This is a genomic window from Halomonas profundus (genome assembly GCF_020865425.1).
Classification (GTDB): domain Bacteria; phylum Pseudomonadota; class Gammaproteobacteria; order Pseudomonadales; family Halomonadaceae; genus Vreelandella; species Vreelandella titanicae.
In genome coordinates this window covers 576,717-633,940 of record NZ_CP086344.1, presented here as the reverse complement: position 1 = coordinate 633,940, position 57,224 = coordinate 576,717, and the positions used below count along the sequence as shown (strand labels likewise).

Sequence of the window (57,224 nt, the reverse complement as noted above, 5' to 3'; positions counted from 1 at the left end):
CGCGCTCATGAAGCTCTTCTCCAGCAAGCCCCCCAGTACTAGGCCAAGAATGATGGGCGCTGCCGGAAAACCTGCTCGCCCCAACCCATAGGCCGCGACCCCAGCCATCAGCATGAGCATGACATCGACCGTCGAGTTGTTGATGGAGTAAGCGCCGACGATGCAAAAGGCCAGCACTATCGGCATGACGATTCGAGTGGGGGTGGCGACGAATCCCTTGCCCATGCGAATAGCGATATAGCCCACGGGTAGCATCACTAAATTAGCGATGATAAATACCATGAACAGTGCATATACCATACTGCCACCCTCCATGAAGATGGCCGGCCCGGGGTTCATGCCCTTCATGTACAGCACCCCAATCACGACAGCGGTGATCGTATCGCCGGGAATACCGAATACCAGCGCAGGCACCCAGGAGCCACTGACCGCCGCATTATTGGACGAGCTGGTTTCGACGATACCTTCTGCGTGACCCGATCCGAACTTGTCTGGCGTGGGCGAAAACTTACGACTGACGGCATAGGAGACCCAAGCCGCAATGTCGGAGCCAGCGCCAGGCAATACGCCGATCAAGCTACCTGTGCCGCTACCACGCAGCACGGACTTCCAGTGTTGGCGTAGCGCAGGCTTTACTTCACCAAACACTCTCCCCGTGTCTTTTACCGTAACCGCCAGCTCATCGGCAGGCTTGGAGGTGAACCTCATGACTTCGGCAATCGCAAAGAGACCGATCATCACCGGGATGAAATTGACCCCGCCCATCAGATCCGTCACGCCGAACGTAAAGCGCGGCGACCCTGTGGTCGAATCCAGCCCCACCGTTGCCAGAGAGAGTCCTATGCAGAGCGATAGCACCGCTTTCAAGTGCGAACCCGGTGATATGAACACCGCACAGCTCAGGCCCAGCAGCGCTAACCAGAAGTACTCAAACGCACTGAAATTGAGCGCGAACTCAGCGAGATAGGGCGCCACGAAGATCAACACCAGGGTGCCGACGATACCGCCTATGACCGAACACACAAGTGCGATACCCAGGCACTCACTGGCCTTGCCTCTTTGTGAGAATGCATAGGCTTCATCCACATAGGCTGCGGAAGAGGGTGTGCCGGGGATGCGCAGATAAGCACCGGGAATATCGCCGGCAAAGATAGTCACCGCAGCGGTGGTGACCATCGCCGCGATGGCCGGGATGGGCTCCATGAAGTACGTGACCGGCACCAGCAGCGCCACGGCCATGGTCGCCGTTAGCCCGGGAATGGCCCCGACGAACATACCAAAGGCCGCCGCTGCCAGAATCACGACCAGCGTTTGCAGATTGAAGACCAGCCCGGCACCACTGAGAATGGCGTCCATAAGATTACCCGTTAAAGACCGTACCCAGGGGTAAAGGCACCCTGAGCATGTAAACGAAAGCGACCCAGATCGCTGCCGCCGTCAGCAGTGCCATCACCAGCGCCAACCAGGGCCGTACGCCGCTCAATAGCATGAGCACAGCGACTAGAAGCGCCAGTGTAAGAAGCGCTCCCAGCGTGTCGGCCAATAACAGATAGCCAATGACCAGCCAGACGGGTAAGAACAGGCGGTGGAAGCTCAAAGCTGCCGCTTTGAGCTTCACTGGGCGCGGAGTGGTGAAGCGCTGCATGACAGGGCGTAGGTTGGTCAACGCCAGCCAAATGCCACCCACGATCATGGCAAAGCCGATGATGAGCGGGAACAGCGCGGCGCCGTAGCGCTGGCCGGGCAAGGTGGGAAAGCCTTGAGCCTCCATGACAATGAGGAGGCCCAACGCCGCTACCACTCCCCCTGCGCAACACTCACCGAACGTTTGCGAAGAGCGATTGAGCATGGCGACGATACCCTAGCGTTTGAGTCCAAGGTTATCGACGACATTGCCCATCAAGGCATCGGTCTCTTGCATGAAGTCCGTGAAGTCGGCTGAATTGCGCCATACCGCGCCGAACCCCTGCTGCCTCATAAAGTCTTGATAGATATCGCTAACAAAGGCCTTTTGCAGGGCGGCTTCCAGCGTCGCAACGACCTCCTCGTCCATGCCCGCAGGCCCGCCAATGCCGCGCCACTCGCCAAGGGTGTAATTGGAATCGATCTCCTCTTTCAGCGTGGGAACGTCTGGGAAAACGGGATTACGCTCAGGGGCCATGATGGCGAGTGCTTTGACACGCCCGGCATCGATCATGGCGCGTGCTTCGGGTACCGACGTAGGCGCGATATCGATACCACCAGCCACCAGATCGACCATCGCAGGCGCGGCCCCTTCACTGGGAATCCAGCGCACGGAGCGCGGATCGATATCCTGGTCGACCAGCATTCCCCCAAACGCCACGTGCCAGATACCGCCTTGACCAACGCCAGAGGCTTTGAAGGTGCCTTCTGGCTGGGAGCGAATAGCGTCGATCAATTCCCCCAGGTTATCGTAGGGCGAGTCCGCGCTGACCTGAACCCCCGCATAGTCATAATTGACCTGGGCGATGGGAGTAAAGTCTTCATAATCGAGAGCTGTCAGGCCCTGCCAGTGCATCATGCTGATCTCACCGGTCATCATGCCGATGGTGTAGCCATCCGGGGCCGCATTGGCCAGGACGGTATGACCGACGACGCTGCCGCCACCGGCACGGTTGACCACATTGACCGGCTGCCCGAGCTCCTGCTCGAGTGCCACCGCAATCGTTCGAGCAATCGAGTCAGTGCCTCCCCCGGCAGCCCAGGGGACGATCATCTGAATCGGACGTTCAGGATAGTCGGCATGCGCCTGTAGAGCCGATAAGCTCAACGGTAAAATCAAGGCACTCAGCGTGATACGTTTTAGAGTTGGCGTTTTGAAGATCATTTTTATGGCACCTGTGTTGTTTTATTGTGGTGATGTGTTGCGCGTGAACCGGCGTGCTAACCGAGTGCGTCCCGGTTGAGTTGCCCGTTGACCAAGCGCATCAGCCCTAACGGGTTAGCGTTTTGGAGGGCCCTCGGTAGGAAGGCATCGGGGTAGTTCTGAAAGCATACAGGGCGAAGATAACGGTCGATCGCCAGCGTGCCGACCGAGGTTCCGCGGGCATCGGAGGTCGCTGGATACGGCCCGCCGTGAACCATCGCATCGCACACTTCCACGCCCGTGGGGTAGCTATTGAGCAGCAGCCGCCCGGCGCGATGCTCCAACTGCGTCATCATCTCCGCGTGGGCGGAGAGGTCTTCCGGTTCGGCGTGCAGGGTGACGGTCAACTGCCCCTGCATAACGTCGAAATAGCGCGCCAGTGTCTCGCTATCCGGCACCGTCACGACGATGGTGGTCGGCCCAAAGACCTCGTCCTCCAGCGGGCGATCCGACCTGAAGAGACAGTCGGGTGTCGCGCGGAACAGGTGCGCTCGCGCTTTGCCCGGTTCAGCGCTGCCCCCGGTTAGCTGGGTGACCTCGGGCAGTTCAGCGAGCCGCGCAACGCCTTGTTGGTAGTGCTCCAGGGTCTGGCGGTTTAGCATCACCTGTTCATCGGCACTCGCCAGGGCATCGCCCAACGCGGTAATAAACTGCTCCGTTTCCGGGGAGTCCACCGCCAACACCAGCCCCGGGTTGGTGCAGAACTGGCCGCACCCCAGGGTGACCGACGCCGCTAGATCGGTAGCGATGCGCTCGCCTCTCACTCGCAGCGCCGCTGGCATCAGCCAAACGGGGTTGATGCTCGACATCTCGGCAAATACCGGAATAGGCTCCGGGCGTTTGGCTGCCAGATCGCAAAGCGCCCGCCCGCCCGACAGCGAGCCGGTAAAGCCCACCGCTTTGATGCCCGGCGCCTGTACCAGGTCTTTACCTACCCCACTGCCATAGATCATGTTGAACACGCCCGCAGGCATGGAGGTGCTGCGCGCCGCTCGCTCGATGGCCTGTGCGACCCATTCGGCGGTCATCACGTGGCTGGAGTGGGCTTTGACCACGACCGGGCAGCCAGCGGCCAGCGCCGAGGCGGTATCGCCCCCCGCCACGGAAAACGCCAGCGGAAAGTTGCTGGCCCCGAAGACCGCCACCGGCCCAAGGCCCATCTTGACCTGGCGCAGATCAGGGCGCGGCAGAGGGGAGCGCTCGGGCAGGGCCAGATCGATGCGTGCCCCTAAAAAGTCACCTCGGCGCAGCACCTCGGCAAACAGCCGTAACTGCCCGCTGGTACGCCCCCGCTCACCATTGATGCGGGCGGCGGGTAGCGCCGTCTCACGCACGACGTCATTGATAAAGTCATCGCCCAGTGCGTCGAGCTCGTCGGCAATCGCCTCCAGAAACTGTGCACGCGCTTCTGGCGCGAGCTGACGAAAGGGCGGGTAAGCCGAAGCGGCGGCCGCTACCGCCTGCTCGGCCTCTTCCACCGTCGCCTGAAAGTAGGCCAGATCATGGTGACTGCCATCCGCGGCGGCGACGCTGGGCAGCGACGCCTGGCCCTGGCCGCTGCGCTCGCCGCCGATGAACTGCTGGCCGGTCAACGTGGTACTCATACTTTGCTCTCCCGATGGTTCAGAGGAAACGCTCGCCAGGACTTACAGCGAACATTCGAGAAGTTGGCGGTAGTCGTCGGCGCTGGCATCGATAGGGTTGGTCTTGTGACTGTGATCCGCCAGCGCCCCCTTGATGATGTCGTCGAACATGGCCGAGGTAATACCGAGCTCGCCCAAGCCCGTGGGAAGATTCAGGCGTTTCGTCATTGCCTGCATGGCGTCTGCCACATCCTGGCCCGCCGGCAGGTTCATCGCTTGGGCCATCCGCGCCAGTTTGTCGTCCTTGACCATCGTGTCGGCCTGGGCGTTGAAGCGGATGACCGCGGGCAGCAGAATGGCGTTTAGGGTGCCGTGGTGCAGCGACGGATTGAGCCCACCCAGCGAGTGACTCAAGCTGTGCACGCAGCCAAGCCCTTTTTGAAAGGCCAGCGCGCCCTGCATGGAGGCACTCATCATATTCGTGCGTGCCTCACGGTTGCCCGGCTCGTTGACCGCGGTTTCGATATGCGCCCAGGCGCGCCGCAAGCCATCCAGGGCAATGCCATCTGCCGGAGGATTGAACGAGGGCGCCATGAAGGTTTCCATACAGTGCGCGATGGCATCGATGCCCGTCGCAGCAGTCATGCGGGCGGGCAAGCCAAGCGTCAGCTCGGGATCACAGATCGCCAGCTTGGGGACGACATGGGGCGACAGCACGCCTACCTTGCGGCCATCGTCGAGAATCAAAATGGCTCCACGACCGACTTCGCTGCCGGTACCCGCCGTTGTCGGGATGGCAATCACCGGGGCGGTCGCTGAGGTAATCCGTGACATGCCGCCTTCGATGACGGCGAACTGGCGCAGCGGCCCGGGGTGCGCCACGCTCACCGCCACGCCCTTGGCGAGATCGATGGGCGAGCCACCGCCCAGCGCGATCACACCATCGCACTGCTGGGACTGATAAAACGCCACCGCCTCGCGTACCGCGCCCTCATTCGGGTTGGGCGGCGTATGGGTAAAGACAGCAGCGGGGTGATCCAGGACACGCTGTATTCGCTCCAGTAGTCCCGCCTGTTGAATCCCTTCATCTGTTACAATCAGCGGGCGATGGATACCCAGTCGGGTGCATTCGTCTTGCAGTAGATCGACGCTGCCGTCGCCAAACTGTACTTGGGTCACGTAGTTGATGAGTGCCATAGCGTGTTTTCGTCTTTGTTAATTATTCGGAAATAGAGTGACTTTCTGCATTGACTATATTCACGTGAACCAACGCTGGATAATGACAACCTCTGATAGCGGCATAACGAAAATTCATGTCTACACTAACGTCGATCATCTCCCGCCTGCGCATGCGCCACTTGCGCCTGCTGATTGCCTTGCATGAACATGGCACGGTGCAAAAAGCGGCCGAGTCCGTGGCGCTAACCCAGCCAGGGGCCACCAAGGCACTCAATGAAATCGAAGCCATGCTGGGCGTACAGCTATTTCAGCGTACGCATAAGGGGCTGGAAACGACGGACATGGGGCTCTGTGCGGTGCGCTATGCACGTCTGATCAACACGGATCTGGCCCACTTCCATGAAGAGTTGGAAAGCATGCAGCAAGGCCGTGGTGGCCGACTGGCGGTGGGATTGATTATGGGGGCTGTGCCACTGATTTCGGCGGCGTTGTCGCGGGTTCGCAGCCTGCAGCCGGCGATCTCCATAGAGGTGGTCGAAGACACCAGCGCGCGCCTGCTCAACTTACTTGACCGTGGTCGACTCGATGCCGCCATTTGCCGGTCGCGAGTGAACCAACGGCCGCATCTGTACACCAGTCTGGACATCCATGAGGAGGAGCTGGCGGTCATTTGCCATCCTGACAATCCGCTCACTCGCCATTCAGCGCTGACACTCGCCGATTTATCTGATACCTCGTGGATCGTGTATCCCGCCAACATGCCGATGCGGCTGCTGCTGGAACGCGAGTTTCACGAGGCCAAGATTCCGTTTCCGCTCTACCCTATCGAAACGGCATCCGCTTTCACGAGCATCTCAATGCTTGGCCATGACCGCGAATCAGTCGCACTCATGTCCGTCGATGCCTCAAAACCTTTTGTTGATGCGGGCATGGTGTATCGGCTACCTATCCAACTGCACTCGCGTAGCGAACCCTACGAATTAGTCACCCGAAAAGGGGCTAGCTTATCGCCAGCCACTCAGTTGTTCATGAGGGAAGTCGCTTTAGTTGGCAATCTACATGCAGATGTGGAGGCATATATTGAGTCCCTTTGAGTGCCTCTCTAACGTCTTTCATCATTAAAAGGCGTCAAACTCCAGCGACTGACGTAGCATTTCGCGTACCGATGCCGTCTCTGGACGCACATTACGCCATAGAAAAAACGACTCGGCGGCCTGCTCGACCAGCATGCCTAAGCCGTCAAGCAACTTCGCGCCGTGCGGGCCTGCCCACTGTAAAAATACCGTCGGCTCGGCCCCATACATCATGTCGTAGGCCCAGGCATTGGTATTGAACAACGTATCAGGCAACGGCGGTAAATCGCCTGATAGGCTGGCACTGGTGCCGTTAATCACTACATCAAAAGTGCCGTTAACGGTATCAAAACCGCCGCCATGGATAGGCCCTAGATCAGCAAAATCGCTGGCCAGCTGCTCGGCCTTGGCGGCGGTGCGGTTGACCACGACGATTTCACTGGGCTCCTCGGCAAGCAGGGGCTCCAGAATGCCGCGCACGGCGCCGCCTGCGCCTACCACCAAAATGCGCTTGTCTGCTAACGCCACGCGGTGATAGGCCAAATCGCGCACTAGGCCAATGCCATCGGTAGTATCGCCGTAGGTACGGCCATTGCCACCCAGGATCAGCGTATTCACCGCCCCTGCACGACGGGCGCGATGGCTCAAGGTGTCGCACAGCGCAAAGGCATCTCCCTTGAACGGCACGGTAACGTTGGCGCCACGCCCGCCCGCGTCGATAAACGCCCGCCACGCACCGGCAAAGCCATCCACCGGTGCTTCTTCAGCGGTGTACTCAAGGGTTTGTTGCGTTTGATGGGCAAACTCAGCGTGGATCTGCGGGGATTTGGAGTGTTTGACCGGGTTGCCAAACACGCAGTAGCGATCGGTCATGAGAGCTCTCCGCTTTTTCCTTGATGCATCCTCAGCGAATTCGCCGAGCCAGTCCCGGGGGTGTAAGAAATCCTGCAAGCGCGCTTCGGGACTGCCGGACTCTGGCTCAAAGGCGTACTCCCAGCGCGCCATTGGCGGCATTGACATCAAAATTGACTCCGTGCGCCCGCCGCTCTGCAAGCCAAATAGCGTGCCGCGATCCCACACCAGGTTGAACTCCACGTAGCGGCCACGGCGGTAAAGCTGGAAGTCGCGCTCCCGCTCGCCCCAGGCGTCATTTTTACGGCGCTCAACGATGGGCAAATAAGCCGCTAAGAAACTGTCGCCCACCGCGCGCTGAACGGCAAAACAATCGGCAAACTCACCTTCGTTCAGGTCATCGAAAAACAGCCCACCGACGCCGCGGGTTTCATCGCGGTGCTTAAGGTAAAAGTACTCGTCGCACCAGGCCTTATAGCGCGCATAAACATCATCGCCAAAGGGGTCGCAGGCGGCTTTTGCCACCCGGTGCCAGTGCACCACGTCTTCCATCACGGGATAAAACGGCGTTAAGTCAAAACCGCCGCCAAACCACCACACCGGCGGCTCGCCGGCTTTCTCGGCAATAAAGAAGCGCACGTTGCCATGGCTGGTAGGCACATGGGGGTTTTCCGGGTGCAGCACCCAGGAAACGCCCACCGCGTGGAAGCTGCGACCAGCCAGTTCAGGGCGCGCGGCGGTGGCCGAAGGCGGCAGCTGGGTGCCATAGACATGGGAGAAGTTGACGCCGCCTTTTTCAAATACGCCGCCATGGGTCATCACCCGTGATCGACCACCACCGCCCTCTGCACGCTCCCAGCTATCTTCTTGGAACTGGGCAGCGCCATCGGCTTTCGCCAATCCGGTGCAGAGCCGATCCTGCAGATCAAGAAGGTAGCGTTTAACGTCATCAAGGTGCTCGTGAGCCACGGTAACTCCTGGGGGCATTGGTAAGTAGTAATGGGAGAGTGGTGAATGGAGAATAGTAAGTAGCTGGAGAGCCGGTTAAGAACGCATGATTTTACCGGTGGCTAGGTCTCTAATGGTGCTGGGTTTTGCATTGCCACCCAGCTCGCCTTGCACTACATGGGCCACTTCATCAGCAAAGATGTCAGTGATCTCAGCGGCGCTCATCGCAGGCGGTTCCCCCGAACGGTTGGCCGAGGTTGATACCAACGGACCACCGAAGGCTTCGCACAGGGCTTTCATCACCGGGTGGTCGGTCACCCGCAGCGCTACGCGCTCGTGGGCGCCACGCACCAGCCCATGGCTGCGGCCATAATCAGGCACTAGCCAGGTATTGGGCCCCGGCCAGCTTGCCGCAAGAGGAGCATGCATCGCGAGGGGGAGCTGGCTCAACCAGGGGTGGAACTGGCCAATATTGGCAGCAACAAGGATGACGCCCTTGGCAGGGTCGCGCTCTTTCATGCGCATTAGATGGGCTAAGGCTGCGTCGTTTTCGGGGTCACAGCTGAGCCCCCAAACCGCTTCAGTGGGACAGGCAATCACTCCCCCACTACGCAGCGCGCTAATCGCAGGGGCTAGATCGGTCGCCAAACTCATGCTCTCTCCTCACGGCTAACAGGCCTTTAATGACTTTATCCTATCATGGCCGCGGCAACCGCACCCAGCCTCCCGCCTGCTGTGCAACCCAGCCTTCTAACTCCAGCATCAGTAGGCGCTGCTGGCAGTCGCTGACCGTCACGCCAGTGGCGTGCACCAAGAGATCAATAGGCGTCGGCGTGGCCGATAATGACGCTAATAAGGAATCGGGCAAGCTATCGTCGGACAAACTATCGGGTAGCGGTTCTTGCTCAGATGGCTGTTCTTCCGTCTCAGGCGGGATAAACGCCTCCGCCCAGTGGCCAAGATCAGCGATGATATCGTCGACGCTACAGGCCAGGTGCGCACTGCCTTGACGCAGTAGTGTCAAGCAGCCGCGGGCCTGTACATTGTGTAGCGAACCAGGCAGCACAAACAGTTCGCGATTTTGCTCTAGAGTAAGTCGTGCACTGACCAGCGAACCGCTTTTTTCGGTGGCTTCGACCACTAGGGTACCGAGCGAGAGGCCGGTAACGATTCGGTTGCGCCGCGGGAAAAACGCCGGGCGGGCCAGCGTACCTGGCGGATGTTCTGACACCACCAGGCCACCGGGTAGAGAGCTAAGCTGTTCGTGAAGATCACGGTGAGAGGCGGGATAGATCACATCTACGCCGCAGCCGAGTACAGCGATCGTGCGCCCACCGGCATTTAGCGCTGCGCGCTGGGCAACACCGTCAACTCCCAAGGCCATACCGCTGACCACGCACCAGCCGCGGCGGGCTAGATCGCGAGCGAAGGTTTGGGCGTTATGGGTACCTTCGCCGGTGGGGCGACGAGTGCCTACCATGGCAAGTTTGGGGCCCTCCAGGGCGCTAAGATCCCCCTTGGCCCAGAGCACCACAGGCGGGTCGGGCAATTCATTTAACAGCGCAGGCCAAGCGGGGTGATCTCGATGCAGCACATGGCGACTTGGGCCGCTTCGCTGCCACGCCAGGGTTTCATCAACCACATTTTGCAACGGGCTGCGCGTGGGATGTTCAAGCCACAGGCGCAACTCGCTGGCAGCACGGCTCGGCAGTGCTGCCAGCCAGCCTTCTGGCCACTGCGGCTGACGGGCTAATAATTGCGCGATACGCAGCGCCCCCATACCCGGCAACGCATTGACCACCAGCCACGCCTGGGCGTCCATACTTCCTCCTTTTAAACGTCTTTGTGTGCCGCCTGTTAGTTCGTCGCTGACCCAACCCCATCGCCCACTTCCAGTATCCGGGACGCCTGCATCACCAAGGCATAGCTGACGCGATCATAGGGCTTGAAGACCATCACACTGCCCGCCTCTGTGCTGGGCAGTTGCACCAGCTCCTGGGTAAGTGGGTCGTTGATCAGCTCACCCTGCTGATTGACTCGCAGCACATGCCCCGCCTGCAAACCATCCAGGGTGCCAAGATCCAGCGCAACGATCTGAAAACGGCCAATAAAACGCACGCCACCTGGCACGGCAATAACATGACCCTCAACCGCATTGGGCGGCGCGCGGGGCATAAACTCACGGCTCAGCTCGCGCTCCTCCAAGGGCAACACAATATCGTTAACCCGCACTTCCTGATGGGAGCTAACGACTTCAAGCTGCGCAATATCGCCTTCACTGCTGACGTGGCGAGCGATGCCAACGTTGATCAGCTCTAAGCCCAGCGGCGTGCCATCCATTGCCAGGTAGGGCTCCGACTGTCGATAGATACCCACCTGACCATGGTGTGGCACAACGCCACGCACGTATAACCTATCTCCCGCACCACTGATCAAGCGGCGATCATCTCCCGCCACTACGTAAGCCAGTTCCTGCAACGCCTCGGTATCATCGACGACGCGGTGTTCGCGCAGAAAGGCTCGCGCTTCCTCCAAGGCGATGGGCTCGATCGCTTCACGATGGGGCAAGGTACGCACCTGAGGCGAGAGTTTAATCACTTTCTGATCACGCTCCCAAGCGGTGGCATCAATACTCACCAGCACCACTGCGCTCAGCAGCAAACCACTCAAAGCCCTCCGGTAGGCGTGTTGTTTTGCCGCCATCCAGTTCTCCCAAGAAAATGCATCACTCTTAGTTCCATGTCGAAGCGCTGCATAAGCGCAGTCATTCTGTTGCTGCTGAGACCCAGTGCGTATCGGGCGCCCATGCCCAGAAACGTTGACAGCATGATATAGTGACCCATCATAAAGTACCTAGGTTAGAAGACGCTCGTCACTACCTAGCTTGACTTAATTTAGACTCAGCATAACGGTGATTGTAACGCCATGGCCAAACTTCCTATTCTTGAATTCCCCGATGAGCGCCTGCGCACCAAGGCCGCTGCGGTGGAAACCGTCGACGATGAGGTACGCCAGCTCGTCGACGATATGCTGGAGACCATGTATGACGCCCGTGGTATCGGTCTAGCCGCGACCCAGATCGATGTCCATCGCCGTATTGTCGTCATGGATGTCAGCGACGATAACTCCCAGCCGCTGGTGCTCATCAACCCGCGCTATACACCCATTGGCGACGAGAAAGAGCCACTTTCGGAAGGCTGCCTGTCGATTCCCGAGCACTACGCCGAAGTGCCGCGCTATCTTAAGGTGCAGCTCAACGCGCTGGATCGTAATGGCGAGGCCTATGAGTTAGAGGCAGAAGGTCTGCTGGCACACTGTATTCAGCACGAGTACGACCACCTTGAGGGTGTGCTGTTTGTTGACTACTTGTCGCCGCTAAAGCGCGACCGTATCCGCAAGAAAATGCAGAAACGCCACAAGCAGATGCAGGACGCCTAACACTTCTCTCATTCACGCCAGGTAGCCCTCTTTATATGTCACGATTGCGCGTTGTTTTTGCTGGCACGCCTGAATTCGCCGCCTCTAGCCTTGCCGCGCTGCTGGAAAGCCAGCACGAGGTGGTGGCGGTGTATACCCAACCCGACCGCCCCGCTGGCCGCGGCCGTAAGCTAACGCCCAGCCCGGTCAAACAGCTGGCTCTGGAACACAGCCTGCCTGTCTATCAGCCTCAGACGTTAAAGCAACCCGAGGCACAAGCCGAGCTGGCCGCGCTCAATGCTGACATTATGGTCGTTGTGGCCTATGGACTGCTGCTTCCTCAGGCCGTGTTGGACATACCGCGTCTCGGCTGCGTTAACGTTCACGCTTCGCTGCTGCCCCGCTGGCGCGGCGCTGCCCCCATACAGCGGGCGATCGAGGCGGGTGATAGCGTATCGGGTGTAACTATCATGCAGATGGATGCTGGCCTGGATACCGGGGCGATGCTCACGGAAGTGCGCACGCCCATTACGAACCGCACCACCGGCGGCGATTTGCACGACCGTCTCGCGATTCAAGGCGCCAATGCGTTGATCAACACGCTGGATGCCCTGGCCACCGGCACCGCGCATGCCACGCCTCAGCCCGAGGAAGGCGTCACCTATGCCGCCAAGCTGAGCAAAGCGGAAGCCGAGCTCGACTTTGCCCAGCCCGCCCAGCAGTTAGCCAGCAAAATTCGCGCTTTTAACCCCTGGCCGGTGGCTTGGTGCGCATTAGGCGATGATCGCCTGCGGCTGCTAATGGCGAACGTAGAAGAGGGCGATCAGCCAGCCTGCGAGCCCGGCATGCTACTAGACCACGGCGACGATCATCTGCGGATTGCCTGTGGGGAAAACGGCAGCGAGGTACTTTGTGTGACCAGCGCACAGCTGCCCGGCGGTAAAGCCATGGACGTGCGTGACTTACTCAATGCCCGCCACGCGCGCCTTGCTACCGGTACTCGTCTTGGTAAACCAGCGGCTCAGGCCAGCGAAGGAGAAACACCATGAGCCAAAAGCGCTCCCCCCAAGGCGGCAGTGGTCAGGAAGTCCGCGCCGCGGCGGCTCGCGCGCTGGCCCCGGTGCTCAGCGACCAAGGCTCACTGGCGGGGCTGGATGAGCACAGCGTGGTGGCTCGCGACCGCGGGCTGCTCAAAGAGCTCTGCTTTGGCACCTGCCGCCGCTTACCGCGTCTGGAAGCCTTAGCGGGCACATTACTTAAGCAACCGTTTAAAAAGCGCGACAGCGATGTTCAGGCGCTGCTGCTGCTGGGTATTTACCAGTTGTTGTACATGCGCATTCCAGCCCACGCGGCAGTAGGTGAAACCGCGGGCGCTGCGCGCTTGCTGAATAAGGAGTGGGCCACCCGCGTGTTAAATGGCTGTTTGCGGCGATTGCAGCGCGAATCCGAGGCGCTCCAGGCCCAAGTAGACCGGGATGAGAGCGTCGCGTTAGAACATCCACCCTGGCTACTTAACACCTTGCGTCAGGCATGGCCAGAGCAGTGGCGGGCGATTGTCGAAGCCAACAACCAGTCAGGCCCGATGACGTTGAGAGTGAATCAGCACCACAACGATCGTGAAGCCTACCTGTTGCAGTTGACCGAGCAGGGGTTGAGTGGTCACCTGTGCCCCCACGCCCCAGATGCCATCACGCTGGAAACACCCTGCGATGTCACGGCGCTGCCTGGCTTCGAAGCGGGACATATTAGCGTTCAGGACGAGGCCGCCCAACTCTCGGCAGTACTGCTGGGGCCCGTGCTTGCGCCACGGCCAGGTGCACATGTTCTGGATGCTTGCTGCGCCCCTGGCGGCAAAACGGCCCATTTGCTCGAACTGTTCGACATCAATCTTACCGCTATCGATAGCGATAATCAGCGCCTGGCACGGGTGGAAGATACCCTTACCCGACTAGGCGTAGAGGCCGTTCTCCAACACGCCGATGCGACCGAGCGCGACTGGTGGAGCGGCACGCCGTTTGATGCCATCCTGCTCGACGCCCCTTGCTCTGGCACCGGTGTTATCCGCCGTCACCCGGATATCAAGAAGCTGCGGCGCAAAGACGATATCCGGCCGCTGGCCAAGCTTCAACGTCAGCTGTTAGACAACCTTTGGCCGATGCTGCGCGAAGGCGGCACCCTGCTCTACGCCACCTGCTCGGTGCTTCCGGAAGAGAACAGTGAGCAGATTGAGGCATTTCTCGCCCGCACCCCTGACGCCCATGTCACCACGCCTAACGATGTTGCCTGGGGCATTTCCAGCGGCGCGGGTCGCCAGCTGTTTCCAGCCCAGAACAGTCACGATGGCTTTTTTTATGCCAGACTAGAGAAGCGCACTGCCTAGGCGCTCACTGATGTCGGGGGCAGTGATTTCATGACAAGGAAGGAGGTACTATGAGTCATCATACTTACAAGCACGTGGAATTGACCGGCTCTTCCGAGAAGGGCATTGAGGAAGCGGTTCAGAATGCACTGGCCAAGGCGTCAGAAACGATTAAGCACATGCGCTGGCTGGAAGTAGTCGATACCCGTGGCCATATTGAAGATGGCCAAGTGGCCCACTGGCAGGTAACGGTTAAAGTCGGCTTTACGCTAGAGTAATCCCCACCTGCTTTTCGGCGGCGGCTGGTTTACACTGGCCGCCGTCTTTATTGCAGCGCATGATAGACGTACCTGAACGACCATTTACGTCTTCAACGTCAGGACTGAGTCCTAAGACCGTCTCCTGGTCTTAACGATATTGCGCTGGCGCTTTTAATGGAACCGATGCTCAGCAATGAAAATCATCATTCTCGGCGCCGGCCAGGTCGGCGGCACACTGGCAGAACACCTCGCCCGCGAGGAGAACGACATCACTGTCGTTGACACTGACGCCAAAAAACTTCGTGAGCTGCATACCAAACTCGATATCCGCACCGTTACCGGGGCGGGCTCCTACCCCATTGTGCTACGTCAGGCAGGCTGCGAAGACGCTGATATGTTGATCGCTGTGACCAACAGCGATGAGATCAATATGATCGCCTGCCAGGTCGCCCACACGCTATTTCGCACCCCGACCAAGATTGCCCGTGTACGCGCCACCGCCTACTTGACCCGTAAAGGGCTCTTCGCCCACGAAGCGATTCCCATTGATGTACTCATCAGCCCAGAGCAGGTGGTGACCGACCATGTACGCCGCCTGATCGAACACCCAGGCGCCTTGCAGGTCTTGGAGTTTGCCGGTGGCCTGGTACAGCTGGTGGCGGTGAAAGCGTTCTACGGTGGCCCGCTGGTGGGCCAGGATTTGGCCTTTCTACGCCGCCATATGCCCAACGTGGATACCCGGGTGGCGGCGATTTACCGCCGTAACCGCCCAATCATTCCCCGTGGCGATACGGTCATCGAGGCTGACGACGAGGTGTTCTTCCTCGCCGCCCGCCGGGATATTCGCGCAGTGATGAGCGAGCTGCGCCGGGTCGAGCGGGACTTCCGTCGGGTCGTGATCGCCGGGGGTGGCAATATCGGCGAGCGGCTGGCGGAGCATTTGGAGCATAGCCACCAGGTCAAGATCATCGAGCACAGCCTGGAGCGCTGCACCACCCTCTCCGAGCGACTGGATCGCACCGTGGTGCTCCACGGCAGCGCCACCAGCAAGCGCTTGCTGGAAGAGGAGAATATCGAAGAGTGCGATATCTTCTGCGCGCTGACCAACGACGACGAGGTCAATATCATGTCGTCGCTACTCGCCAAGCGTTTGGGGGCGAAGAAGGTGCTGACGCTGATCAACAACGCCGCTTACGTGGATTTGGTGCAGGGGGGCGAGATCGATATCGCTATTTCTCCCCAGCAGGCGACCATCGGCAGCTTGCTCACCCACGTGCGTCGGGGTGATATCGTCAACGTTCACTCGCTGCGCCGGGGCGCCGCCGAGGCCATTGAAGCCATCGCCCACGGCGATAAGCAGTCCTCCAAGGTGGTCGGGCGTACCATCCGCGAGATCGACCTGCCCGAGGGCACCACCATCGGTGCGATTGTGCGCGGCAAGGAAGTCATCATCGCCCACGGCGACGTGATGGTTGAGAGCGGTGACCACGTGATTCTATTTGTGATCGACAAGCGCCGCATTCGCGATGTGGAGCGCCTGTTCCAAGTCGGCTTAACGTTCTTTTGATAACCCTCGAACCACGGCCACTGGCTGCTAATAACAGGAGCATGCGACAACCATGAGTCTGCGGGTTATTTTGCGCATTTTGGGGCTGCTGCTGATGCTCTTCAGCCTTACCATGCTCCCCCCAACGCTGATTTCACTCTGGTTTCGTGACGGCGTGTGGAGTGCCTTTATTAGCGGTATTGCGATTTCGGTGGTGACGGGATTACTGCTTTACCTTCCCAATCGACGCTCGCAAAAAGAGCTGCGTATCCGCGACGGCTTTATTATCGCCGCGATGTTCTGGACGGTGCTGGCGCTGTTCGGCTCACTGCCGCTGATGCTATTCGGCGAAGGTTCTCTCGGCGTCACCGATGCGGTATTTGAGTCGTTCTCCGGTTTAACCACTACCGGCGCCACGGTGATTACCGGCATCGATTTTCTACCCGAGTCGATTCTCTACTATCGCCAGCAGCTCCAGTGGCTGGGCGGCATGGGGATCGTCGTTTTGGCCGTCGCCATTTTGCCCACCCTCGGCGTGGGCGGTATGGCGCTGTATCGCACCGAGATTCCTGGGCCGCTGAAAGACTCCAAGCTCACACCACGCATCACCGAAACCGCCAAGGCGCTATGGTATATCTACGCCACGCTCACCCTGGCCTGCATGATCGCCTATATGTTAGCGGGCATGAGCTGGTTCGATGCCTTGAGCCATAGCTTTTCCACCGTCGCCATTGGTGGCTTCTCCACTCACGACGCCAGCATCGGCTATTTCGATAGCGCTACCATCGAGATGATATGCGTGGGTTTTATGTTGATTTCGGCGTTCAGCTTTAGCCTACACTTTATCGCTTGGCGTGAAAAAAGCCTGATGCACTACTTTCACGACCCCGAAGCGCGCTTTTTGATGCTATTTCTACTCGCGCTGTCCGTGGTCACCGTGCTCTCTCTGTGGTTAACCGACACCTACGACACCGCGCGCGGTCTGAGACACGGGGTTTTCCAAGTCGTGTCGGTGGCCACCACCGCGGGCTTCAGCGTTGCCGACTTCTCCATGTGGCCCGGCGCCCTGCCCTTTTTACTGTTTGTGGCAGCCTTTGTTGGCGGCTGCTCCGGCTCTACCGGTGGCGGCATGAAGGTGATAAGGATCATTCTGATCCTCAAGCAGGGCATGCGTGAAATCATGCGATTGATCCACCCCAATGCGGTGATTGCGGTCAAAGTAGGTAAAGTCAGTGTCCCCGACAGCATTGCTCAAGCGGTATGGGGGTTCTTTTCAGTCTACGTGATGCTGTTCTTTTTAATGCTAGTGGGCGTCATGGCGACCGGGGTTGATCAGGTCACAGCCTGGTCGACGGTGGGCTCGGCCCTCAACAATCTCGGCCCTGCACTGGGTGAATCCCACACTCACTATGGCGACATGCCTAGCTTGGCGAAATGGATACTGGTCATGGCTATGCTGCTCGGTCGCCTGGAAATTTTTACGGTACTGGTGCTGTTTACCCCCGCTTTCTGGCGGCGTTAAGCGCTTCACGCCTGCCCCCTTATTGATCGATTTGAGAGCTGTTAATGAACCACGAAGATACATCTCACGACGAAACGCCCAACGCAGAAGCGGGGTCGCTGGCTGAAACACCGACTTCGCTGCCAGCCACCAGCGGGCCGTTAAAAACAATCACTGTCGGTGAAACCCGCTACACGCTGCTGGGCACGGCCCATGTGTCGGCGGAAAGTGCCGACGACGTGCATGCGCTGTTAGCAAGCGGCGCCTTTGATGCAGTGGCCATTGAGTTATGTGACGCCCGCCACCACAGCATGTCCAACCCGGATGCACTGGGCGAGCAGGATCTGTTCCAAGTCTTTAAACAAGGTAAAGCGGGCATGGTGGCCGCAAGCCTGGCGCTGGGCGCCTTTCAGCAACGGATTGCCGATCAATCCGGCATTCAGCCGGGGGCCGAAATGCGTGCGGCAGTTGAGGAAGCTAACCGACTGAAACTGCCGCTGTTGCTGGTTGACCGCGATGTCGGCGTAACGCTGAAACGCATTTACAGCAATGTGCCCTGGTGGCAGCGCTTCTCGCTGTTTTCAGGCCTGCTTGGCAGCGTGTTATCGCGTCAGGATGTCTCCAAAGAGGACATCGAAAAGCTCAAAGAGGGCGATATGCTGGAGGCCACCTTCAGCGAGTTTGCCGCCGAATCCGAAGCGCTCTATACACCGTTGATTCGCGAGCGCGACCGCTATATGGCACTGCGTTTGGCCGAAGACGCGCCGCCGGGGCGCTACCAGCACGTGTTAGTGGTGCTCGGCGCAGGCCACCTCAAAGGTACCGGCGAACATCTTGAAGCCCCGCTACCCGCGGAGCCAAAAGTAGAGCGCGAATCGCTGGAAGCCACCCCGCCACCGTCCAAGCTTTGGAAAGCGCTGCCGTGGCTGATTACCGCGTTGGTGCTTACCGGCTTTGCGATTGGCTTTTCACGCAACACCGACCTTGGCTGGCAACTGGTGCTTGAGTGGTTCTTGATTAACGGTATTCTCTCTGGCGGTGCGACGATTATCGCCATGGCGCACCCGGTGACCGTGATTGCCACCTTCTTTGCCGCGCCGCTCACCTCGCTGAACCCCACCATCGGCGCTGGCTTTGTGGCCGCTGGGGTTGAGCTCTTTATGCGCAAACCCAAAGTGCGCGATTTTTCATCGCTACGCCACGATGTAACGCAGTTGAAAGGCTGGTGGAAAAACCGTGTATCGCGCACCCTGCTGGTGTTTATTCTCGCCACGCTAGGCTCCGCGGTGGGCACCTGGGTGGCCGGATTCAGAATCGCCGGTGCTCTGTTTGGCGGCTAGGCGCCGCATCGCCGCAGTAGGCGGGTCGATTTTGTGATGCAATCGGCTCGCCGCATAACTATCGTTAAACACCTCAAAGTAGTCATCCAGCACGCCCGCAGCAACCGTATCCCCGCCCTGGCGCAGCAGCTCAATAGCCACTTCCGCAGTACAAAGGTGCGATTTTGACGCCGGTTTGCGCAGCCGGTAGCGCGTCTCGCGCTCGGTTCTCAATGGCAGCACGGGCAAAGCATCCAGATAAGCGCTTTTACGGAACATGCGCCGCGCCTGACGCCAAGTGCCATCCAGAATAATAAATACCGGAATGCGCGCCTGCGCTTTCGCCGCATGCACCGCGTCTATGCCAACCACCCGGTCCGCATAGTCGGGCTGATCATCGGGAAAGATCACAAAGGGCGCGTAAAGAGGATCTTTCAACAACGCGGCCAGCTGTGCATCCGGCGCCGTGCGGTACCAGGTAAACACTTGGGTCGTCGTGATCACATCACCAATCAAACGCCCGGTGTTGGTTGGCTTGTAATGCTCCAAGGGGTGGGTCAATAACCACACCTGAGCATGGCTCTCCGCCTTCACCTGATAGGGGCACAGGCAATTCAGTACGGGGAGCTGACAGTTATCGCAGCGGGTGACAAAACTGCCCCGCGCCTTGAACTCGCGCCGCGGCGGACGCGGATGTTCAGCGGCTGAATCATGATTCACAGAGCTCTCGTCTACAGAGCTATCAACATCAGACATCCACGCTCCAGAATGTGAAAAAGGGCGCAGAGTATAAATGAGCGCATCATCTTTTGACGAATGTTTCCACCACCACCGTAAACCTAAAAAACATTCAACGTTGACACCCAAAGCGCAACGCCGCTAAAGTCTCGTCAACTATTAAAGGTAAAAAGGTTTACACCATGACCGTGCATCACGAACAGCTTCTTCATGCGCAGCGCCACGACTGGACGCTGGATGAGATCAACGCGCTTTTCGCGCTGCCGTTCAATGACCTGCTGTTTCAAGCCCAGCAGGTTCACCGTGCCCACTTCGATGCTAACGCGGTGCAGGTCTCTACCCTGCTGTCGATCAAGACCGGCGCCTGCCCCGAAGACTGCAAATACTGTCCCCAATCCGGCCACTACAACACTCAGCTGGAAAAAGAGAAGCTGCTGGAAATTGAAAAGGTCGTCGAACAAGCCAAGGCAGCGAAAGAGGCAGGTGCCAGCCGTTTTTGCATGGGCGCCGCCTGGCGAAGCCCGCGGGATAAAGATCTACTGCTGGTCGAAGAGATGGTTCGTCAGGTGAAAGCCGTGGGCCTTGAAACCTGCATGACGCTGGGGATGGTCGACGGCGAACAGGCCAGTCGATTGGCCACGGCAGGGCTCGATTACTACAACCACAACCTGGATACCTCGCCGGAGTTCTACGGCGAGATCATTACCACCCGCACCTACAGCGACCGGCTGGAAACGCTCACCAACGTGCGCGATGCGGGCATGAAGGTCTGCTCTGGCGGGATTCTCGGCATGGGTGAAGATGCCAAAGACCGTAGCGCCCTGTTGCAACAGCTGGCCAAGCTCTCCCCGCACCCTGAATCCGTGCCGATTAATATGCTGGTGAAAGTGCCCGGCACACCGCTGGAAAATGTTGAAGATTTAGACCCCATCGAGTTCATACGCGCCATTGCGGTCGCCCGCATTATGATGCCGCAAAGCCATGTACGGCTCTCCGCTGGCCGCGAGCAGATGAACGAATCAACCCAGGCGCTGGCGTTTTTGGCCGGTGCCAACTCGATCTTCTATGGCGACAAACTGCTGACCACTGGCAACCCCCAAGTGGATCGTGACCGTGCCCTGTTTGCCAAGCTGGGCCTGCACCCTGAGAAGCGCGAGACCTGCGAAAGCGAAGATACTCAAGCAGCACGCCTTGCCCAACAGGCACAGCAGCAGGTGCACGCCGAAAGGGTTGCCGAGCTGGCGGTAGACGCCAGTGTCTGAAGCGTGGCAACAGCGTCTGGCCGACGCCCGCGCTCATCGTCAACAGACGGAGCGCTGGCGAACTCGTCAGGTAGCCAAAAACAATACCCTCGACTTTGCAGGTAACGACTACCTGGGCCTCACCCTAGACCCTCGCGTGTGTGAAGCCCAGGCGGAAGGCGCGCGCCAGTTTGGCGCGGGTGCAGGTGCTTCGCACTTGGTCAGCGGTCATCTAGAGATTCACGACGCTCTGGAAGAAGCGTTAGCACGCTGGACAGGCCGCGAACGTGCGCTGCTGTTTTCTACCGGTTATATGGCCAATCTCGGCGTGCTGCAAGCGCTGGCAGATCGCCATACCGCTATTTTCCAGGATCGCCTCAACCACGCATCGCTAATTGATGGCGCCGCGTTAAGCGGTGCCCGCTCGCGGCGCTTTCATCACCGCGATGCCATTGATCTGAACAGCCTGCTGGCACGCAGTGAGTGCGCGCATAAGCTCGTGGTCAGCGATGGTGTTTTCAGTATGGATGGCGATATCGCCGATATTGCCACGCTGGTCGAAGTCAGTCAGCAGCACAGCGCCTGGCTGATGATCGATGATGCCCACGGCGTAGGCGTGCTAGGCGACAATGCCAGCGGCTGCGTGGGCAACACCTGGAGTAGTAAGGACGTGCCGATTCTTGTCGGCACGTTAGGAAAAGCATTAGGCACCGCCGGGGCGTTTGTTGCTGGTGATACCGAGTTAATCGATCACCTGATCCAGTTTTCACGCAGCTATGTCTATACCACCGCCCAACCTCCGGCCATCTCCGCCGCGACTTTAAAAGCGCTGGAGATCGTTCAGGGCGAACCGGAACGCCGCGCTCAGCTAAACGCCAATATCGCTTACTTTCGCCGTGAGGCGCTGCACCTGGGGCTAGCTCTCAGCGATTCGGCCACCCCCATTCAGCCGCTGATCCTGGGCGATGAAACGCGCACCCTAGGCTGGGCATTACATCTCCAGCAAAAGGGTATACAGGTGGGGGCGATTAGACCGCCAACAGTGCCCAAGGGTGAATCCCGTCTGCGTGTGACTTTAAGCGCTCGCCATCAGCACGACGATATTGATCAACTGTTAGCCGCGCTCCACCACTGCCAGCACCAAGAGGCGTTATGCAGCCCCTGCGCTTAATCCTGCTCTCCGGCTGGGGAATCGACCAGCGTATTTGGCAGCCGCTTGAGGCGCACTGGCCCGCCTGCCTAGCTGCCCAGGCGGTGGATTGGCCCGGCTATGGCGATACGCCGCCACTTGAGGCCGACGCGGCGCTGCAAGAGCTGGCCGACACTATGGCCGAGCCGTTAGCCAGCGATGCGGTCTGGGTCGGCTGGTCATTGGGTGGGCTACTTGCTACGGCGCTACTGGCATATCTTCCCCCACCTCGGGGCCTGATTCTGCTCGGTGCGGGGGAGACGTTCTGTGTCAAAGACGAGGCCAACGCCCAAGGTGGCGTCACTAGCGACGAGCTGAGCGCCTTCCAACGCGCCTTTCAACGCGACCCCACCGCGACCTGGCAACACTTTTTGCGCTGGCAGACCCAAGGTGAGCCCGGCCCCCGGCAAGTTCACCGGCAACTGCGTGATTTATTGGGCGATACACCGCCTGCCGACAGCCCCACCTTGGCTACCGGCCTACACTGGCTGGCAACCATTGATAATCGCCCACGCCTAGCGGCGCCCCCTTGCCCAGTGGTACGTCTCATCGGCGACCATGATCCATTCATCAGCCCCGCCCAGCGCCGCGTAAGCAAGCCCCTAAGCGATGTCGGCCACTGCCCGATGCTCTCGCAGCCCCAGGAACTCGCAGCAACGATTGGCCATCATGCCAGACAGATGACTGACATCAGTACGGCGGTTTTATGAACGATCTAACGCTGAAGGCTGAGGTTAACTGGCAGGCACGGGTCGCCCACGCTTTCTCCCGGGCCGCTCCCCGCTACGATGCGTTAGCCACAGCACAACGCCACATAGGCGAGAAGCTTTGGGGTTCGTTACCTCCACACGCTTTTAACGTGTTGGATATGGGGTGTGGTACCGGCTACTGGACACAGCGGTTGGCTGAACGTTACCCGAATGCTCGTATAACGGGGTTAGATTTAGCCCCCGGCATGCTGGAACAGGCCCGCCAGCACCACGGTGAAAGCATTCATTGGCAACCGGGAGACGCCGCGGCACTGCCGTTTGGTAAGCATGCATTTGATCTGGTGTTTTCCAACCTGGCGGTGCAGTGGTGCCCCGACATTGGCGCGGTGATGGAGCAGCTTTACCGGGTCCTCACGCCCGGGGGATTGGCGCATATTACGACGCTGCTGCCAGGAACGTTAAAAGAAGTTGGCCATGCCTGGCAGAGACCCGAAGCGCTGCTGCAAACGCCTGATCGCGCCAGCGTCGAGAGAGCCATCGGCGAAAGCGGCTTAACCATCACCCGGCAGACGGCCACCGTTGAGCGCTTCTATTACCCTGACTTGAAGGCGGTAATGGCGTCCATCAAAGGTGTCGGCGCCCAGATTGCCCGGCCACAAGCCAGCCTTAGTCGAAATGACATCGCCGCCGCACAAGCGCGCTTTGAACAACTCCGCCAACCGGAAGGCCTACCCGTGAGTTACCACTGCTTAACGCTGCAATTGGAAAAATCGCTATGAACGTCTGGTTTGTGACTGGCACCGATACCGATGCGGGTAAAACATTGGTGACCAGCGGATTGCTATATACCGCCCGCCAACAGCAGTTGAGCACGCTGGGCTTGAAACCTATCGCCTCAGGCAGCCAAGCGACGCCTGAAGGCCTGCAAAATAGTGATGCTCTCGCCCTTCAGCATCAAAGCGTGCCGCCGGTCGACTACGCCACGGTGAATCCCATCGCCTTTGCCCCCGCCATTGCGCCTCACCTCGCTGCGTTAGAGGCGGGTCAGCCGCTTGAGATTAGCACCATCGTTAGCTTGCTGCGCGAAACGCTTAGCCAAACACCCAGAGACATCACTCTGATTGAAGGCGCCGGCGGCTGGCGCGTACCGTTAAACGAACAGGAAGATTTTGCCGACCTGGCGATGGCGCTTGAGCTACCGGTGATTCTGGTGGTTGGCCTAAAGCTGGGCTGCTTGAATCATGCCCGCTTAACCGCAGAAGCCATTCGCGCCGACGGCTTGGTATTAGCCGGCTGGGCAGGCAGCGTGGTAGACCCCGCTTTTGCGGCTGACACAGCCCGCTTTGAGGCCAATATTGCCCATCTAAACGCCAAGCTGGCGGCTCCCTGTTTAGGCATTATTCCCCATCTAGAGGCCCCCAACGCCGCGACTGCCGCCCCCTGTCTTTCCCTGGAGCCGTTATGAAAACGCCAGTTTGGCACCCTTATGCTCACCTAAAAACCCAGACACCCGCACCTAAGGTGGTTGGCGGTGAGGGCGCTCACTTTATGCTTGAGAGCGGTGAACGCCTGCTGGATGCCACCTGCTCCTGGTGGTGCATGATTCACGGCTATGGCCACCCCCGTTTGGTGGCGGCCATTCGCGAACAGGCAGGCGAGCTGTGCCACGTGATGCTTGGCGGCTTGACGCATGAGCCCGCCGATCAATTAGCTCGTGAACTGGTGCGCATTACCCCCGCCGGGCTGAACCACGTTTTCTATTCAGACAGTGGTTCGGTGGGCATGGAAGTGGCGATGAAAATGGCCCTTCAATACCAGGTACTCACCGGCCACCCCGGCAAGCGAAAGATGCTCTCGTTGATGAAGGCCTACCACGGTGACACCACCGGCTGTATGGCAGTGTGCGATCCGGAAGAGGGCATGCACAGTCTGTTTGCCAGCCTGCTCCCCCAGCACCATTTCGCCCCGGCACCTACGGCTCCTTTTGATGCCACCGCTGAACAGGTCGAGCACGACCTTAGCGCTCTGCGCAGCGTACTTGAGCGCCACCATGAAGAGATCGCCGCCCTGCTGATGGAGCCGCTGTTACAAGCCGCTGGCGGGCTCAATATGACCTCGCCAGCTTACGTTGCTGGCGCCCGTGAACTGTGCGATGAGTTTGGCGTGCTGCTAATTTTTGACGAAGTCGCTACTGGCTTTGGCCGCACCGGCAAGCTGTTTGCCGCTGACCACGCAGGCGTAACGCCGGATATTATGGTGCTCTCCAAAGGCTTGACCGGCGGCTATTTGGGTCACGCCGCAACGCTCGCCACGGATCGCGTCCACGACGCCTTTATCGGCGACACTCCCCGGCACGCCTTTATGCACGGGCCTACCTTTATGGGCAACCCGTTGGCCTGCCGGGTGGCGCTGGAAAGCCTGCGCGTCTTCGAGGAAGAGAATTACCTGGGCAAAATTGCCAAGCTCAGCCAACAGCTGCAGCGTGAGCTACTTGAAGATCAGGCGCTGAATGCACATCCGGCCGTGGCTGACGTTCGAGTGCTCGGCGCCACCGCCGTGATCGAAGCCCACTCCGCTGAAGCGTTAAAAGGCGTCGGTGACTTCGCCCGCGAGCGCGGCGTATGGCTGCGCCCCATTGGCCGCTGGCTGTATACCATGCCCGCCTACATTACTTCTGAAGCGGAAATTAGCCAGATTACCGATGTAATGAAGGCGTGGTTCTTAAGGCCTCAATAAAGCCACAATGATTACTCAACACGAGATCGGGATCAGCCTGTAGCGGGGGTCTTTTGTCATGACCGGAAAATGTTCCCAACAATTCCGGCATTTCCGCCATCCATGGCGGTCAGAAGACAAAAGTAGCGCCCATGGACGGGTTTACAGCGCCCCCGCAGAAGGCTGTGCCGATCCAGTCTCGAATTTTCAAGACAACAGTAGATTACCCTGCTGCTTCCAGCGGTTTACCAACGCTGGAACGCCTTCTCCAGCGGTGGTGTTAATTGCCAATACCCCTGGCGGGCTGAGCATATCCGCCTCCGGGTCGACCAGTGCGCAGGGCGTGTCGTAGTCAATGTACGAGAGCAGCGAAGCGGCAGGCATGACTGCCAGCGACGTGCCAACGACCAGCAGAAAGTCAGCCTGGCTAACAAGGTCACAGGCCTCCGCAAACAGCGGCACCGACTCGCCAAACCAGACCACGTCGGGTCGCAGTTGGCTGCCCTTGTCGCACACGCTGCCCAGTTCTATGCCACCTTTCGGCAGCGGGTAGCGCATGCGCTCATCGATTGACGAACGGGCTTTTAAAATCTCGCCGTGTAGATGTAATACATGGCGGGAGCCTGCACGCTCATGAAGGTCATCAATATTCTGGGTAATGATACTGACGCTAAAGCCGTCTTGCTCCAGGGCAGCTAGCGCCTTGTGCGCCGCGTTGGGCTTGGCACGACGGATCTGATCACGTCGTTGATTGTAAAAATCCAGCACTTGCTGCGGGTCACGTTGCCACGCCTCGGGAGTGGCAACATCCTCGACAGGATGGTTTTCCCATAGGCCGTCGCTGGCACGGAAGGTCTTGATACCACTCTCAGCACTAATCCCCGAGCCGGTAAACACCACCAAATGCGGGCTTGCTGCCATGATGACCTCGTTGTTTATGTTTCACTGTTTCTTAAGTAAGACACTAATATACTAGCTGGCCAATACTGCCCGCAAAACGCTGCTTATTGCGGTAAGGATAAACGTCGATGACACGGCCATCGATGATCGCCTGCTGCAGTTCCAGCCAGTAATCCGGGTCAAATAGCTCGGGGTGCTGCGCCATGAACATGTCGCGTAGGATCTTATTAGCGAACATAAAAGGCCCAAACTCCTCAGGAAAAATATCGTTAGGGCCGATAGATAACGTATCACCCCCCTGGAAGTCATTGCCCTGGGATTTGGGTATATGCCGAAAACGGCACTCGGTGAGGTAGCAAACTTCATCGTAGTCGTAGAAGATCACCCTTCCATGGCGTGTCACGCCAAAATTTTTCAGCAGCATATCGCCAGGAAAGATGTTCGCCGCGGCCATTTGCTTAATGGCATTGCCGTAATCCTTAAGCACCGTCTCCTTCTCTTGGTCGCTGCACTGTTCCAGGTAGATGTTCAGCGGCGTCATCATCCGCTCGGTATAGCAGTGCTTGATAATCACCTTATCGTCTTTCAACACAACGGTTGAGGGAGCCACTTCCAGTAAGTGCTCCAGGCACTCCGGCGCAAAATGATCCTGGCGGACAATAAAATTGGAGAATTCTTGAGTATCGGCCATGCGCCCTACCCGGTCATGACGCTTTACTAGCCGATACTTTTCTCGCACTACGGCGTGGGTCACGTCTTTGGCCGGGTCGAATTTATCTTTAATGATTTTAAAGACGGTGCGAAAGCTAGGCAGTACAAAAACCGCCATCACCATGCCGCGCACGCCTGGGGCGATAATAAACTGATCCTCGCGCTTCGCCACCTGACGATTCAGTGCCCGGAAAAACTCGGTTTTACCATGTTTGAAGAAGCCGATGGCAGCGTAGAGTTCGCCTTCCGGTTTGTGCGGCATCAGCTGCTGCAGGTAATCGACAAACTCCCTGGGTACCGCTACCTCAACTTGGAAGTAGGCGCGGGTGAAGGAGAAAATAATCGACACCTCGTCGGTTTCGATCAGTACCGTATCCAGGTGTAGGCAAGGGTCGCCCCCCTGCTGCTCACCAAACCCTTCGCCATGGAGTACCGGCAGCACCAGCGGCACCTGCTCGCCGCCGCCCAGGATTCGCCCCACCAAATAGGCGCCTTTATTGCGATAAAAGACGCTATTCAGCAACTCGATTTCAGCATCACCGGCGTTCAAAATCGCCGTGGGTAAGTGCTGCTGTAAGAAGGTGGCGCCGAGATGAGTATCCTGATCTATTTCCGCAAAGCGATTTTCGAAGGGGGCATCGATAAGTGCCCATTTGAGGGCAGCCTGCCAGTCGCCATTAACCTGTTTGCGACGGCATAGGTCAATTCCCGAGCGGTGGGCGGCATCTTCCCGGGAGCTATACACAAACATCCAGTCGTTGCGGATATGGCGATGATGGAAAATAGCGCAGAACAGCGAGTTAAAGAAGGTTTCAGCGAGCTCATAATCGAGTCGGTGGCTGATCAACTCAGCGTAGTGGTTGCGCGCCTCGCGCCAGCACTCGCAGTGAGACACCACCTCGGGATCAAAGGTACGCTTTAAGCGCCCCAGAGTGTCATCAATCTTTTCCTTATAGAGATTGATGCGCTCGGCGGATGCCTGCTGCGTTTCGCGCCACGCCGCGTCACGGAAACGACGGCTGGCATCGGCGGTAATTTCCTTAAAACGTGCACGGTACTCATCAAAGCCATGCAAAATCGTCGTCGCTAAGCGGTACGCAGGCGAGTGCTTCACGGGCTGGGCTCCTGTTGATTTGCGCTAGCGTTGCCTAACGGCAAACTACATGCGAGACGACCTTGGTTGGGTAGCCCCAGTTTAGCGCACTGCCGCAATACGTTTGAGCCGTAAGCAAAAAGGCCCCGCGGTGCGGTCAGCGATTAAAAAGCCAAGTTGGTGAATCTCGCTTGGCGTTACTGCCGGGGCGTCACTCAATAGCGTTCCCCGCCTCACCGCTTCAAAAGCATCCCATGAGAAGTACAGCGTCTCCCAGGCATCTTGAGAAGGCGTAAATTTCACTCGGTACGCTGAGGCATTGCCAAGGGAGGTGCTTTTCAAGCGCAGTTGATAGGTACGTCCGTCGCCCCGCACGGTCAGCTCTATGCCCTGGGCATCCGCTAGCGTTGGCTCGAACCCATTGGGCTCGCGGCGAACGGAGGCAAAGCCACCACCGTTTTCAAGCGACACCTCGCCCTGAAAGCGACCTTCGTTGTCAGTAACGCTAAACGTGCTCTGTGAAACACCGCCCATTACGCCATCATCCACCGCGTACCAGCGCGGCTGCTCGTTGGGGCTATCAAATGTCAACGCCATGCTTACTCCTTGTCATCAGCCAAAAAAGCCTCTTTGCCGCAGGGCAAAGAGGCTTGGTCAGCCTAGGTGATTACGCTTGCAAATTACAGCTTCGCCGTCGTGACCGCTGGGTCTGAATCACTGCTCTCCAACTCTTCAGGTGACGCGACCACCAACGCAAACTCCTCCTCGGCGGTTTTCGCTACGAGGTGATTCTTGCTGTAGAGGAAGAAGTAGGCTGCGCCAACAATGAACAGCACGATAGTGTAGTTAAAGGCGCGTGGGTCGAAGGCGTATACCCCGGTGAGCGCAACCAGGGAAAGCACCAGTGCAATCCCCGAGGTAACGACACCGCCAGGCGTTTTATACGGACGCGGCAGGTCGGGTTGTTTTACCCGCAGTAGAATATGGCTGAGTGCCATGAGCGCATAAGAGATCGTCGCACCGACCACGGCCATGCCCAGCATCAGGTCGCCTTCACCGCTCAACGACACCAGAAAGCCAAACACGCCGGGCACGATCAGGGCAAGATAAGGCACTTTACGGCCACTGGTCAGCGACAGCGCCTTGGGGAGGTACCCCGCCCGTGAAAGCGCAAAGACCAACCGGCTATAGCCGTAGATGATCGAAAAGAAGGAAGCAATCAGCCCCGCCAGGCCCAGCACGTTCACCACGGTTGCCAAGGTCGGATTGCCCGCTGCATTCAGCGCATCCACCAGCGGCACGCCGCTTTGACCGATCATCTCGGCGCCCGCGGCACCGGCCAGCAGCACCACGACCAACAGCGCTGTGAAGAGCAGGAACAACATCGCGCCGATGATGCCTCTGGGCATGTCCCGGGCAGGATCTTTAGCCTCTTCGGCCGCAAGCGGTACGCCTTCTACCGCCAGGAACAGCCACATACCAAAGGGTAGTGCCGCCCAGACGCCGTACCAACCAAACGGCATAAAGGTGCTCGCACCTGCCGCATCGGTGGGAGCAATATCAAACAGGTTGGCGGCATCAAAATCACCGATCAGTGCGACGGCGGTGGCCAGGATGGCAAACACTGCCAAGCCACTGATGACCATCATGACTTTTAGCGCTTCCCCCACGCCCGCCAGGTGAATACCGATGAACAGCGCGTAGAAAATGAGGTAGACCAGCGGGCCGTTGATACCCAGCAACGACTCTACGGCGGCGCCAATGAAGATCACAATGGCCGCTGGCGCCAGGGCATACTCGATCAATACGGCCAACCCGGTCAGATAGCCGCCAGCAGGCCCCATTGCCTGGCGGGCAAAGCTGTATCCGCCCCCAGCCGCGGGTATCGCCGCCGACATTTCGGCAAGTGACAGCACCAGCGCCAGATACATTAACGCCATTAGACACGCGGCTATCGCAAAGCCACCCCAGCCAGCTTCAGCAATACCAAAGTTCCACCCGGCGAAATCACCGGAAATTACGTAGGAAACCCCGAGGCCCGCCAGCAGCATCCAGCCAGCGGTGCCTTTGCGCAGTTGGCGTTTTGCCAGGTACGCTTGATCTATCGTTGGTTGTGTCATCGTTTTGCCCTTTCAGTGTGGAACGAAATCGTCGTCAGCGGCGTGCTGTGGTTTACCAACGTTGTTCCATTTTGTTGTGTGATCGTTGTTATAGGTTGTCGCTTTTTGGGTGACGTTAATCCGCCACCAGGAAGTTACGCGTCGAGCCTGATGCTGAGTCACCTTCCAGCACATCGTCTTCACTGCGGTCTTTCAACTTAACGCCCGACAATTTGCGCTGATGGGCCTCTTTTAACAGCAGAAAGAAGCGTCTGGCGGCCTCTTCCACCTGCAAACCTGCCGGACGCACATTGGAAATGCAGTTGCGTCGATCGTCCTTGAGCCCCGGCTCGGGCGCCCAAGTCATATACAACCCCAAGCTATCCGGCGAACTCAGCCCCGGTCGTTCGCCGATCATGACAAGCACGGCGTCGGCATTGAGCAGTGCGCCAATTTCGTCGCCAATCGCCACCCGCCCCTGCTCGACAAGCGTCAGTGGTGCTAGCTGCCAATCAGCAGCATCGCTGCTCAGCATCTGATAAAGCGCGCCAAGAAACGGAGCACTGTTTTGCTGTACAGCCAACGCAGAAAGCCCATCGACCACGACGATCGCAAGGTCATAGCGCTGCTGGGACGCGGCAGCTTTCTGCAGGTGCTCACGGGTCTCGTCGTTAAGGCGACGGCCATAGTCGGGCCGCTGCAGGTACATGGCACGATCCTGGGCATGGCTGTGCAGGCGCAGCGGTGCCTCAGACAAATCGAGGGCTTGGGTCAGCTCGGAGGCCAGCGCTGCTACATCCAGCGGACAGTGAACCGCATCCTGTGCTTGGGCGTGAGCCAACTGAAACGCCAGCAATTTGCTGGTCGGCAGGCTGACCCCAGCGCGGCCCAGGCCAATTCGCGCGTCGGTAAAGGCATTCAGCCGCTCCCAGGGGTTCTCCACCACGATGGGTGATGATGGATCATGTGCCATGGCGAGGCTCCTTGGGCAGGTGGCGCAGGCTGTTGGCAAAGGCGGCGGGCAGCTGGTCATTGAGCCGGTGGGTGCTAACATCCTGGAAAATCTGCATCTCTTCGAGCCAGCGCTCAAACTCCGGCGCGGCCTTCAGCCCCAGTACCCGCCGTGCATAGAGCGCGTCGTGAAACGAAGTCGTCTGGTAGTTGAGCATGATGTCGTCAGAGCCTGGGATACCCATAATGAAGTTGCAGCCCGCCACGCCGAGCAGCGTGAGCAGGTTATCCATATCATTCTGGTCGGCTTCGGCGTGATTGGTGTAGCAGACATCGCAGCCCATGGGCACGCCCAATAGCTTGCCGCAGAAGTGGTCTTCAAGGCCTGCACGGGTGATCTCCTTGCCATCGAACAGGTACTCTGGGCCAATAAAACCCACCACGGTATTCACCAGCAAGGGCTTGAACTTGCGTGCAACGGCGTAGGCGCGGGCTTCACAGGTTTGCTGGTCGAGCCCGTGGTGAGCGTCGGCAGAAAGCGAGCTGCCCTGGCCGGTTTCGAAATACATCACGTTGCGCCCCACCGTACCGCGATTGAGCGACTGCGCCGCCGCTTCGGCTTCGGCCAGGGTGCTCAAGTCGAAGCCAAAGCTGCGGTTGGTGGCCTCAGTGCCGCCGATCGACTGGAAGACCAGATCGACCGGGGCACCCTGCTCTATGGCTTCCAGCGTATTCGTTACGTGGGTAAGCACGCAGGACTGGGTGGGGATTTGATACTTCTGGATCACTTCATCCATCAAGCGCATCAGCTTGACGCTCTGGGCAACGTTATCCGTCGCTGGGTTGATGCCAATCACCGCGTCGCCACTGCCGTAGAGCAGGCCGTCCAGAATGCTGGCCGCAATGCCGGTCACATCATCGGTGGGGTGATTGGGCTGAAGCCGAGTGGAAAGCCGCCCCGGCAGGCCAATTGTGTTGCGAAAAGCGGTGGTGACCCGGCACTTCTTGGCCACCAGAATCAAATCCTGATTGCGCATCAGCTTGCTGACGGCAGCGGCCATTTCGGGGGTAATCCCCGTTTTTACTTCTGCTAACACCTCACTGGTAGCGTGGTCGGAGAGCAACCAGTTACGAAAATCGCCGACGGTGAGGTGACGGAGGGGGGCGAAAGCGTCGGAGTCATGGTCATCGATAATCAGCCGAGTGATCTCATCCTCTTCGTATGGAATCAGGGCTTCATTCAAAAAAGTGGTAAGCGGGAGCTCGGCGAGTACCATCTGGGCGACCACCCTCTCTTCGGCACTCTCCGCCATTACTCCGGCCAAACGGTCGCCTGAACGGGGCGGCGTGGCTTTAGCCATCAGCTCTGCCAGGCTTGCAAAGCGATAGCTGCGACTCCCCACCGTCGTGTGATAGGTCTGCGCCATGGGGCTATCCTTTTTTATTACGATGGCTGTTGTTGATCGCGTTGACATCGCGCTGAAGTACAAAACTTGCTTGTTTCCACCATAGCGTTATCAATAGAGAGGGAGTATCAAGTTTTGGCAAACTCACTAACTTTCGCTTTACTCAAGTAAATACAAAAAGTTAAGGCGTTACATAAATTATGATTAGCCAACTTATCACTGCGAGGAGCGCTTCATGACCACGCTCGACAGCTCATTTGCACCAACAAGGTGCATTCAAGAGGCCTTTGATGCCGATGAGCACGCGCAGAACCTGACGCGATGGCAACAGGAGTACGATCAACTCAGCCCAGGGAGTTTCTACGGGCGGCTGGATGAGGTGGCACTGGAAACCATGCAGGTCTTCAAGGAGCATACCGGGCAAGCGCTACGTCAGGACTGCCGGGTATGGCCTGAGTCGCTGTGGATCGGTATTCCCACTACCCATCAAGGCTCGCGCATCAATGGACAAGCGCTCAGTGCGGGCGAGGTGATGTGCCGCCCGGGTGGACGTGATTTTGAACTGGTGACACCAGAAGGATTCGACATCTATGGGCTGGTGATCCAGTTGCCCGCCTTGACGGCGGCGGCCAAGCGGCAGGGGGTCAGCCTGGATACACACTGGCACGCCATGCCCCGTCGCCAGGCGGCCGGTGACACCCTGCGCGCCGTGTCGTTCCTCATTGAACGTCTACTCAACAGTCAGACGCTGTCCATCGCCAGCCATATCCATCAAGACATTCTGCTGATGGCGCTACTGGAGTTATTGCAGGTCAAGCAGCCCAGTGCTGAGCTGCCACCCAGCTATGCCCATCGCAAGGAAGTGGTTGATCGCGTCAAGCGCTACGTGGATGAGCATCTGGAAGGCCCCGTGACGATGGAGGAGCTTTGTCAGCTTACCCACGTTAGCCGCCGCACACTGCAGTACAGCTTCACCACCATCCTGGGCATCAGCCCGCTACAGTTCTTACGCCTGACCCGGCTGAACCGCGTGCGCCGGGCGCTGCGGGCGGCATCTCCGCAACAATCGGTCACGGAAATAGCCACCTACTGGGGTTTTTGGCACTTGGGACAGTTCGCCCACGACTACAAGCAGCAGTTCGGAGAGAGCCCATCGCAAACGCTCAGTGCGAAAACGTTATGAGCGAGTCAGTGAATAGCGGCAAATACAAGCCAGCCTCTCAGCCGGCCTGATTAAATGCGAGAGTAGCTAAAAAAGAGCGTCTGCCTAGTTAAAGGTTGGGAGGTGCTTGGATTCACGGCCTGGCAGACCACAGTCAAACCAACTGTGATGTGCCTTGCTGTCTTCCCAAATGTGGTAGTGCAGTTGCGACATCATCACCGGGTCATCTAGAAAATCCAAACGCTCCAGCTTACTCATTGCCGCAGGCCCCATCCTGACTCCGCGTGCAACCCGCTCGGCCCGACGTTGGCGTATTGGCTCGGCATCGGTATGCCGTGATGTGCCTAAAGCAGTAGCCAACGCATTCGGCACAGGATCTACCACCATTTGGGCAAAAGACGGCGCCGCCATTCCGGTATTCATGTGGGAAAGCAACCTCACCATGCGCCGCAGCACACGGGGCGGCTGTGTTTCTTCGGGGATCCGGAAAAGCCGCTTTTGAAAGCAGAACCACCCTAACGAGACACGGCTCGACAGTGCCGATACCGGGATAGACAGCATCAAAGCGACGACGATGGGCGAGAGCCACCACAGAAATGTAGGCTCCATAACGTAAACACCCGCTGCCCACACAGCCCCTATTAGGGTTTGACTCCAATGTGCGCGGAACGCATCCCCCCACGTCGTGTCGCTATTTTCACGTGATGGTGAGCGCCATTGAACCGCCCACCCCATCAATGACGTCAGTACAAAGCGGGTGTGAAACAGCATCCTTACCGGCGCTAATAGCATCGAGAATAGCGACTCGAGAATCATACTTTCCAATACCTTGAGAGGCCCGCCAAATTGACGACTCCCCTGTATCCACACCAGCAATACGCTGAGTAGCTTAGGCAAGAACAGCAGTAACGCCGTCACACCAAACAACCCCACCGCTAAGGTTGGATTCCATTGTGGCCAAACAGGAAACAACATTCCCGGCTCAGGAAAGTAGTCGGGCGTGCTAAAGGTATGCACTGCTAAAAGCGCGGTCGAAAGCACTAAAAAAAGACACCATAGCGGCGCGGAAAGATAAGACATTAAACCGGTCAGGAAAACGGCACGGTGGACGGGGTGGATGCCTTGCGAGAAAAACAGCCGGAAGTTCATCAAATTTCCGTGGCACCAGCGTCTGTCGCGATTGAGTTCATCGAGCAGGTTAGGTGGCATTTCTTCAAAGCTGCCTTCCAATTTGTAGGCAATCCATACCCCCCAACCGGCTCGCCGCATCAGCGCCGCCTCAACAAAATCATGGGATAGTATCTCCCCAGACATCGAGCCTTTACCGGGCAGTGGCGCCAGGATGCAGTGCTGCATAAACGGGGCGAGGCGAATGATCGCGTTATGGCCCCAGTAATGCGACTCACCCAATTGCCAAAAATGGAGCCCGGCAGTAAACAGCGGTCCATACACTCGTGTCGCAAACTGTTGCATCCGAGCGTACAGATTGAGGCGCCCCGAAGCGCGTGGCGCTGTTTGGATAATGCCGACCCTGGAGTGCACCTCCATCATTTGCACCAGTCGCGTCAGGCATTTGCCGCTCATGACACTATCGGCGTCCAACACCACCATATAACGATAGAGCGCCCCCCAGCGGCGGCAAAAATCGTCAAGATTACCGCTCTTGCGTTTGACTCGACGCTGGCGGCGGCGATAGAAAACCTGACCGAAAGCATCCAGATCACGACACAACACCAGCCAGGCATAGGTTTCTTGAATGGCAATATCGGGGTCGGACGTATCGCTCAGAATAAAGATGTCGAAATGCCGGTCATTACCCGTACTGCGCAGGGATTCCAGGGTGGCGCGCACCCCGGCAAAGACCCTGGCAACATCCTCGTTACAGATTGGCACCAATAGTGCTGTGCGTGCCTCATCATCAATCGGCTCGTCGCCCACCTCGTTGTCAATGGCGTAGCGGTCATGGCTTCGTAATAGCTGGAAAAACCCCATCAAGGCAGTCCAAAACCCGGCGGATACCCAGGCGAATAGCAACACAAATAACGACAGGATAGCTATCTCAAGCCACTGCAGGCCCTGGCCAGGGAGGACGGTACGCATCTGATTGGCAGCGATGATACTTTGACCGAAAATCAGCACTAGCAAAACCCAGCGTCGCCTAGTGGCGACCCACTTCCAGGACGCGGAGGGTGACTCTCTTCTGCGCCGACGAAAATCACCATTTGCCCAGCGCTTGAAGCGGCGACCAATATTCACGAAAGGATTGGTCGACCACTGCTGGGGCGCCAACGGCGTTCGCTTCATCGGTGGCGCAGTTTGCAGGCGGGTAATACCGGAGGTGTCCGTAGACAGCACGTCTGGCGGCGCTAGCGGCGGCTCTGCATAGGCAAGCGCCAGGCGCCGACCTACTGACAGCGCTGCAGGATCACTATTGTCACCTCTCTGCCAATTACCATCCCCATCACTATCCTCGCTCAACGCAGCGTGTAGCGACGCCATGTCGTGCTTATCAAGATCACCGACCAGTAACTTGTAGCGCTCCTTACGATTCTGGGTCTCCAACGCCAAGCGCTCTAAATAAATATCCGTTGGCGTTGCCTGCGATGAAGACATCATTTCAGCCATTAGCAGGCAGCCTGTAGTACCAGGTTTCGGACATTTGCTTGCCATCGAGCATTAGCTTGGCCCTGATATCCAAGGGCTGGCTGCCATTATTCCGCTTCACATTGACAAATACACGCCAACCGTTGGTCGCTGGGTTATGAACAACGCGGCTAGTCGCCAATTCTCCATTATCGCCCACGCTTGCCTCAACGGTCATATTTGCATCGCTGCCGATACCGGAAAGCGAGGGCCCGATAAAATCGAGGACAAAAGCGAGTGTCCCGTCGGGCTCGCGCACCAGGTTATCGCGCATCACCTCTCCCCGTGAGCGACGTGTTTCTTCAACCCAGGCAAGCTGAGGATCAAGGTGGCGGCTTTCATTGGTTGTGAACGTAATACGGTAATCGAATGCCAGCGGTTTTCCCGGCTCATGGGGTTCATCAGACAGCCACATCGAGACGATATTATCGTTGGTCTCGTTGTCAGTCGGAATCTGAATCAGCTCAACGCTACCCGCCCCCCATTCGTTTTGTGGCTCGACCCAGGCGCTTGGGCGCAGATCATAACGTGCGGCAATATCCTGATAATCGCTAAAATTGTGGCCACGCTGCATCAAGCCATAACCGCGTAACTGAGGTGTTGCATGCCTATTCATCATCAATCTGGCCGGATTGGCTAGCGGGCGCCACAGCCAGCCATTCTGCGCATCATTGATCAAAAGGCCATTAGAATCATGGATTGCTGGGATATAGTGTTGTGTCGAAGAGGGCTGCTCTGGGCCGTAAAGATACATGCTGGTGAGCGGCGCTATCCCAAGCTTCTCGACAGCCCGGCGCAAGTATAGGCGCGATTGTACGTCTACCAGGGTGTCGTCTCCGGGGCGTAGCACGAAGCGGTAGGCACCGGCCACGCTAGGTGAGTCAAGCAGGGCGAAAATAGTCAAGTACTGGCTTTCCGGGCCAGGTTCGACGATCCACATTTCAGTGAAGCGAGGGAACTCCTCGCCCGAAGGTAGCCCTGTATCAACGGCAAGTCCTCGCCCGGAAAGCCCATAAACCTGCCCTTCGCCAATAGCGCGAAAATAGCTAGCCCCCAGAAAGACCATCACCTCATCTTTGCGATCACCTTCATTGAGTGCATGGTTGATCCTGACACCGGCAATGCCAAGGCCATCGCTATTCTTCACTGCCTCGGAGATACCTAAATCACCGTAGGTAAAGTCGTCGGGATTATAGGCAAAGCCATGTACCCCGCCCTCCTGATCAACGCTGTTTAATTGGATGGCACTGTCATAATGCATACCCTCATGGATAAAGCTCAGGGTGAACGGTGCGCCTTTACCGCTCCACACATCGCGATCTCGCTTGAACTGTATTTGCGAATACTCCGTATAGCTGAGCTCACGCAGCTCATCAGGCAGAGATGTTTCCGGGGCTCGGTAGCCCTGCTGGGCTAGCTCCTCTGCCTTTCTAGCGACATTATCGAAGCCAAATGCAAAAGCCTCATGAGGAATGCTTCCAACCAGCAGGCCACCCAGAACGGCGACTGAACACAAACCTTTGCAGCTTGAAAACTTACTTAACCGGGTCGATCCACTCATTTAGCGTCATGCTCCTGTGCAATCCTTTGACTAAATTCAAATTCGCTTATTTTCCGAATCGACATACGATAGAGTCCATTCGATCAGCTAAATGCGTCCTTTTGATTTTCTCACCATCGCTAAAGCGCGCACCTTGAGCGTATATGAAGATGAGGTTACGTTTTAGGTATAGCATGAGTCTAGACTACTTGGCACCCCGGCTAACCAGGCTTTTTGAAAGGGTTGAGGCTAAAATTAGAACGAGTTCGATTCGTTGAACCGGGAGAACAGGCGCTACCTTAAGCTTATTGTCTATTATAGATAGCAGTTTGGTGGGCGCTCTTCAAAAACGCTCAATGCAAAAACGACCTACTCACCTAGCGCAGCCAGCGCTGGGCAAACTCTTTAGCTGCCAATGGCCGATCAAAGTAGTAGCCTTGGCCCTGGGCACAGCCCATTGCGAGCAATGCGTTAATCTGGTTTTGGTTCTCAATCCCTTCCGCAATGGTTTCAAGGCCCAGCGTGTTCGCCATGGCAATGATCGTTGCCACAATGACACGGTCGTTGTCGCTGGTGAGCATATCGCGGACGAAGGAGATATCGATTTTAATTTTATCGGCGGCGAAGCGCTTTAGGTAGGCAAGCGACGAATACCCGGTGCCAAAGTCATCAATGGCAAGCCCTAACCCTTTGCTCTTTAACACTTCGGTCATAGCAATCGCTTTTTCAGGATTCTCCATGATACCGCTTTCGGTAATTTCCAGGCTAAGTTGTGACGCCTCAACGCCAAAGTCGACACAGCAACCGAGCAGGCCAGTCACCAAATCATCCTCTTCAAACTGCTGGGCGGCAATATTAATCGCTAACTGGCCAGGCATAGAGCGCCCCTGCTCTCGCCATGCGGCAAGTTGCCTGCAGGCTTCCTCTATCACCCAACTGCCGAGCGCGACAATCATGCCGCGCTCCTCGGCAATAGGAATAAATTTACCCGGTGAAACGTCACCCAGTTCCTCATCGTGCCACCGACACAGCGCCTCAGCGCCAATTAACTGGCCGGTGTGCAAATCTACCTGGGGCTGAAAGTGCAGGCTCAGCTGTTTTTCGGCAATGGCGGACGCCAGGCGTTTGGCGATATGCAACTGTTCAGCCACAACGCGCCCCATCCAGGGTTCAAATACACATACGGGAAGCTTTTGCCGCTTGGCTTGATGCATGGCAATGTCGGCGTGTTTCAACAGCTCTAATGGCATTGCCGCATGCTGAGGATATAGCGCCAGACCGATTCCCACAGAAAGCTCAAAGGAGTGTTGCTCAACAATAAACGGTTGCGCGATGCTGTCGCACAATTGCTGAGCTGTGGCTAACGCGCTGCTTGCCTCAACACCAGGGCAAACCACCACAAACTCATCACCAGCTAAGCGTGCTAAATACTGTCCCTCCGTCAACGAAGCTGCAAAGCGCTCGGCCACGGCCTTTAGGACTAAATCGCCCAGGTCATGCCCAGCGGTATCATTGATCTCTTTGAAATGATTAAGATCCAGTAGCAATAGCGCCAATTCAGTGGTCTGCGTATCGGCGACCACTCGCTCTAAGTGGAGCATAAAGGCAGCACGGTTGGGCAATTGAGTCCCCGAATCAGAAAAAGCCAATTGGCGAATGCGTACTTCGTCTTGTTGGCGTTCAAGCTCTGAAGCGGCCCGCGCAGCAAATATCTGCAAGACATTGCGCACAACATCCACATCGTCCAGCGGCTTCTTAAACATGACGCCAATAAGCCCCATCGGCTGACCATGGCTATCATCCAGCCGCCGCCCAACATAGCCGTTTACCCACGAAAGCGCCCCGTTGGTTTCAGCAGGCAGCCTAATGGCGGCGCCCTCGTGAACGATACACTCTTGCTCCACCATTACCTTATGGCAAGGAACGCCGGGAAGATAATAAGCAAAATTATCCTGGCACTGACCATTTACATACAGCGTTAAGGTATGCGCGATATCGGAATCCTGCTCGTCCAGTAGCGCTATAAACCCCACTTCAGCGGATAACGCTTCGGCCATATGGGCGGTTAGCCGGCGCAGAAACGCTTCGCCATTCTCAGCTGAGACCGCAGTTGCCAAGCTAACAACGGCGTGTTGAAAGCGTTGCTGCTCATTAATGGTGTTGATCAGGGCGGTGTTGTGTCGACCAATGCGCTGCAACGCCTGCTGTTTATATAACAGACGTTCGCGCGTTTGGCTTTCTGCTAACTGACGCGCCAACTCTGCGCCAGCCAACGCCGCAAAGATACGTAACACTTCATCGGCATAAGAAGGAAGCTCCAGGACGGATGAGTGCATTAGCGCAATAGCACCCAAAAAGCCGCCACCAGGCGCTGCGATGGAGATACCCAAATACCCCTCAACGCTCAGGGAGTCCAGCCGCTGATCATCCGGGAACTGCTGACGAGCAGAAGCAGGCACAAACAACCGTGAGTGTTCCGCGACCTGTTGGCATGGCGTGCTTTGTAGTGAATACGGAGCTGTCTCAATGAATTCACCCTGAGACCACGCTGCCAATGTGCTCACAGTGCCCTGGCGGCTATCGACATATTCAACAACGGCATGATCAACGCCAAGGATACCCGTCAGGGATCGCACAAGGTGTTGAAAAAAGCCCTCTTCACTGACGCAGGTCAACTTATCCGCCAACTGTCGAAAAATCTCTGGTGCAGAAGTAGGGAGCATGTTATTAAGCGCCTTCGGATTTACACATCAAGCTTCTCTCCCGCTCTTGCTGAACAGTATTTAAAAAAAACGCACCGATCCGCCGCATAAACGCCATTCGGTAACCGATCAACGACTAAAGTTTATAAACGCCTAAAGCTTACAAAAGAAAAACCACCTAACATTCAACACCCCACAATCTTCTTTTATAAGATTTTAAACAACCTTCAAACAACCAACCAAAGCCACTTGAACATTAACACTGAAAACATATTAACAACTTACACTACTAAAGCTGCCCTCAGTTGTATGCTTTATAGCTTCGGGCGTTTCCACTTATCACACCTATGCTTTTTATTTTTTTTGGCTACCCAATTAAATCATTACCTCTTAATTACACATTTCATGGCGTAACCAAACGAAACAAAAAGTAACTACAGGCATCCAAATCAACCTTAGAAGATGATATTCAACCTAAACAGTCCTTCATGTCAATAGGTCGTTCCTCAACCATCTAGGTCTAATGGAGGACATTGTGAATAAAACAGAACAGAAACGGCTTGCAGGCAGTATCGGCCGGGCAATTGCCAAACAGCGGGTTCGCAGTCAATTGACCCAAGAGGAAGTTGCTGAGCGCCTAGGTGTTGGTAACGAAGCCGTTTCGCGCATCGAGCGCGGGCGGGTGATCCCCAACATTGTGCGCCTAATAGAGCTTGCTGAAATTTTCAACTGCGAGGCAGCTGAATTATTTGGGCAAGCCAGTTTTCATATCGATGATCAGTCAAGCAGAATGAAACAGCTTTTAGAGCCTTTAAATCAAAATGATCGCCAGCTAGTTATCGATATTGTTGAAAGCTTAACTACACGCCTACAAAAAGGGTAATCAAACAAAATGACAAAATCTTATCTCAAAAACTTTAAAACCAATCAAAAATTACTACAAAAAATCAACCAAAGGATCACTATAACGTTTACTATTTCATAAACTCTACACAATAAATTTGATAGGATGATAATATTAGCCATATAAAATAAATCATCCAACATGAGCACGCTTTATTGGTTGAATGATTGCTTTCATGCTATAGGTAGTCTGATGTAAATAGTCGACAACCGGCATTCAGCAATCGCAGCGTTGAGCTGCAAAGGGGCGTTATGTTCAACACCACCGCGTGGAATCGCCTTCGCTACACCGTTTACGCACCTTTCTACGATGCGGTCGCCGCCCGTGCGTTTCGTAGGCCACGGCGTATTGCGCTTGGACAGGTAGATTGGGAGCCCGGTATGCGGGTGCTGCTGGTAGGGGCTGGCACAGGGTTAGACCTGCCTTTTCTGCCTCATGACATCGAATTGCACGCCACCGATATCGCTCCGGCCATGGTGAAGCGCACGGCAAAAAGAGCCAAGGAGCTTCGCCACGATGTGGAATGTAGTGTGATGGATGCCGAGGCGCTCAACTACCCCGATGAGCACTTTGAGGCCGTCATCATGCATCTGATTATTGCGGTAATGCCTGATCCACAGCGAGGGCTTGCCGAAGCGTACCGCGTGTTAAAACCCGGTGGGCAGCTGTGCGTAATGGATAAGTTCCAGCCAGACGGTCAATCTGTGGGTGCGGGCCGACGTCTTCTGAATGGAGTCACATCGGCACTTGCCACCGACATTACACGCCAAGCACAGCCACTGCTCAGCGAAGCTGGGTTTCAGATTCACCACGACGAACCGGTGCTAATGAATGGTCTATTCCGTGCACTCCTGGCCGTCAAGCCCACTCCGTCTAGCCGCTAAGCGTGTGACTTTTTACCGCTACGCACAGGCTAGCGATTGCTAATTAAACTATCTAAGCTGTCTGGCTAATTTACCGATGCCACTCGGATTCAAGCCAATGACAGCCCACTCCTCTAACCGCACCGGCAAGCTGCTTTTTGCCCTGCTTAGCCGCTTACACCTATATATTGGCCTCTTCGTCGGCCCTTTTATTCTTATCGCGGCACTGTCTGGTATCGCTTACTTGCTTAGCCCACCACTTGAAGAGTGGCTCTACCATGACACCCTGTATGGCGCTACTCAGGGCGAGCCTCATTCACTTGCCGAACAGATCACTACGGCCCAGCAATACCTGGGCGAACCAACCCTGCCCAGCGCGGTGCGCCCTGCACCGGCGTTAGGCGACACCACCCGACTCATGTTTAGCGAGCCAGGGCTGGGGCCTTCTGAACATCGGGCGCTGTTTGTCGATCCCATTACCCTGAAAGTGACCGGTGATACGACGGTTTACGGTACCAGCGGTATTTTACCGCTGCGCACCGCGATCGATCATTTTCACCGCCAGCTGTTAATGGGCGAGATGGGGCGTCTCTATAGTGAGCTGGCTGCCTCATGGCTTTGGCTTGCCGCGCTGGGTGGCATAACGCTGTGGATTCGCCAACGCCGCACACTGAAAGCACTGTCAGGCGCCCACACCACACGCCAGCGCCACGCAACACTAGGCGTAGTGCTTTCCCTCGGGTTGCTGTTCTTTTCGGCAACGGGGCTCACTTGGTCACAGTGGGCAGGGAGCAATATTGCGGAACTTCGTCATGCCTGGGGCTGGGGCACGCCAAGTGCCTCAACGGCACTGATCGATACCGATAGCCAGGTAGCCGATGAACATGCTGAGCATCACGGCCATATGGCAATGGTGGCCACGTCTATCACGTTAGAGGACTTTGACCGGGCGCTGAGCGCTGCTCGTAAGGCGGGGCTTAGCGCAGCGCGCATCCAACTAACGCCTCCGAGCAGTTCCCAGGAGGCATGGCGGGTAGCGGAAATTGATCGCCAGTGGCCTACGCAGGTAGACCAGGTGGCGCTGCATCCGCAAAGCATGGCTGTGACCGATCAAACCGATTTTACCACCTTCCCACTAGCCGCCAAGCTCACCCGCTGGGGGATTGATCTGCATATGGGCGTACTGTTTGGTATCGCGAATCAAATAGTGCTGGCGTTGATCGCCGCGGGGCTTGTGACGCTGATGGTATGGGGTTACGTAATGGCGTGGCGGCGGCTACGCACGGCGAGTGGTCAGCGCTTCCCAACGGTGACTGAACCCTGGCTAATGCTTCCGCTTACGACCCAACTCGGCGTGCTGTTCGTCGCTATCACGCTTGGCGTAGCTCTGCCCGTACTGGGTGTAAGCCTGGCGATTTTCATCGTGATTGATGCGCTGCGCTGGTCTATTAAAAAGCGCTACACTGCCCGCAGACTTAATACCCACCAATAACATACCTTGAGGTGAACGATGCCAAAAGCCCCCGTTAAGCGCTTTCGCCGCTTACCCGATGACGAACAGTCACGCGTTATAGAAATGGCCTGGGAAGACCGCACGCCGTTTGAAGCGATCGAAACGCTGTTTGGGCTTGCCGAGCCCGATGTGATTGAGGTGATGCGCCACCAGCTTAAACCCGCCTCGTTTCGTTTATGGCGCACACGTGTCACCGGCCGCGCCACCAAACACCAAGCTCTGCGCTCGCCGGATGTTCTACGTGGATATTGCCCAACGCAATATAAGCGCTGAAATCCACTAGGCTTTGTACGAAAACTGACTCGACCTCCTCTGAAACAAATCTTCCTCTAAGCATCTAAATTGTTATATTATCACATAACATAAACCCATTTAGAGGTGCCCTAGCAATGACCGCATTTTCTCCCCTGCCCGTGACGGTGCTCTCGGGCTTTCTAGGTGCCGGTAAAACCACCGTGCTTAATCATATTCTCGCCAACCGTGAAGGCCGCCGCGTCGCGGTCATTGTGAACGATATGAGCGAGGTAAATATCGACGGTGCACTGGTGCGCGGTGGCCCTGGTGAGTCGACGCTGGATGGTAATGTTGCTCTGAACCGCTCTGAAGAGCGTTTAGTAGAGATGAGCAATGGCTGCATCTGCTGCACCCTGCGCGAAGACCTGCTGGAAGAAGTCAGCCAGTTGGCCCGGGAAGGCAAGTTCGATTACCTGGTCATTGAGTCCACCGGGATTTCCGAACCGCTGCCCGTGGCGGAAACCTTCACTTTTGAAGATGAAAGCGGCCAGAGCCTCTCCCACGTCGCCCGGCTGGATACGCTGGTCACCGTCGTTGATGGCGCCAACTTTCTTGAACAGTACCGCGAAGCGCAAAGCCTCACCGAAGCGGGCGAAAGCTTAGGCGAGGATGACGAGCGCAATGTCGCTGACTTGCTGGTCGATCAAATCGAGTTTTGCAATGTGCTGCTGATCAGCAAAACTGACCTGATCAATGAGAAAGAGTTGGAGGCGCTGAAGGCTATCTTGCACTCGCTGAACCCCGACGCGGAACTGGTGCCGATCACTCAAGGCGGCGTGCCGCTCGATAAAGTACTGGATACCGGCAAGTTCAATTTCGAGCGTGCCCAGTTGGCACCGGGCTGGCTAAAAGAGATGCGCGGCGAGCATGTGCCAGAGACCGAAGAGTACGGTATTGGCAGCTTTGCCTATCACGCCCGCCGCCCCTTCCACCCACAGAAATTTCATGACCTGCTCAACCAGGAGTGGTTTGGTAAGGGCCTGCTGCGCTCGAAAGGCTTCTTCTGGCTCGCCACTCGCCCCCAATCCGCCGGTCAATGGAGCCAGGCAGGCGGCATCGCCCACCACGGCCCAGCCGGGATATTCTGGAAGGCGATTCCCGAAGAGCGTTGGCCAACGGATCCCGAAACGCGTCAGTTTATTATGGAAAAGTGGCAGGAGCCGTTTGGCGATATGCGCCAGGAGCTGGTCTTTATCGGTCAGAACCTGGAACAAGATAAAATGCGTGAAGCGCTGGATGGCTGCCTGATAAGCGAAGCGGAACTACTGCAAGGCATGAACGCGTGGAAGAAACTGCCCGATCCATTCCCGTCCTGGGAATAAGTAAGAGCTAATAACGCTTAAACGCAAAGAGAGGCCGCAGCCTCTCTCTTTTTTACTACCTGCACTTTTCTTGCTAAAAGCTCTATTGCAGCATACTGGGCAACCAAGTCGCGAGGCCCGGAAACACTATCAGCACTGCGACCAGCAGCATCGAACAAAGAATGTAGGGAATCGCTGCCGAATATATTTCTCTCATGGTAGTACCTGCCGGTGCGACCCCTTTCATGACAAACAACAAAAGACCCAAGGGCGGCGTTGAGAAGCTAATTTCAAGCGCCAGTAGAACAACGATACCGAACCACACCAAATCAAACCCAAGCGCCTGGGCGAGCGGGAAAAAGATCGGCACGGTCAGCATCATGATAGAGATCTGCTCCATAAAGGTGCCCAGCACCAGTAGCACCGCAAACATCGCCAGGAGCATCAGAATCGGCGACAGATCGAAACTGGTCGCCCAGCCGATCAAGCCACCCGAAGCGCCTGAGAAACCAAGCAACTGACTGAAGGTAGCCGAGCCAAACACGATCAGGTAGGCCATCAGCGTGACTTTTAATGCCCCGGTGACCGAAAGTTTAAACGCCTCCCAGGTCATGCAGCGGAAAATAAACGCCAGGATAATCACACCTAGCGCGCCAAAGGCTGCAGCCTCTGACGGCGTGGCAAACCCAATCAGCATTAATGTGACGATAATCACCATCACGCTGAGCATGGGTAGAATATCGGTCACGATCAGTTTGAGCTTCGCGCTCAGCGGCACCGGCTCAAGCTCATAATTCGGGGCGGCCTGAGGATCCAGCTTGGTCTGAATAAAAATGGTCGCGATATAGAACCCCGCCAGCGTTAGCCCCGGCAAGATACCGGCAATAAGCAGCGCGCCAATATCCACTTTTGCCAAGGTTGCTAACAACACTGCCAGCGCAGAAGGCGGAATAATAATCGCCAGGCCGCCAGTGCCCAGAATCGGGCCAATCGCCATTTTCTTTTTATAGCCCCGCCGCTCCATTTCTGGCACCAGTAGCGAACCCATTAATGCCGTAGAGCCCATGGAGGAGCCACTGAGAGTGGAGAAAGCCGTCCCACCCACCACTGTTACGTAAGATAAACGCCCCGGCACCTTGCCCATTAGCTGGTCAATAGCGTTGAACATTTTCATGCCTAGACCAGTGCGGAAAAACAGCTCGCCCATCAACAGAAACAGCGGAATGGGCACCAAATTAAAACTGGATAGTGCGCCGAAACCGTTGTTGAGCATCTGCAAGATGCCGGTTTGGCCGCCCATAAAGTGCCAGGCACCAATCACATTGGCGGCCAAAAAGGCCAGGGCAATGGGGGTGCCAATCGCCATAAAGATCAAAATCAACGAGAGCAGGAAAGCGAGCGCAAAGTACCATTCCATTATTCTTTAATCCCCGCTTCGCCGCTGTGAAGAATTTCATGGCCCACCACAAAGCGGCCAAATTCGATCGCCATCAGGGTAAAGCTGATGGGGAAAACAATGGTCAGTATCCATTTCGGCACAAAGAAAGCCCGCACGTCATAGTCAGTGCGCTCGATATTAAGCAGCACCAGATCAAGCCCCTTCCACGCCAGCACGCCGCACACCACGACACAGAGCAGCGCTACCCCTCGGCTGAGGATATTTAGCGCTGCTGACGGCAACACCGAGGTCAGTAGTTCAATATGCACATGCCCTTTTTGGCGCACCAGCCAGGGAGCCCCGAGTAGAGTGAGGTAGAACATGGCGTACTCGGTGGAGAGAAAAAACCATGCAGAGGGCTGAAGACCTAAGTTACGAATCACCACCGAAAGCACCACGGCCACCATCAGCCAAACCAGCATGATGGCGGCCAGCAGGGCCATGCCGTTGAGCAGCAGCAGATAGCCGCGTTGTGCGTAGCGCATAAAAAACCCTAGAAAATAAGCCACACAAATAGGGCGCTCGACCGCTCGGCGCCCCTACGTTTCTATAGATCGTTGAATTTTTCGATCAGCGTATCGTAGTGTTCAAGCCCCATGGGGTGGCGCTCCATCTGGCCACGCATACGTTCCCAGGTGGCATCCCGGGCAGCGTCTGAGAATCGCTGTGCTGCTTCGCCTTCCAGGGTGATGACCTGCATGCCATCGGCCTCAAGCTGAGCCTGTTGCTCGTTGGCTAATTCAGCCAGTTGTTCGGCGCTGTCGCGCTCATGCTCAATGGCGACTTCCTGAAGAATTTGCTGCGACTCTTCGCTGAGCTGGTTCCACTTATCCAGGTTAACGATCACCCCCATATCGGTGGAGAAGAAGGCAGGGTCAACCCGATAGTTAAGAAAACGATCCCAATTTAGGTCTTTCAGGCCAATTTGAGTCCAGCCAGTCGCGTTCACTACACCCCGCTCCAGGGCCGCGTAAACATCGGTGGTCGGCAGGCTGATTGGCTGAGCGCCCAGGTAGTCCTGGAAGAAGGCGTCATACACCGGATTACTGCGTAGGCGTAGGCCCGAAACGTTTAGGTTACCTTCGCCATCGACGGTGGGCTCATCAATGGTGTAGAAGTTGTAGCTGACCCCGCTGTCGAACCAGCCCAGATAGTAGGTGCCCATCTTCTCCTGATGAATTTCATTAAGCAGGTCGATGCCGCCATTTTCGCGTGCGTAGATAGCGTTAGTGTTCGAGGCGACCATGGCATCGCGCTCTGGTACGGTACCTGCGTAGAAGCTCGCAGCGGTGTAGGCCATATCGACCACGCCGTTGCGAACTGCGTCGGGCTGCTCGGAAAGGCCAATCACTTCAGGGCCGCCGCGTACGTTAATTTGCACCACACCTTCACCGCGTTCGTTCACCTTATCGACGAACTCTAAAAAGCTCTGGGTATAGATCAACGAGGGGGGAAATGCATGCACTGCGTTAATTTGATCAACGGCCAGCACTTGAGTGGAAGCCAGGGCAGTTAGCACGCCCAGGGTAAGGGTTACTTTTTTCATTAGTTTGTCTCCTGCACAAGATAATTTGCGTTATAGCGTTTTTGTTTCTAAACCGTTTTTATAAGCTGCTGTTTATTAACCCTTCTTATAAACGTCTGTTGCAAACGTGCGTGCTGTTGTTAGCAATATACTTCCAGGCCGTTTCTACCCCTTGCTGATAAGGGTACTCTCTGGCGGCTGAGCCGCTGTCCAAGGGAACTGTGCCGTGTACTGTGCTGAGAAATCAGTAATGGTGTCAGCATGCTGGCGGGTCATATCAATATCATCCCAACCGTTAAGCAGCTTGGTGCGCCAAACCGGGCTAATTGAAAAGCTGACTTCTACTTCGGCGACACGGACGACCTGCTTGTCTAAGTCAACGTGTATCGCCGCCGGTGCATCGCCAAGCGCTGATAACAAACGCTCGGCTTCATCCTCTTCCACCACCGCAGGCAGTAAGCCATTATTGACGGCGTTAGAAGCAAAAATATCGCCAAAGCTTGGCGCCACCACACAGCGAAAGCCGTAATCGACCAGTGCATAGACTGCCGCTTCCCGCGATGACCCCGCGCCAAAGTTGCGGCGACTGACCATCACTTCAGCGTCGGCAGCATTAGGGCGATGAAGAATAAACTCTTCGTCCGGTGTGCCCTGCTCGTCGTGGCGAACGTCATAAAGTAAAAACTGACCGTAGCCAACGCTGCGCGGCTCTTTCATAAAGCGCGCGGGAATCAACTGATCGGTATCCACGTTAGCCGCGGCAAGGGCAACGCCAAGAGTGTCCAGTACGGTAATCGGTTGCATTAGTGCGCTCCTGAAGCCTGAACGGATGAATCAGCGCCCGCTGCTAACGTACGCACATCGGCTAGCCGCCCACTCACCGCCGCTGCGGCCACCATGGCGGGTGACATCAAATGAGTGCGCGCGCCAGGCCCTTGGCGGCCCTTGAAATTGCGATTGGTGGTCGAGGCGCAGCGTTCGCCGCTGGCCACTAAATCACCGTTCATGCCTACGCACATAGAGCAGCCTGAGTGTCGCCACTCAAGCCCAGCGTCGATAAAGATACGGTCTAACCCTTCGGCTTCGGCCTGGGTTTTCACTTGCGTTGAGCCGGGCGAGACCATACCGGGCACACGACTTTTTTGCCCTGCCAGCACGGCGGCAGCGGCCCGTAAATCTTCAATACGCGCGTTGGTACAAGAACCGATAAAGACCCGATCAATGTTGATATCGGTGAGTTTTTGGCCCGCCGTTAAGCCCATATAGGCCAAGCTCTCCCGAGCCTGGCGCGCTTTCGCGGGATCACTCAATTTCTCAGGGTCGGGCACAGCGCGATCAATCGGCAGCGCTTCTTCGGGCGAGACGCCCCAGGTCACCGTCGGCGCGATTTCGTCCGCATGCAGCGTCACTTCAAGATCAAAACGGGCGCCTGGGTCGCTGTAGAGCGTGGCCCAATAGGTGCAGGCTTGCTCGAAGGCTCCCCCTTTCGGACTCCAGGGGCGGTCACGCAAATAGTCAAAGGTGGTTTGGTCTGGAGCAATCATGCCGCAGCGGCCGCCGCCTTCAATGGAGAGATTACACAGCGTGAGACGCGCTTCCATGGAGAGCGAGCGGATCGCCTCGCCAGCGTACTCAATGGCATAACCCCGTGCGCCGTCGGCGCCTAGCCGCGCAATCCAGGTGAGCGCAATATCTTTGGCGGTGATGCCCTCGGCCAGTTGGCCCTCGACGCTAATCCGCATCACCTTGGGCTTGCTCTGCCACAAGGTTTGCGTGGCCAGCACGTGGGCCACTTCCGAGGCGCCAATGCCAAAGGCAATGCTGCCAAAAGCGCCATGGGTGGCGGTATGGCTATCGCCGCACACCATCACCATGCCGGGCTGAGTGAGTCCCTGCTCGGGGCCTAGCACATGAACAATGCCCTGACGCGGGTCATCGAGACCAAACAGCGTCACCCCATGCCGCTGGGTATTGTGGGAGAGCTGCTCAATCATCGAGCGCACTTTGGGGTCGGCAACACCTGCCAGGTCGCGAGTCAGCGTTGGTACGTAGTGGTCAGCAATACCAAAGGTTAAATCGGGCCGTGCAACGGGCAACTGGCGTTCAGCCAGCTTATTGAACGCGTGGAAGGAGCCTTCGTGGACAAAGTGGCGGTCAATCCACAGCAGGCTCTGACCGCTTTCACTGCGGTGAACCTCGTGGGCGCGCCAAACTTTGTCAAACAGCGTTATTGGGGTACTCATGGTCGTCGCTCGTTGCCTCAGCCTTCGTTGGACTTATCATTCTCACCCAATACAACTAGCGCAATTCCACAACACAGGTCAAATGTATTTTTTGTAATTTTAAATCTGTATTAAATTTAATACATTAAAAAACAGCCCAATCACTCTACTCAGCCTTCCCGCTGGTCGGCATTCCGCCCACCTTGGGCTCCCAGTAGCGGGAGTTATCTTCGCCGTTGCGCTCCAGATCAATTTGGAAGCGATAACGATCTGGACGATAGAGCGCATCCAAGTGCTCGACGCCTCGGCCCTGCTCGTCGTACACCACACGGGTAAGTGAAATCAGCGGCGAGCCAACGGCAACATCCAGCGCTTCCGCGACCTCGTGACTGGCCAGAGTGGCGGAAATCGATTGGGAAGCGTGATCAACTTTCACGCCGCTACGCTCCAGCAGTACAAACAGCGGCGTATTGGCTAAATCCATCTCGTTGTAGTGTAGGGCAATCGCTTCCGGCACATGGGTCACCAGATGGGAAAATGGCTTATCATCGACCATGCGGACACGCACCGAGCGTTGCACCTTACCGCCTTGCCCCATACCCAGCCGCTCACGAATCATTTCCGGTGGCAGCACATAGGCAAACTCCAGCAGCCGTACCTGGGAAGCCTGGCTCATCTTGACCATATTAGGCATTAGGTTTGAAACGCTGGCGGTCATCACCGTGGCGTCCAACGGCTGCTCCAACACCACCGTGCCCACGCCTGCTTTACGCTCTACCAATCCTGTCGTTTGCAGCGCCTCCATCGCACGTCGAACGGTGACGCGTGACACGCCATGCTGTTCTGCCAGTTTATTTTCGCCTGGCAGTTTACTGCCCGCTGGCAGCCGCCCACTCAAAATAGCGTCTTTCAACAGCAGGTAGATGCGGTGTGACTTGGTGCCGCCCACCGCGGAGGGTTGTGCTTCACTCATCCACGCCTCTCCTCAAAATGTTGTTCAAAAAATTCATGTCAGGCTTGACGTAGGGATAATAATAGACATAAAAATGTATTATATATAATACATGTTGACAGCTAATCAATAACACAGCTGCTGCCCTTTGAGAGCCATTATTACAGAACCAGTGCTCTTAAGTATCACTAACTGGGTGGCCTCATATTCGCCGCTGACGCTTACTTAAAACAGATGAGATCGCTATGACACGCCCACACCGCTCTTCAAACCAGGCTTCACAGCACGTTTCACAACAGTCCGCCCAGCTTAGACAGCAACTGAAAGATAGCTCCATTGTGGTCGCCCCCGGTGTGTTTGATGCGTTAGGCGCATCCCTAGCTGAGCAAGCGGGCTTCGATACGGTCTACCTTTCCGGCGCCAGTCTGGCTTACACCCAACTGGGGCGGCCGGATATTGGCCTGCTCAGCATTACTGAAATTTGCACCGCCATGTCGCATATTCGTGAGCGCACCAATTTATCCGTGGTCGTGGATTGCGATACCGGCTTTGGTAACGCCATGAACGTGATGCGCAGCGTGAGACTGCTGGAGCGCGCTGGCGCTAACGCCATTCAGCTTGAGGATCAAACCTACCCCAAGCGCTGCGGTCACTTGCGCGGTAAAACCCTGGTCTCCAAAAGCGAAATGGTCGGTAAGTTGCATGCCGCACTGGACGCCCGTGAAAATGACAACACACTTATTATTGGCCGAACCGATGCGCTGGGCGTGGAAGGCACCGACAGCGCCATTGAGCGCGCCCAAGCCTATTATGAAGCTGGCGTGGATATGCTGTTTATCGAAGGTATCCGTAGTGACGAAGATATCAGCAAAATCATGACCCAGTTCAAAGGCAAGGTGCCCATCATGGCCAATATGGTCGAGGGGGGTGACACGCCGCTGCAGAACGCTCAGGCGCTTGAAGACCTAGGCTTCTCGCTGGTGATTTTCCCCGGCGCACTGGTGCGGGCGATTACCTACATGGCCAGCCGTTTCTTTGCCACGCTTAAGCAGGATGGCACCACCGATGCCTTCCGCGACCAAATGCTCGATTTCAAACAGCTTAACGACTATTTAGGCACCCAGGCGATGCTGGAGCTCGGCGAGCAGTACGACAATCGCTAGTGCCTCTCATCAAACCGTGCCCAATATTTATAAGTGCGAATAAATAACTATTCAGGAGACGACGATGCAGACCACCGACAAAACGGCGAGAGAGATTTTTAACGACGTCATGGCCAACCCTCAGCGGGTACCCTTTGGCTTTGGCAACAAAGCGGTGCTGGTGAATGTCGACCCACAAAAGGCCTATACCCGCACCGATCTCTTCAAAACCGCCTATGAAACAGACCCCAAGCAGTTGGAGTACACCAACCAACTGGCCCGCGGTTTTCGGGAGAAAGGCTGGCCGGTGGTTTGGACCCACGTGGCGTTTCTAGACTCCGCCGAAGACGCCGGGGTTTGGGGTACACGTACCGATACGCCTGATTCGTTGCAAAACATTAAGTATGGCTCTGAACGCGCTGAATTCGACGAGCGCTGCGAGATAGACCGCAGCCGTGATGTGATCTACACCAAGCGTATGCCCTCGGCATTTTTTGAAACGCCGCTGCAGTCGCTGCTGGTGTGGCATCAGATCGATACGGTGATCATCACAGGCGGCTCTACTTCCGGCTGCATTCGCGCCACCGCCGTGGAGAGCCTGTCCCGGGGCTACCGCACCATCGTGCCCATGGAGTGCGTCGCGGATAAACACGAAAGCTATCACTACGCCAACCTGACCGACCTGCATCTCAAGTATGCCGACGTTCTGCCGGTTGCCAATGTACTCGAATGGCTAAATGGCAACACCTAAGGACTACCAAGTTTTAAAGGAGCCGGTTATGAAAGAGTCACTAGGCGTTTACGACTACTGGGCCTACGACCAACGCCCTAAAATCGAGTGGCCAGGAGGCGCCAAGGTGGCCTTCTGGGTCGCACCCAATATCGAGTATTACGAACTCGACCCACCGCTGAACCCCCAGCGTAACCCTTGGCCGCATCCGCACCCTTCGGTACCCGGCTACAGCATTCGCGATTACGGCAACCGGGTTGGCCACCAGCGCCAGATGACCCTGCTGGATAAGTACGGCATTCGTGGCTCGGTGTCACTTTCGGTCGCACTGTGCGAGCACCACCCCGAGATTATCCAGATGTGCAAAGAGCGCGACTGGGAGTTTTTCAGCCACGGCATTTACAACACCCGCTACACCTATGGGTTGAGCGAAGCCCAGGAGCGGGCAATGATCCGTGACAGCATGGAGACCATTTACCGCCATACTGGCCAGGCTTGTGCAGGTTATCTGGCGCCCGCGCTTTCCCATTCAGAGCGCACCCTGGATCTATTTGCCGAAGTGGGCGAAGAGTTATTCGGTGACAAAGGAGGGATTTACACCTGTGATCTCTTCCACGATGACCAGCCGACGCCGGTCAGCGTTCGCTCCGGCAAACGTTTTATCTCCATGCCTTACTCGCTGGAGATGAACGACACCATCGTCTACGCGGTGAATAAAGTAGAGCCGCGCCAGTACGCCACCATGCTCAAGCGCCACTTTGACCGCCTCTATGCCGAGGGCGCGGAGTCCGGCACAGTGATGTGCATTCCCACTCATAACTATCAGGTGAGCTGCCCGCATCGTATTAAGGCGTTCGAAGAGGCGCTGGAGTACATCACCGGCCACCCGGATGTGTGGGTCGCTACCGGGCGCGAGATTGCTGATTACTACTTGGCCAACTATTACGATGCCGCTCTCGACAGTATTGCGGCCCAGGCCGCCACCGCAGGCAAACAGGGGTAACGCTATGGCGCTTAACAACGACTATCTCGACTACCCCCACCGCAATCACGGCTACGATCACAAGCGCTATGAATGGTCGATGCTGAGCGAGCGTGCCCCGGTCACCTGGCCTGAAGGCAAAACCCTGGCGGTGTGGGTCAATATTTCGCTGCAGCTTTACCCGTTAAACCAGCGCGGCAAGCCGTTTAAAGTACCTAACGGCATGACAATGCCCTACCCGGACTTGCGCCACTTCTCACTGCGGGATTACGGCAACCGCGTGGGGATATATCGGGTGCTCAAAGCGCTGGCAGCGCACAACATCACACCCACCTTTGCGATCAACGCGCAGCTGGCGGAGCAGACCCCCTATCTGGTGCAGCGCCTAAAAGAGCACGGCGGTGAATTTATCGCCCACGGCTGGAACATGGATCACCTGCACTACGGCGGCCAGCCAATCGAAGAGGAGGCCGAGCTGGTCAAACGCTCTGTTGACACTCTGCGTCGGGTGACCGGTCAACCCGTTCGCGGCTGGCTGAGCCCCGCCAAGCACCAGAGCTTCAACACCCCCGACCTGCTGGCCGACAATGGCATCGAGTACTGCGCCGACTGGGTGAACGACGATATGCCCTATCGATGCTTCACACAAACAGGCCACACCCAAGCGGGAAACCTGACCATGATGCCCTTGGCTACTGAGATCGAAGACCAGTTCGTGATGAGCCAGAATCTACACTCGGAAGATTCGTGGGTGGCACAGGTAAAAGACGCCTTCGATTTCCTGCTGGAAGAGTCACGCGAACAAGGCGGGCGGCTGTTTGCGCTGAACCTGCACCCCTGGTTGGTGGGCCAGCCCCACCGCATTGCCTGCCTGGAAGAAGTGCTGGCCCATATCAGCGGGCATCCAGAAATGTGGCAGGCACCGGCAGGCGAGATTCTGGATGCCTTTCACCATGCAACGGAGCAGGCGTAATGGCGATACTCCCTTATACTCATGATCGCTTTGATGCCCATTTACCGCTGCTAATTATCGGCGCGGGGGCCTGCGGGTTAGTGGCAGCGTTAGCGGCCCAGGAGGCGGGCGTTGAGTTGGCAGTGCTGGAGCGCGATGCACTGCCCCGCGGCAGCACGGCGATGTCGTCAGGCTTTATTCCCGCCGCTAATACGCGCTTTCAGCATGAGCTAGGCGTCAGCGACTCAGCAAAAGCCATGGCCGAGGATATTCAAAAGAAGAATGGCTTTGAGGCAGACCCGGCCATTGTCGAACTACTCGCTACTCAATCAGGCCACACCATCGAGTGGCTGGCGGATAAGCACGGCGTGCCCTTTGAGCTGGTGGAGGGCTTTCTCTACCCCGGCCACCGCCACCTGCGCATGCATGCTACGCCACGGCGAACCGGTGAAGAGCTAATGGGGGCGCTGCTCAATGCCGCCGAAGCGGCAGGCATTGATATTTTGGCCCAGGCGCGAGTAGTGGATTTGCACGTTGATGACACTCAGCGAGTGCGGGGCGTAACCATTGAGCGCCCGGATGGCAGTCGCGAAAGCATTGGCTGCGACGCGCTGATTCTGGCCTGCAACGGCTACGGCGGTAATGTTGAACTGGTAGAGCGCTATCTGCCCACGCTCAAACACGCGCTCTACTACGGCCATGAGGGAAACCAGGGCGATGCACTGCTGTGGGGGCAGGCCATGGGCGCCAGTACAAAAGATCTGGGTGCATGCCAGGGCCACGGCTCGCTGGCAACACCCCACCAGATTTTGATTAGCTGGGCGCTGATGATGCAGGGCGGCATTCAGGTCAATCTAGACGGCAAGCGATTCTCAAACGAGCACGGCGGCTACTCCGAACAGGCAGCCAAAGTGCTGGCGCAGCCGGAGCAGGTAGCCTGGAATCTATTCGATGCGCGCATACAGGAATCTGCCCAGGCCTTTGAGGATTACCGTAACGCCCAAGAGAGCGGCGCGGTACGCAGCTTTGCCACCCTTGAAGAGATGGCAGCTGGATTGGGCCTGCCACTAACAGCGCTGCAGGCCACCTTTGCGGCGATGCAGCAGCATGCCGAAGAGCAAACGCCCGATACGTTTGGCCGCCATTTTGAACCTGCTAATTTGCTCAAACCACCCTACTACGCCATTCGTGTCACCGGTGCGCTATTTCACACCCAGGGCGGTTTAGAGGTCAACCCCACCGCGCGGGTACTCAATACTCAGGGGCAGGCGCTACCCAACCTGTTCGCCGCAGGCGGTGCCGCCCGCGGTGTTTCAGGTTCCAACGACAGCGGCTATCTTTCTGGCAACGGCCTGCTTAGCGCCGTGGTGCTGGGTGCCGTAGCGGGTAAAAGTGCCGCGGAGTTGCTGCACTTAAAGTTAAGCTCAGCGGCACTCCCTTGAGCCACTACACCACTAAGTACAGGGCGCCACCCGTTGGCGCCCTGCCTGACAGGCGCGCCTTGAGCTGGGTAAAGGTCAGTTGCTAGCCAACTATTTTGAGGCTTTCGAAAATTTTTTGCTCGATTATAGCGATCAGCTCAGCATTGATGTTGTTGATGGCGGGTTCAAGATCTTTTTCCAGCGGCAAAATAATTTGAAAGTCATAACGAATATCAAACGCGAGAGGGCGAACCACCACGC

At 57.0% G+C, this 57,224-nt stretch carries 51 protein-coding genes and 1 pseudogene (2 of these 52 cut by a window edge); 25 read left to right on the top strand and 27 right to left on the bottom strand.

Annotated features, from left to right (window positions below; genetic code table 11):
• The 5 genes in view from LMS44_RS02985 to gbd are tightly spaced (at most 56 nt apart) and all read right to left on the bottom strand, a layout consistent with a single transcriptional unit that may run on beyond the window.
• Positions 1–1,356: the 5' portion of a tripartite tricarboxylate transporter permease gene (locus tag LMS44_RS02985; protein ID WP_278370857.1), read on the bottom strand. Its footprint begins 150 nt before the window's first position; only the first 1,356 of its 1,506 coding nucleotides appear in the window; the start codon lies at positions 1,354–1,356; its stop codon lies off the left edge, out of view.
• Between the two features lie 4 nt (positions 1,357–1,360).
• Positions 1,361–1,849 carry a tripartite tricarboxylate transporter TctB family protein gene (locus tag LMS44_RS02980; protein ID WP_498946774.1) on the bottom strand — a complete coding sequence of 163 codons (489 nt, stop codon included), beginning with the start codon at positions 1,847–1,849 and terminating at the stop codon, positions 1,361–1,363.
• 12 nt (positions 1,850–1,861) lie between these two features.
• The gene (locus LMS44_RS02975; protein WP_278370853.1) at positions 1,862–2,848 is read right to left on the bottom strand and encodes a tripartite tricarboxylate transporter substrate binding protein; all 987 of its coding nucleotides are present in this window, start codon (positions 2,846–2,848) and stop codon (positions 1,862–1,864) included.
• Positions 2,849–2,904: 56 nt separating this feature from the next.
• Positions 2,905–4,491, bottom strand: a complete 1,587-nt coding sequence (locus LMS44_RS02970) for an aldehyde dehydrogenase (NADP(+)) (protein WP_498946772.1) — start codon at positions 4,489–4,491, stop codon at positions 2,905–2,907.
• Positions 4,492–4,533: 42 nt separating this feature from the next.
• Positions 4,534–5,667 (bottom strand): 4-hydroxybutyrate dehydrogenase, encoded by a 1,134-nt coding sequence (gene gbd, locus LMS44_RS02965; RefSeq protein ID WP_278370850.1) that lies wholly within the window; start codon positions 5,665–5,667, stop codon positions 4,534–4,536.
• A gap of 116 nt (positions 5,668–5,783) precedes the next feature.
• On the opposite strand from gbd, the gene LMS44_RS02960 reads away from it, so the two are divergent.
• On the top strand, positions 5,784–6,743 hold the full coding sequence (locus LMS44_RS02960; protein ID WP_009288395.1) for a LysR family transcriptional regulator: 960 nt from the start codon (positions 5,784–5,786) through the stop codon (positions 6,741–6,743).
• A 24-nt stretch (positions 6,744–6,767) separates the two neighbouring features.
• On the opposite strand, the gene aroE is transcribed toward LMS44_RS02960, so the two are convergent.
• The 5 genes and pseudogenes from aroE to LMS44_RS02935 all read right to left on the bottom strand — a co-directional run bounded on the left by aroE (position 6,768) and on the right by LMS44_RS02935 (position 11,225).
• Positions 6,768–7,595 carry a shikimate dehydrogenase gene (gene aroE / locus LMS44_RS02955; RefSeq protein WP_083868879.1) on the bottom strand — a complete coding sequence of 276 codons (828 nt, stop codon included), beginning with the start codon at positions 7,593–7,595 and terminating at the stop codon, positions 6,768–6,770.
• 39 nt (positions 7,596–7,634) lie between these two features.
• A pseudogene (hemF, locus tag LMS44_RS02950) lies at positions 7,635–8,543 on the bottom strand (oxygen-dependent coproporphyrinogen oxidase); the annotation flags it as partial.
• A gap of 75 nt (positions 8,544–8,618) precedes the next feature.
• Positions 8,619–9,176, bottom strand: coding sequence for an L-threonylcarbamoyladenylate synthase type 1 TsaC (gene tsaC, locus LMS44_RS02945; RefSeq protein ID WP_009288393.1), 558 nt, complete (start codon positions 9,174–9,176; stop codon positions 8,619–8,621).
• Positions 9,177–9,219: 43 nt separating this feature from the next.
• Positions 9,220–10,344, bottom strand: a complete 1,125-nt coding sequence (gene dprA, locus LMS44_RS02940; protein WP_230804122.1) for a DNA-processing protein DprA — start codon at positions 10,342–10,344, stop codon at positions 9,220–9,222.
• 35 nt (positions 10,345–10,379) lie between these two features.
• A complete protein-coding gene (locus tag LMS44_RS02935) occupies positions 10,380–11,225 on the bottom strand; it encodes a peptidoglycan-binding protein (RefSeq protein WP_278370846.1) in 846 nt (281 codons plus the stop codon).
• A gap of 222 nt (positions 11,226–11,447) precedes the next feature.
• Between LMS44_RS02935 and def the strand changes: the two genes are divergently transcribed.
• The 7 genes from def (at position 11,448) to LMS44_RS02900 (ending at position 18,945) form a co-directional block, all read left to right on the top strand.
• Positions 11,448–11,960, top strand: a complete 513-nt coding sequence (gene def, locus LMS44_RS02930; RefSeq protein ID WP_009288390.1) for a peptide deformylase — start codon at positions 11,448–11,450, stop codon at positions 11,958–11,960.
• A gap of 35 nt (positions 11,961–11,995) precedes the next feature.
• Positions 11,996–12,988, top strand: a complete 993-nt coding sequence (fmt, locus tag LMS44_RS02925; RefSeq protein WP_009288389.1) for a methionyl-tRNA formyltransferase — start codon at positions 11,996–11,998, stop codon at positions 12,986–12,988.
• A complete protein-coding gene (gene rsmB, locus LMS44_RS02920; protein WP_278370845.1) occupies positions 12,985–14,319 on the top strand; it encodes a 16S rRNA (cytosine(967)-C(5))-methyltransferase RsmB in 1,335 nt (444 codons plus the stop codon). Before fmt ends, rsmB begins: the two co-directional genes overlap by 4 nt.
• Before the next feature lie 50 nt (positions 14,320–14,369).
• Positions 14,370–14,576, top strand: coding sequence for a dodecin (locus LMS44_RS02915; RefSeq protein WP_008959783.1), 207 nt, complete (start codon positions 14,370–14,372; stop codon positions 14,574–14,576).
• A 175-nt stretch (positions 14,577–14,751) separates the two neighbouring features.
• Positions 14,752–16,125, top strand: a complete 1,374-nt coding sequence (gene trkA / locus LMS44_RS02910; RefSeq protein ID WP_039860535.1) for a Trk system potassium transporter TrkA — start codon at positions 14,752–14,754, stop codon at positions 16,123–16,125.
• A gap of 52 nt (positions 16,126–16,177) precedes the next feature.
• Entirely contained in the window at positions 16,178–17,626 is a 1,449-nt protein-coding gene (locus tag LMS44_RS02905; RefSeq protein ID WP_009288387.1) for a TrkH family potassium uptake protein, read from the top strand.
• A gap of 44 nt (positions 17,627–17,670) precedes the next feature.
• Positions 17,671–18,945 carry a TraB/GumN family protein gene (locus tag LMS44_RS02900; protein ID WP_278370843.1) on the top strand — a complete coding sequence of 425 codons (1,275 nt, stop codon included), beginning with the start codon at positions 17,671–17,673 and terminating at the stop codon, positions 18,943–18,945.
• Here LMS44_RS02900 and LMS44_RS02895 read toward each other — a convergent pair.
• Positions 18,880–19,680 (bottom strand): tRNA-uridine aminocarboxypropyltransferase, encoded by an 801-nt coding sequence (locus tag LMS44_RS02895; RefSeq protein WP_022520101.1) that lies wholly within the window; start codon positions 19,678–19,680, stop codon positions 18,880–18,882. The genes LMS44_RS02900 and LMS44_RS02895 overlap by 66 nt on opposite strands.
• Before the next feature lie 164 nt (positions 19,681–19,844).
• Here LMS44_RS02895 and bioB point away from each other — a divergent pair, with 164 nt between their 5' ends.
• Genes bioB through bioA form a run of 6 tightly spaced genes read left to right on the top strand, consistent with a single transcriptional unit; the run spans position 19,845 to position 25,538 of the window.
• Positions 19,845–20,924 carry a biotin synthase BioB gene (gene bioB / locus LMS44_RS02890; protein ID WP_009288386.1) on the top strand — a complete coding sequence of 360 codons (1,080 nt, stop codon included), beginning with the start codon at positions 19,845–19,847 and terminating at the stop codon, positions 20,922–20,924.
• The gene (gene bioF, locus LMS44_RS02885; protein ID WP_009288385.1) at positions 20,917–22,074 is read left to right on the top strand and encodes an 8-amino-7-oxononanoate synthase; all 1,158 of its coding nucleotides are present in this window, start codon (positions 20,917–20,919) and stop codon (positions 22,072–22,074) included. Before bioB ends, bioF begins: the two co-directional genes overlap by 8 nt.
• The gene (locus LMS44_RS02880; protein WP_498946766.1) at positions 22,056–22,802 is read left to right on the top strand and encodes an alpha/beta hydrolase family protein; all 747 of its coding nucleotides are present in this window, start codon (positions 22,056–22,058) and stop codon (positions 22,800–22,802) included. Before bioF ends, LMS44_RS02880 begins: the two co-directional genes overlap by 19 nt.
• Entirely contained in the window at positions 22,799–23,581 is a 783-nt protein-coding gene (bioC, locus tag LMS44_RS02875) for a malonyl-ACP O-methyltransferase BioC (protein ID WP_159176031.1), read from the top strand. The genes LMS44_RS02880 and bioC overlap by 4 nt, the downstream gene beginning before the upstream one ends.
• The gene (bioD, locus tag LMS44_RS02870; protein ID WP_278370840.1) at positions 23,578–24,267 is read left to right on the top strand and encodes a dethiobiotin synthase; all 690 of its coding nucleotides are present in this window, start codon (positions 23,578–23,580) and stop codon (positions 24,265–24,267) included. The genes bioC and bioD overlap by 4 nt, the downstream gene beginning before the upstream one ends.
• Positions 24,264–25,538 carry an adenosylmethionine--8-amino-7-oxononanoate transaminase gene (gene bioA, locus LMS44_RS02865; RefSeq protein ID WP_278370839.1) on the top strand — a complete coding sequence of 425 codons (1,275 nt, stop codon included), beginning with the start codon at positions 24,264–24,266 and terminating at the stop codon, positions 25,536–25,538. Before bioD ends, bioA begins: the two co-directional genes overlap by 4 nt.
• 186 nt (positions 25,539–25,724) lie before the next feature.
• Here bioA and LMS44_RS02860 read toward each other — a convergent pair whose 3' ends face one another.
• From LMS44_RS02860 to LMS44_RS02835, 6 genes are all read right to left on the bottom strand, one after another.
• A complete protein-coding gene (locus tag LMS44_RS02860; protein WP_278370838.1) occupies positions 25,725–26,438 on the bottom strand; it encodes an SIR2 family NAD-dependent protein deacylase in 714 nt (237 codons plus the stop codon).
• Between the two features lie 43 nt (positions 26,439–26,481).
• Complete coding sequence (gene aceK / locus LMS44_RS02855; protein ID WP_009288379.1) at positions 26,482–28,242, bottom strand: bifunctional isocitrate dehydrogenase kinase/phosphatase; 1,761 nt, start codon at positions 28,240–28,242, stop codon at positions 26,482–26,484.
• A gap of 81 nt (positions 28,243–28,323) precedes the next feature.
• A complete protein-coding gene (locus LMS44_RS02850; protein ID WP_278370836.1) occupies positions 28,324–28,818 on the bottom strand; it encodes a CIA30 family protein in 495 nt (164 codons plus the stop codon).
• 83 nt (positions 28,819–28,901) lie between these two features.
• Positions 28,902–30,341 carry an ethanolamine permease gene (eat, locus tag LMS44_RS02845; RefSeq protein ID WP_278370835.1) on the bottom strand — a complete coding sequence of 480 codons (1,440 nt, stop codon included), beginning with the start codon at positions 30,339–30,341 and terminating at the stop codon, positions 28,902–28,904.
• Positions 30,342–30,456: 115 nt separating this feature from the next.
• Positions 30,457–31,293 (bottom strand): ethanolamine ammonia-lyase subunit EutC, encoded by an 837-nt coding sequence (gene eutC / locus LMS44_RS02840; protein ID WP_278370834.1) that lies wholly within the window; start codon positions 31,291–31,293, stop codon positions 30,457–30,459.
• Positions 31,283–32,698: an ethanolamine ammonia-lyase subunit EutB gene (locus LMS44_RS02835; protein ID WP_278370833.1), complete on the bottom strand. Its 1,416-nt coding sequence runs from the start codon at positions 32,696–32,698 to the stop codon at positions 31,283–31,285. Before LMS44_RS02835 ends, eutC begins: the two co-directional genes overlap by 11 nt.
• Before the next feature lie 214 nt (positions 32,699–32,912).
• Between LMS44_RS02835 and LMS44_RS02830 the strand changes: the two genes are divergently transcribed.
• On the top strand, positions 32,913–33,860 hold the full coding sequence (locus tag LMS44_RS02830) for a helix-turn-helix domain-containing protein (RefSeq protein ID WP_278370832.1): 948 nt from the start codon (positions 32,913–32,915) through the stop codon (positions 33,858–33,860).
• Positions 33,861–33,944: 84 nt separating this feature from the next.
• Here LMS44_RS02830 and mdoH read toward each other — a convergent pair whose 3' ends face one another.
• The 3 genes from mdoH to LMS44_RS02815 all read right to left on the bottom strand — a co-directional run bounded on the left by mdoH (position 33,945) and on the right by LMS44_RS02815 (position 40,745).
• Positions 33,945–36,464 (bottom strand): glucans biosynthesis glucosyltransferase MdoH, encoded by a 2,520-nt coding sequence (gene mdoH / locus LMS44_RS02825; protein ID WP_230804128.1) that lies wholly within the window; start codon positions 36,462–36,464, stop codon positions 33,945–33,947.
• The gene (locus tag LMS44_RS02820) at positions 36,457–38,043 is read right to left on the bottom strand and encodes a glucan biosynthesis protein G (protein ID WP_278370831.1); all 1,587 of its coding nucleotides are present in this window, start codon (positions 38,041–38,043) and stop codon (positions 36,457–36,459) included. The genes mdoH and LMS44_RS02820 overlap by 8 nt, the downstream gene beginning before the upstream one ends.
• A gap of 356 nt (positions 38,044–38,399) precedes the next feature.
• Positions 38,400–40,745, bottom strand: a complete 2,346-nt coding sequence (locus LMS44_RS02815; RefSeq protein WP_278370829.1) for a putative bifunctional diguanylate cyclase/phosphodiesterase — start codon at positions 40,743–40,745, stop codon at positions 38,400–38,402.
• Between the two features lie 514 nt (positions 40,746–41,259).
• On the opposite strand from LMS44_RS02815, the gene LMS44_RS02810 reads away from it, so the two are divergent.
• The 5 genes from LMS44_RS02810 to zigA all read left to right on the top strand — a co-directional run bounded on the left by LMS44_RS02810 (position 41,260) and on the right by zigA (position 45,620).
• A complete protein-coding gene (locus LMS44_RS02810) occupies positions 41,260–41,607 on the top strand; it encodes a helix-turn-helix domain-containing protein (RefSeq protein WP_022520115.1) in 348 nt (115 codons plus the stop codon).
• A 272-nt stretch (positions 41,608–41,879) separates the two neighbouring features.
• On the top strand, positions 41,880–42,512 hold the full coding sequence (locus tag LMS44_RS02805; RefSeq protein ID WP_278370826.1) for a class I SAM-dependent methyltransferase: 633 nt from the start codon (positions 41,880–41,882) through the stop codon (positions 42,510–42,512).
• A 97-nt stretch (positions 42,513–42,609) separates the two neighbouring features.
• Positions 42,610–43,983: a PepSY-associated TM helix domain-containing protein gene (locus tag LMS44_RS02800; protein ID WP_278370825.1), complete on the top strand. Its 1,374-nt coding sequence runs from the start codon at positions 42,610–42,612 to the stop codon at positions 43,981–43,983.
• Positions 43,984–44,001: 18 nt separating this feature from the next.
• The gene (locus tag LMS44_RS02795) at positions 44,002–44,277 is read left to right on the top strand and encodes a TIGR03643 family protein (protein WP_138800445.1); all 276 of its coding nucleotides are present in this window, start codon (positions 44,002–44,004) and stop codon (positions 44,275–44,277) included.
• A 116-nt stretch (positions 44,278–44,393) separates the two neighbouring features.
• On the top strand, positions 44,394–45,620 hold the full coding sequence (gene zigA, locus LMS44_RS02790; protein ID WP_278370824.1) for a zinc metallochaperone GTPase ZigA: 1,227 nt from the start codon (positions 44,394–44,396) through the stop codon (positions 45,618–45,620).
• 82 nt (positions 45,621–45,702) lie between these two features.
• On the opposite strand, the gene LMS44_RS02785 is transcribed toward zigA, so the two are convergent.
• The 6 genes from LMS44_RS02785 to LMS44_RS02760 all read right to left on the bottom strand — a co-directional run bounded on the left by LMS44_RS02785 (position 45,703) and on the right by LMS44_RS02760 (position 51,757).
• On the bottom strand, positions 45,703–47,016 hold the full coding sequence (locus tag LMS44_RS02785) for a TRAP transporter large permease (RefSeq protein WP_138800443.1): 1,314 nt from the start codon (positions 47,014–47,016) through the stop codon (positions 45,703–45,705).
• Positions 47,016–47,522, bottom strand: a complete 507-nt coding sequence (locus tag LMS44_RS02780; protein WP_342411131.1) for a TRAP transporter small permease — start codon at positions 47,520–47,522, stop codon at positions 47,016–47,018. The genes LMS44_RS02785 and LMS44_RS02780 overlap by 1 nt, the downstream gene beginning before the upstream one ends.
• Before the next feature lie 62 nt (positions 47,523–47,584).
• A complete protein-coding gene (gene dctP, locus LMS44_RS02775) occupies positions 47,585–48,583 on the bottom strand; it encodes a TRAP transporter substrate-binding protein DctP (protein ID WP_022520121.1) in 999 nt (332 codons plus the stop codon).
• 144 nt (positions 48,584–48,727) lie between these two features.
• The gene (gene leuD, locus LMS44_RS02770) at positions 48,728–49,366 is read right to left on the bottom strand and encodes a 3-isopropylmalate dehydratase small subunit (RefSeq protein ID WP_022520122.1); all 639 of its coding nucleotides are present in this window, start codon (positions 49,364–49,366) and stop codon (positions 48,728–48,730) included.
• The gene (leuC, locus tag LMS44_RS02765; protein ID WP_278370533.1) at positions 49,366–50,805 is read right to left on the bottom strand and encodes a 3-isopropylmalate dehydratase large subunit; all 1,440 of its coding nucleotides are present in this window, start codon (positions 50,803–50,805) and stop codon (positions 49,366–49,368) included. The genes leuD and leuC overlap by 1 nt, the downstream gene beginning before the upstream one ends.
• Positions 50,806–50,950: 145 nt before the next feature.
• A complete protein-coding gene (locus tag LMS44_RS02760; RefSeq protein WP_278370532.1) occupies positions 50,951–51,757 on the bottom strand; it encodes a GntR family transcriptional regulator in 807 nt (268 codons plus the stop codon).
• A gap of 224 nt (positions 51,758–51,981) precedes the next feature.
• Here LMS44_RS02760 and LMS44_RS02755 point away from each other — a divergent pair, with 224 nt between their 5' ends.
• The 5 genes from LMS44_RS02755 (at position 51,982) to LMS44_RS02735 (ending at position 56,984) form a co-directional block, all read left to right on the top strand.
• Complete coding sequence (locus tag LMS44_RS02755) at positions 51,982–52,899, top strand: isocitrate lyase/PEP mutase family protein (protein WP_089690637.1); 918 nt, start codon at positions 51,982–51,984, stop codon at positions 52,897–52,899.
• 64 nt (positions 52,900–52,963) lie between these two features.
• A complete protein-coding gene (locus LMS44_RS02750; RefSeq protein ID WP_022520127.1) occupies positions 52,964–53,629 on the top strand; it encodes an isochorismatase family protein in 666 nt (221 codons plus the stop codon).
• A 28-nt stretch (positions 53,630–53,657) separates the two neighbouring features.
• A complete protein-coding gene (locus LMS44_RS02745; protein ID WP_138800437.1) occupies positions 53,658–54,611 on the top strand; it encodes a polysaccharide deacetylase family protein in 954 nt (317 codons plus the stop codon).
• A 4-nt stretch (positions 54,612–54,615) separates the two neighbouring features.
• Positions 54,616–55,563, top strand: a complete 948-nt coding sequence (locus tag LMS44_RS02740; RefSeq protein WP_278370531.1) for a polysaccharide deacetylase family protein — start codon at positions 54,616–54,618, stop codon at positions 55,561–55,563.
• Entirely contained in the window at positions 55,563–56,984 is a 1,422-nt protein-coding gene (locus tag LMS44_RS02735) for an FAD-dependent oxidoreductase (protein ID WP_278370530.1), read from the top strand. Before LMS44_RS02740 ends, LMS44_RS02735 begins: the two co-directional genes overlap by 1 nt.
• 82 nt (positions 56,985–57,066) lie before the next feature.
• On the opposite strand, the gene LMS44_RS02730 is transcribed toward LMS44_RS02735, so the two are convergent.
• Positions 57,067–57,224: the 3' end of a LysR substrate-binding domain-containing protein gene (locus tag LMS44_RS02730; RefSeq protein ID WP_278370529.1), read on the bottom strand. Its footprint extends 766 nt past the window's final position; the window shows 158 of its 924 coding nt (coding positions 767–924); the start codon falls outside the window, past its right edge; the stop codon is at positions 57,067–57,069.

What these genes read in the sequence shown, in the direction of transcription:
- mdoH (WP_230804128.1), bottom strand. Translation starts at nt 36,464, where the DNA reads ATGGCTGAAATGATGTCTTCATCGCAGGCAACGCCAACGGATATTTAT.
- LMS44_RS02895 (WP_022520101.1), bottom strand. Translation starts at nt 19,680, where the DNA reads ATGTCTGATGTTGATAGCTCTGTAGACGAGAGCTCTGTGAATCATGAT.
- aroE (WP_083868879.1), bottom strand. Translation starts at nt 7,595, where the DNA reads ATGACCGATCGCTACTGCGTGTTTGGCAACCCGGTCAAACACTCCAAA.
- LMS44_RS02980 (WP_498946774.1), bottom strand. Translation starts at nt 1,849, where the DNA reads ATGCTCAATCGCTCTTCGCAAACGTTCGGTGAGTGTTGCGCAGGGGGA.
- LMS44_RS02745 (WP_138800437.1), top strand. Translation starts at nt 53,658, where the DNA reads ATGAAAGAGTCACTAGGCGTTTACGACTACTGGGCCTACGACCAACGC.
- leuD (WP_022520122.1), bottom strand. Translation starts at nt 49,366, where the DNA reads ATGCAACCGATTACCGTACTGGACACTCTTGGCGTTGCCCTTGCCGCG.
- dprA (WP_230804122.1), bottom strand. Translation starts at nt 10,344, where the DNA reads ATGGACGCCCAGGCGTGGCTGGTGGTCAATGCGTTGCCGGGTATGGGG.
- LMS44_RS02970 (WP_498946772.1), bottom strand. Translation starts at nt 4,491, where the DNA reads ATGAGTACCACGTTGACCGGCCAGCAGTTCATCGGCGGCGAGCGCAGC.
- LMS44_RS02795 (WP_138800445.1), top strand. Translation starts at nt 44,002, where the DNA reads ATGCCAAAAGCCCCCGTTAAGCGCTTTCGCCGCTTACCCGATGACGAA.
- LMS44_RS02780 (WP_342411131.1), bottom strand. Translation starts at nt 47,522, where the DNA reads ATGCGCTACGCACAACGCGGCTATCTGCTGCTGCTCAACGGCATGGCC.
- LMS44_RS02750 (WP_022520127.1), top strand. Translation starts at nt 52,964, where the DNA reads ATGCAGACCACCGACAAAACGGCGAGAGAGATTTTTAACGACGTCATG.
- eat (WP_278370835.1), bottom strand. Translation starts at nt 30,341, where the DNA reads ATGACACAACCAACGATAGATCAAGCGTACCTGGCAAAACGCCAACTG.
- LMS44_RS02735 (WP_278370530.1), top strand. Translation starts at nt 55,563, where the DNA reads ATGGCGATACTCCCTTATACTCATGATCGCTTTGATGCCCATTTACCG.
- LMS44_RS02755 (WP_089690637.1), top strand. Translation starts at nt 51,982, where the DNA reads ATGACACGCCCACACCGCTCTTCAAACCAGGCTTCACAGCACGTTTCA.
- LMS44_RS02830 (WP_278370832.1), top strand. Translation starts at nt 32,913, where the DNA reads ATGACCACGCTCGACAGCTCATTTGCACCAACAAGGTGCATTCAAGAG.
- zigA (WP_278370824.1), top strand. Translation starts at nt 44,394, where the DNA reads ATGACCGCATTTTCTCCCCTGCCCGTGACGGTGCTCTCGGGCTTTCTA.
- rsmB (WP_278370845.1), top strand. Translation starts at nt 12,985, where the DNA reads ATGAGCCAAAAGCGCTCCCCCCAAGGCGGCAGTGGTCAGGAAGTCCGC.
- LMS44_RS02835 (WP_278370833.1), bottom strand. Translation starts at nt 32,698, where the DNA reads ATGGCGCAGACCTATCACACGACGGTGGGGAGTCGCAGCTATCGCTTT.
- LMS44_RS02975 (WP_278370853.1), bottom strand. Translation starts at nt 2,848, where the DNA reads ATGATCTTCAAAACGCCAACTCTAAAACGTATCACGCTGAGTGCCTTG.
- LMS44_RS02905 (WP_009288387.1), top strand. Translation starts at nt 16,178, where the DNA reads ATGAGTCTGCGGGTTATTTTGCGCATTTTGGGGCTGCTGCTGATGCTC.
- eutC (WP_278370834.1), bottom strand. Translation starts at nt 31,293, where the DNA reads ATGGCACATGATCCATCATCACCCATCGTGGTGGAGAACCCCTGGGAG.
- LMS44_RS02915 (WP_008959783.1), top strand. Translation starts at nt 14,370, where the DNA reads ATGAGTCATCATACTTACAAGCACGTGGAATTGACCGGCTCTTCCGAG.
- leuC (WP_278370533.1), bottom strand. Translation starts at nt 50,805, where the DNA reads ATGAGTACCCCAATAACGCTGTTTGACAAAGTTTGGCGCGCCCACGAG.
- LMS44_RS02820 (WP_278370831.1), bottom strand. Translation starts at nt 38,043, where the DNA reads ATGAGTGGATCGACCCGGTTAAGTAAGTTTTCAAGCTGCAAAGGTTTG.
- LMS44_RS02785 (WP_138800443.1), bottom strand. Translation starts at nt 47,016, where the DNA reads ATGGAATGGTACTTTGCGCTCGCTTTCCTGCTCTCGTTGATTTTGATC.
- dctP (WP_022520121.1), bottom strand. Translation starts at nt 48,583, where the DNA reads ATGAAAAAAGTAACCCTTACCCTGGGCGTGCTAACTGCCCTGGCTTCC.
- LMS44_RS02860 (WP_278370838.1), bottom strand. Translation starts at nt 26,438, where the DNA reads ATGGCAGCAAGCCCGCATTTGGTGGTGTTTACCGGCTCGGGGATTAGT.
- LMS44_RS02760 (WP_278370532.1), bottom strand. Translation starts at nt 51,757, where the DNA reads ATGAGTGAAGCACAACCCTCCGCGGTGGGCGGCACCAAGTCACACCGC.
- LMS44_RS02880 (WP_498946766.1), top strand. Translation starts at nt 22,056, where the DNA reads ATGCAGCCCCTGCGCTTAATCCTGCTCTCCGGCTGGGGAATCGACCAG.
- LMS44_RS02850 (WP_278370836.1), bottom strand. Translation starts at nt 28,818, where the DNA reads ATGGCGTTGACATTTGATAGCCCCAACGAGCAGCCGCGCTGGTACGCG.
- fmt (WP_009288389.1), top strand. Translation starts at nt 11,996, where the DNA reads ATGTCACGATTGCGCGTTGTTTTTGCTGGCACGCCTGAATTCGCCGCC.
- bioA (WP_278370839.1), top strand. Translation starts at nt 24,264, where the DNA reads ATGAAAACGCCAGTTTGGCACCCTTATGCTCACCTAAAAACCCAGACA.
- LMS44_RS02815 (WP_278370829.1), bottom strand. Translation starts at nt 40,745, where the DNA reads ATGCTCCCTACTTCTGCACCAGAGATTTTTCGACAGTTGGCGGATAAG.
- bioB (WP_009288386.1), top strand. Translation starts at nt 19,845, where the DNA reads ATGACCGTGCATCACGAACAGCTTCTTCATGCGCAGCGCCACGACTGG.
- def (WP_009288390.1), top strand. Translation starts at nt 11,448, where the DNA reads ATGGCCAAACTTCCTATTCTTGAATTCCCCGATGAGCGCCTGCGCACC.
- LMS44_RS02800 (WP_278370825.1), top strand. Translation starts at nt 42,610, where the DNA reads ATGACAGCCCACTCCTCTAACCGCACCGGCAAGCTGCTTTTTGCCCTG.
- gbd (WP_278370850.1), bottom strand. Translation starts at nt 5,667, where the DNA reads ATGGCACTCATCAACTACGTGACCCAAGTACAGTTTGGCGACGGCAGC.
- LMS44_RS02960 (WP_009288395.1), top strand. Translation starts at nt 5,784, where the DNA reads ATGTCTACACTAACGTCGATCATCTCCCGCCTGCGCATGCGCCACTTG.
- LMS44_RS02900 (WP_278370843.1), top strand. Translation starts at nt 17,671, where the DNA reads ATGAACCACGAAGATACATCTCACGACGAAACGCCCAACGCAGAAGCG.
- LMS44_RS02935 (WP_278370846.1), bottom strand. Translation starts at nt 11,225, where the DNA reads ATGGCGGCAAAACAACACGCCTACCGGAGGGCTTTGAGTGGTTTGCTG.
- LMS44_RS02805 (WP_278370826.1), top strand. Translation starts at nt 41,880, where the DNA reads ATGTTCAACACCACCGCGTGGAATCGCCTTCGCTACACCGTTTACGCA.
- bioD (WP_278370840.1), top strand. Translation starts at nt 23,578, where the DNA reads ATGAACGTCTGGTTTGTGACTGGCACCGATACCGATGCGGGTAAAACA.
- bioC (WP_159176031.1), top strand. Translation starts at nt 22,799, where the DNA reads ATGAACGATCTAACGCTGAAGGCTGAGGTTAACTGGCAGGCACGGGTC.
- LMS44_RS02740 (WP_278370531.1), top strand. Translation starts at nt 54,616, where the DNA reads ATGGCGCTTAACAACGACTATCTCGACTACCCCCACCGCAATCACGGC.
- tsaC (WP_009288393.1), bottom strand. Translation starts at nt 9,176, where the DNA reads ATGAGTTTGGCGACCGATCTAGCCCCTGCGATTAGCGCGCTGCGTAGT.
- trkA (WP_039860535.1), top strand. Translation starts at nt 14,752, where the DNA reads ATGAAAATCATCATTCTCGGCGCCGGCCAGGTCGGCGGCACACTGGCA.